General features: G+C 51.7%; 59 protein-coding genes (2 of these 59 running past the window's edge). 51 read left to right on the top strand and 8 right to left on the bottom strand.

The features are described 5' to 3' along the window. Both rnjA and T458_RS40235 read left to right on the top strand, forming a co-directional pair. On the top strand, positions 1 to 1,469 hold the 3' portion of the coding sequence (rnjA, locus tag T458_RS40240) for a ribonuclease J1 (RefSeq protein WP_023556709.1). The gene continues 202 nt to the left of window position 1, outside the view; only the last 1,469 of its 1,671 coding nucleotides appear in the window; the start codon falls outside the window, past its left edge; its stop codon occupies positions 1,467 to 1,469. Positions 1,470 to 1,553: 84 nt separating this feature from the next. Beyond that, positions 1,554 to 1,985 (top strand): BrxA/BrxB family bacilliredoxin, encoded by a 432-nt coding sequence (locus T458_RS40235; protein WP_023556708.1) that lies wholly within the window; start codon positions 1,554 to 1,556, stop codon positions 1,983 to 1,985. 64 nt (positions 1,986 to 2,049) lie between these two features. On the opposite strand, the gene T458_RS40230 is transcribed toward T458_RS40235, so the two are convergent. Beyond that, positions 2,050 to 2,835, bottom strand: coding sequence for an arylamine N-acetyltransferase family protein (locus T458_RS40230; protein ID WP_023556707.1), 786 nt, complete (start codon positions 2,833 to 2,835; stop codon positions 2,050 to 2,052). A gap of 2 nt (positions 2,836 to 2,837) precedes the next feature. Next, a complete protein-coding gene (locus T458_RS40225) occupies positions 2,838 to 4,064 on the bottom strand; it encodes an MFS transporter (RefSeq protein ID WP_023556706.1) in 1,227 nt (408 codons plus the stop codon). Positions 4,065 to 4,249: 185 nt separating this feature from the next. Here T458_RS40225 and T458_RS40220 point away from each other — a divergent pair, with 185 nt between their 5' ends. The 9 genes from T458_RS40220 to T458_RS40180 all read left to right on the top strand — a co-directional run bounded on the left by T458_RS40220 (position 4,250) and on the right by T458_RS40180 (position 15,272). Then, positions 4,250 to 5,224 (top strand): LCP family protein, encoded by a 975-nt coding sequence (locus T458_RS40220; RefSeq protein WP_031305714.1) that lies wholly within the window; start codon positions 4,250 to 4,252, stop codon positions 5,222 to 5,224. Positions 5,225 to 5,353: 129 nt separating this feature from the next. After that, positions 5,354 to 6,583 carry a copper amine oxidase N-terminal domain-containing protein gene (locus T458_RS40215; RefSeq protein ID WP_023556704.1) on the top strand — a complete coding sequence of 410 codons (1,230 nt, stop codon included), beginning with the start codon at positions 5,354 to 5,356 and terminating at the stop codon, positions 6,581 to 6,583. Between the two features lie 280 nt (positions 6,584 to 6,863). Beyond that, entirely contained in the window at positions 6,864 to 8,513 is a 1,650-nt protein-coding gene (locus T458_RS40210; RefSeq protein ID WP_023556703.1) for a peptide ABC transporter substrate-binding protein, read from the top strand. 224 nt (positions 8,514 to 8,737) lie between these two features. Then, complete coding sequence (locus tag T458_RS40205) at positions 8,738 to 10,378, top strand: peptide ABC transporter substrate-binding protein (RefSeq protein WP_023556702.1); 1,641 nt, start codon at positions 8,738 to 8,740, stop codon at positions 10,376 to 10,378. Positions 10,379 to 10,508: 130 nt separating this feature from the next. Further along, positions 10,509 to 10,766, top strand: a complete 258-nt coding sequence (locus tag T458_RS40200; protein WP_023556701.1) for a hypothetical protein — start codon at positions 10,509 to 10,511, stop codon at positions 10,764 to 10,766. Positions 10,767 to 10,792: 26 nt separating this feature from the next. Beyond that, a complete protein-coding gene (locus T458_RS40195) occupies positions 10,793 to 11,287 on the top strand; it encodes a hypothetical protein (protein ID WP_023556700.1) in 495 nt (164 codons plus the stop codon). Positions 11,288 to 11,451: 164 nt separating this feature from the next. After that, positions 11,452 to 12,828: a M28 family peptidase gene (locus tag T458_RS40190; protein WP_023556699.1), complete on the top strand. Its 1,377-nt coding sequence runs from the start codon at positions 11,452 to 11,454 to the stop codon at positions 12,826 to 12,828. A gap of 181 nt (positions 12,829 to 13,009) precedes the next feature. Beyond that, positions 13,010 to 14,683 carry an N-acetylmuramoyl-L-alanine amidase gene (locus tag T458_RS40185; RefSeq protein ID WP_023556698.1) on the top strand — a complete coding sequence of 558 codons (1,674 nt, stop codon included), beginning with the start codon at positions 13,010 to 13,012 and terminating at the stop codon, positions 14,681 to 14,683. Positions 14,684 to 14,708: 25 nt separating this feature from the next. Further along, positions 14,709 to 15,272, top strand: coding sequence for a GerMN domain-containing protein (locus tag T458_RS40180; RefSeq protein ID WP_023556697.1), 564 nt, complete (start codon positions 14,709 to 14,711; stop codon positions 15,270 to 15,272). A gap of 58 nt (positions 15,273 to 15,330) precedes the next feature. On the opposite strand, the gene T458_RS40175 is transcribed toward T458_RS40180, so the two are convergent. Then, entirely contained in the window at positions 15,331 to 15,543 is a 213-nt protein-coding gene (locus T458_RS40175; RefSeq protein WP_023556696.1) for a DUF378 domain-containing protein, read from the bottom strand. A gap of 191 nt (positions 15,544 to 15,734) precedes the next feature. On the opposite strand from T458_RS40175, the gene T458_RS40170 reads away from it, so the two are divergent. The 4 genes from T458_RS40170 to pstB (T458_RS40155) all read left to right on the top strand — a co-directional run bounded on the left by T458_RS40170 (position 15,735) and on the right by pstB (T458_RS40155) (position 19,390). Beyond that, positions 15,735 to 16,682, top strand: a complete 948-nt coding sequence (locus tag T458_RS40170) for a phosphate ABC transporter substrate-binding protein (RefSeq protein ID WP_023556695.1) — start codon at positions 15,735 to 15,737, stop codon at positions 16,680 to 16,682. A 90-nt stretch (positions 16,683 to 16,772) separates the two neighbouring features. Further along, positions 16,773 to 17,714 (top strand): phosphate ABC transporter permease subunit PstC, encoded by a 942-nt coding sequence (gene pstC, locus T458_RS40165; protein WP_023556694.1) that lies wholly within the window; start codon positions 16,773 to 16,775, stop codon positions 17,712 to 17,714. Beyond that, positions 17,711 to 18,601, top strand: coding sequence for a phosphate ABC transporter permease PstA (gene pstA, locus T458_RS40160; RefSeq protein WP_023556693.1), 891 nt, complete (start codon positions 17,711 to 17,713; stop codon positions 18,599 to 18,601). Before pstC ends, pstA begins: the two co-directional genes overlap by 4 nt. 15 nt (positions 18,602 to 18,616) lie before the next feature. Continuing rightward, complete coding sequence (gene pstB, locus T458_RS40155; protein WP_023556692.1) at positions 18,617 to 19,390, top strand: phosphate ABC transporter ATP-binding protein PstB; 774 nt, start codon at positions 18,617 to 18,619, stop codon at positions 19,388 to 19,390. 28 nt (positions 19,391 to 19,418) lie between these two features. Here the strand turns inward: pstB (T458_RS40155) and T458_RS40150 are convergent, their stop codons facing one another. Next, positions 19,419 to 21,452 carry a methyl-accepting chemotaxis protein gene (locus T458_RS40150; protein WP_023556691.1) on the bottom strand — a complete coding sequence of 678 codons (2,034 nt, stop codon included), beginning with the start codon at positions 21,450 to 21,452 and terminating at the stop codon, positions 19,419 to 19,421. A 215-nt stretch (positions 21,453 to 21,667) separates the two neighbouring features. Between T458_RS40150 and pstB (T458_RS40145) the strand changes: the two genes are divergently transcribed. The 5 genes from pstB (T458_RS40145) to T458_RS40120 all read left to right on the top strand — a co-directional run bounded on the left by pstB (T458_RS40145) (position 21,668) and on the right by T458_RS40120 (position 26,184). Further along, positions 21,668 to 22,420: a phosphate ABC transporter ATP-binding protein PstB gene (gene pstB, locus T458_RS40145; protein WP_023556690.1), complete on the top strand. Its 753-nt coding sequence runs from the start codon at positions 21,668 to 21,670 to the stop codon at positions 22,418 to 22,420. A 700-nt stretch (positions 22,421 to 23,120) separates the two neighbouring features. Next, on the top strand, positions 23,121 to 23,513 hold the full coding sequence (locus T458_RS40135; RefSeq protein WP_023556687.1) for a hypothetical protein: 393 nt from the start codon (positions 23,121 to 23,123) through the stop codon (positions 23,511 to 23,513). 6 nt (positions 23,514 to 23,519) lie between these two features. Then, positions 23,520 to 24,119 (top strand): gluconate 2-dehydrogenase subunit 3 family protein, encoded by a 600-nt coding sequence (locus T458_RS40130; RefSeq protein WP_023556686.1) that lies wholly within the window; start codon positions 23,520 to 23,522, stop codon positions 24,117 to 24,119. A gap of 52 nt (positions 24,120 to 24,171) precedes the next feature. Beyond that, positions 24,172 to 25,746: a GMC family oxidoreductase gene (locus T458_RS40125; protein ID WP_051410070.1), complete on the top strand. Its 1,575-nt coding sequence runs from the start codon at positions 24,172 to 24,174 to the stop codon at positions 25,744 to 25,746. 102 nt (positions 25,747 to 25,848) lie between these two features. Beyond that, entirely contained in the window at positions 25,849 to 26,184 is a 336-nt protein-coding gene (locus T458_RS40120; RefSeq protein ID WP_023556684.1) for an ArsR/SmtB family transcription factor, read from the top strand. Between the two features lie 14 nt (positions 26,185 to 26,198). Here T458_RS40120 and T458_RS40115 read toward each other — a convergent pair whose 3' ends face one another. Beyond that, positions 26,199 to 26,447 (bottom strand): glutaredoxin family protein, encoded by a 249-nt coding sequence (locus T458_RS40115; protein ID WP_023556683.1) that lies wholly within the window; start codon positions 26,445 to 26,447, stop codon positions 26,199 to 26,201. 193 nt (positions 26,448 to 26,640) lie between these two features. Here T458_RS40115 and T458_RS40110 point away from each other — a divergent pair, with 193 nt between their 5' ends. The 14 genes from T458_RS40110 (at position 26,641) to T458_RS40045 (ending at position 38,022) form a co-directional block, all read left to right on the top strand. Next, entirely contained in the window at positions 26,641 to 26,802 is a 162-nt protein-coding gene (locus T458_RS40110; protein ID WP_023556682.1) for a gamma-type small acid-soluble spore protein, read from the top strand. Positions 26,803 to 26,915: 113 nt separating this feature from the next. Further along, complete coding sequence (acpS, locus tag T458_RS40105) at positions 26,916 to 27,302, top strand: holo-ACP synthase (protein ID WP_023556681.1); 387 nt, start codon at positions 26,916 to 26,918, stop codon at positions 27,300 to 27,302. A 238-nt stretch (positions 27,303 to 27,540) separates the two neighbouring features. After that, positions 27,541 to 28,581 carry an outer membrane lipoprotein-sorting protein gene (locus T458_RS40100; RefSeq protein WP_023556680.1) on the top strand — a complete coding sequence of 347 codons (1,041 nt, stop codon included), beginning with the start codon at positions 27,541 to 27,543 and terminating at the stop codon, positions 28,579 to 28,581. Positions 28,582 to 28,749: 168 nt separating this feature from the next. Then, the gene (locus T458_RS40095; protein ID WP_023556679.1) at positions 28,750 to 29,829 is read left to right on the top strand and encodes a hypothetical protein; all 1,080 of its coding nucleotides are present in this window, start codon (positions 28,750 to 28,752) and stop codon (positions 29,827 to 29,829) included. Positions 29,830 to 29,968: 139 nt separating this feature from the next. Beyond that, on the top strand, positions 29,969 to 30,412 hold the full coding sequence (locus T458_RS40090) for a hypothetical protein (RefSeq protein ID WP_023556678.1): 444 nt from the start codon (positions 29,969 to 29,971) through the stop codon (positions 30,410 to 30,412). A 2-nt stretch (positions 30,413 to 30,414) separates the two neighbouring features. Beyond that, entirely contained in the window at positions 30,415 to 31,587 is a 1,173-nt protein-coding gene (alr, locus tag T458_RS40085; RefSeq protein ID WP_023556677.1) for an alanine racemase, read from the top strand. 218 nt (positions 31,588 to 31,805) lie between these two features. Beyond that, positions 31,806 to 32,105 carry a CopG family ribbon-helix-helix protein gene (locus tag T458_RS40080; RefSeq protein WP_023556676.1) on the top strand — a complete coding sequence of 100 codons (300 nt, stop codon included), beginning with the start codon at positions 31,806 to 31,808 and terminating at the stop codon, positions 32,103 to 32,105. A gap of 3 nt (positions 32,106 to 32,108) precedes the next feature. Beyond that, the gene (locus T458_RS40075; protein ID WP_023556675.1) at positions 32,109 to 32,459 is read left to right on the top strand and encodes a type II toxin-antitoxin system PemK/MazF family toxin; all 351 of its coding nucleotides are present in this window, start codon (positions 32,109 to 32,111) and stop codon (positions 32,457 to 32,459) included. Between the two features lie 233 nt (positions 32,460 to 32,692). Beyond that, entirely contained in the window at positions 32,693 to 33,109 is a 417-nt protein-coding gene (locus tag T458_RS40070) for an anti-sigma regulatory factor (protein ID WP_031305711.1), read from the top strand. Positions 33,110 to 33,130: 21 nt separating this feature from the next. Continuing rightward, positions 33,131 to 34,129 (top strand): PP2C family protein-serine/threonine phosphatase, encoded by a 999-nt coding sequence (locus T458_RS40065; RefSeq protein WP_023556673.1) that lies wholly within the window; start codon positions 33,131 to 33,133, stop codon positions 34,127 to 34,129. 23 nt (positions 34,130 to 34,152) lie between these two features. Next, positions 34,153 to 34,476: an anti-sigma factor antagonist gene (locus T458_RS40060; RefSeq protein WP_023556672.1), complete on the top strand. Its 324-nt coding sequence runs from the start codon at positions 34,153 to 34,155 to the stop codon at positions 34,474 to 34,476. Then, positions 34,476 to 34,973 carry an anti-sigma B factor RsbW gene (gene rsbW, locus T458_RS40055; protein WP_023556671.1) on the top strand — a complete coding sequence of 166 codons (498 nt, stop codon included), beginning with the start codon at positions 34,476 to 34,478 and terminating at the stop codon, positions 34,971 to 34,973. Before T458_RS40060 ends, rsbW begins: the two co-directional genes overlap by 1 nt. Next, complete coding sequence (sigB, locus tag T458_RS40050) at positions 34,942 to 35,742, top strand: RNA polymerase sigma factor SigB (protein ID WP_023556670.1); 801 nt, start codon at positions 34,942 to 34,944, stop codon at positions 35,740 to 35,742. Before rsbW ends, sigB begins: the two co-directional genes overlap by 32 nt. A 111-nt stretch (positions 35,743 to 35,853) precedes the next feature. Beyond that, positions 35,854 to 38,022: a Tex family protein gene (locus tag T458_RS40045; protein WP_023556669.1), complete on the top strand. Its 2,169-nt coding sequence runs from the start codon at positions 35,854 to 35,856 to the stop codon at positions 38,020 to 38,022. Between the two features lie 16 nt (positions 38,023 to 38,038). Here the strand turns inward: T458_RS40045 and cmpA are convergent, their stop codons facing one another. After that, the gene (gene cmpA, locus T458_RS56910) at positions 38,039 to 38,161 is read right to left on the bottom strand and encodes a cortex morphogenetic protein CmpA (protein WP_023556668.1); all 123 of its coding nucleotides are present in this window, start codon (positions 38,159 to 38,161) and stop codon (positions 38,039 to 38,041) included. 151 nt (positions 38,162 to 38,312) lie between these two features. On the opposite strand from cmpA, the gene T458_RS40040 reads away from it, so the two are divergent. From T458_RS40040 to T458_RS40010, 7 genes are all read left to right on the top strand, one after another. Next, positions 38,313 to 38,786 (top strand): SprT family protein, encoded by a 474-nt coding sequence (locus T458_RS40040; protein ID WP_023556667.1) that lies wholly within the window; start codon positions 38,313 to 38,315, stop codon positions 38,784 to 38,786. 68 nt (positions 38,787 to 38,854) lie between these two features. Next, entirely contained in the window at positions 38,855 to 39,868 is a 1,014-nt protein-coding gene (thiL, locus tag T458_RS40035; protein WP_023556666.1) for a thiamine-phosphate kinase, read from the top strand. Between the two features lie 5 nt (positions 39,869 to 39,873). After that, complete coding sequence (gene tsaE, locus T458_RS40030; protein ID WP_031305709.1) at positions 39,874 to 40,344, top strand: tRNA (adenosine(37)-N6)-threonylcarbamoyltransferase complex ATPase subunit type 1 TsaE; 471 nt, start codon at positions 39,874 to 39,876, stop codon at positions 40,342 to 40,344. Further along, complete coding sequence (gene tsaB / locus T458_RS40025; RefSeq protein ID WP_023556664.1) at positions 40,325 to 41,047, top strand: tRNA (adenosine(37)-N6)-threonylcarbamoyltransferase complex dimerization subunit type 1 TsaB; 723 nt, start codon at positions 40,325 to 40,327, stop codon at positions 41,045 to 41,047. Before tsaE ends, tsaB begins: the two co-directional genes overlap by 20 nt. Positions 41,048 to 41,051: 4 nt before the next feature. Next, entirely contained in the window at positions 41,052 to 41,510 is a 459-nt protein-coding gene (rimI, locus tag T458_RS40020) for a ribosomal protein S18-alanine N-acetyltransferase (protein WP_023556663.1), read from the top strand. Next, a complete protein-coding gene (gene tsaD, locus T458_RS40015) occupies positions 41,507 to 42,589 on the top strand; it encodes a tRNA (adenosine(37)-N6)-threonylcarbamoyltransferase complex transferase subunit TsaD (RefSeq protein ID WP_023556662.1) in 1,083 nt (360 codons plus the stop codon). The genes rimI and tsaD overlap by 4 nt, the downstream gene beginning before the upstream one ends. 238 nt (positions 42,590 to 42,827) lie before the next feature. Next, positions 42,828 to 45,092, top strand: coding sequence for a hypothetical protein (locus tag T458_RS40010; RefSeq protein WP_023556661.1), 2,265 nt, complete (start codon positions 42,828 to 42,830; stop codon positions 45,090 to 45,092). Positions 45,093 to 45,095: 3 nt separating this feature from the next. On the opposite strand, the gene T458_RS40005 is transcribed toward T458_RS40010, so the two are convergent. Continuing rightward, entirely contained in the window at positions 45,096 to 47,027 is a 1,932-nt protein-coding gene (locus T458_RS40005; protein WP_023556660.1) for an ABC-F family ATP-binding cassette domain-containing protein, read from the bottom strand. Between the two features lie 86 nt (positions 47,028 to 47,113). Here T458_RS40005 and T458_RS40000 point away from each other — a divergent pair, with 86 nt between their 5' ends. From T458_RS40000 to T458_RS39975, 6 genes are all read left to right on the top strand, one after another. Next, complete coding sequence (locus T458_RS40000) at positions 47,114 to 47,680, top strand: 5-formyltetrahydrofolate cyclo-ligase (RefSeq protein ID WP_023556659.1); 567 nt, start codon at positions 47,114 to 47,116, stop codon at positions 47,678 to 47,680. Positions 47,681 to 47,779: 99 nt separating this feature from the next. Further along, entirely contained in the window at positions 47,780 to 48,295 is a 516-nt protein-coding gene (locus T458_RS39995) for a MogA/MoaB family molybdenum cofactor biosynthesis protein (RefSeq protein WP_023556658.1), read from the top strand. Further along, complete coding sequence (locus tag T458_RS39990) at positions 48,289 to 49,290, top strand: molybdopterin-binding protein (RefSeq protein ID WP_023556657.1); 1,002 nt, start codon at positions 48,289 to 48,291, stop codon at positions 49,288 to 49,290. Before T458_RS39995 ends, T458_RS39990 begins: the two co-directional genes overlap by 7 nt. A gap of 41 nt (positions 49,291 to 49,331) precedes the next feature. Beyond that, positions 49,332 to 49,724 carry a twin-arginine translocase TatA/TatE family subunit gene (gene tatA, locus T458_RS39985; protein WP_023556656.1) on the top strand — a complete coding sequence of 131 codons (393 nt, stop codon included), beginning with the start codon at positions 49,332 to 49,334 and terminating at the stop codon, positions 49,722 to 49,724. An 18-nt stretch (positions 49,725 to 49,742) separates the two neighbouring features. Beyond that, positions 49,743 to 50,528 (top strand): twin-arginine translocase subunit TatC, encoded by a 786-nt coding sequence (gene tatC, locus T458_RS39980; RefSeq protein WP_023556655.1) that lies wholly within the window; start codon positions 49,743 to 49,745, stop codon positions 50,526 to 50,528. Between the two features lie 90 nt (positions 50,529 to 50,618). Further along, entirely contained in the window at positions 50,619 to 51,092 is a 474-nt protein-coding gene (locus tag T458_RS39975) for a hypothetical protein (protein ID WP_023556654.1), read from the top strand. A 30-nt stretch (positions 51,093 to 51,122) separates the two neighbouring features. Here the strand turns inward: T458_RS39975 and T458_RS39970 are convergent, their stop codons facing one another. After that, positions 51,123 to 52,484, bottom strand: a complete 1,362-nt coding sequence (locus tag T458_RS39970) for a CAP domain-containing protein (protein ID WP_023556653.1) — start codon at positions 52,482 to 52,484, stop codon at positions 51,123 to 51,125. 260 nt (positions 52,485 to 52,744) lie between these two features. On the opposite strand from T458_RS39970, the gene groES reads away from it, so the two are divergent. The 4 genes from groES to T458_RS39950 all read left to right on the top strand — a co-directional run. Further along, complete coding sequence (gene groES, locus T458_RS39965; protein WP_023556652.1) at positions 52,745 to 53,029, top strand: co-chaperone GroES; 285 nt, start codon at positions 52,745 to 52,747, stop codon at positions 53,027 to 53,029. A 59-nt stretch (positions 53,030 to 53,088) separates the two neighbouring features. Beyond that, positions 53,089 to 54,720 carry a chaperonin GroEL gene (gene groL / locus T458_RS39960; protein ID WP_023556651.1) on the top strand — a complete coding sequence of 544 codons (1,632 nt, stop codon included), beginning with the start codon at positions 53,089 to 53,091 and terminating at the stop codon, positions 54,718 to 54,720. Between the two features lie 154 nt (positions 54,721 to 54,874). Next, positions 54,875 to 56,230 carry an ABC transporter substrate-binding protein gene (locus tag T458_RS39955; RefSeq protein ID WP_023556650.1) on the top strand — a complete coding sequence of 452 codons (1,356 nt, stop codon included), beginning with the start codon at positions 54,875 to 54,877 and terminating at the stop codon, positions 56,228 to 56,230. An 89-nt stretch (positions 56,231 to 56,319) separates the two neighbouring features. After that, positions 56,320 to 56,941, top strand: partial view of a carbohydrate ABC transporter permease gene (locus tag T458_RS39950; protein ID WP_023556649.1) — the 5' portion only. 338 nt of this gene lie beyond the right edge of the window; only the first 622 of its 960 coding nucleotides appear in the window; it begins with the start codon at positions 56,320 to 56,322; its stop codon lies beyond the right edge, outside the window.

The following is a 56,941-nucleotide window of genomic DNA, read 5'->3' as shown; positions in this document are numbered from 1 at the left end:
TCAAAGCCTTGTTGCTGACGCACGGACATGAGGATCACATTGGGGCGATTCCTTATGTCATGAAGCAAATCAAGGTGCCGATCTACGGCGGTCGTCTTACCCTGGGCTTGGTCAAGGCGAAGCTGGAAGAGCACCGCATGCAAAACGACGTGACGCTGATTCCGATTTCGGAAGACACCGAGATTCCTTTTGGTAAGCTGAAGGCGTCTTTCTTCCGCACCAATCACAGCATCCCGGATTCGTTCGGTATTGTCGTGCATACGCCGGAGGGCATGGTCATCCATACGGGAGACTTCAAGTTCGACATGACGCCTGTGGGACATACGACCGAGTACGGGAAAATTGCCCGTATCGGTGCAAGCGGGGACGTATTGGCGCTGCTTTCGGATAGTACCAACAGCGAGCGGCCTGGTTTTACCGCATCTGAACGCACCGTAGGCGAAGGCATCCTGGATGTCGTGCAAAAAGCGCGCGGACGGATCATTTTGGCTACCTTTGCTTCCAACGTACATCGTCTGCAACAAGTCGTCGATGCTGCTCAGGAATGCAATCGCAAGGTAGCGGTGATCGGCCGCAGCATGGAAAAGGTTTTTTTGATTGGACAAGAGCTGGGCTATATCCAGATGCCGGAGGGCATGCTGATCGATATCAAGCATATCGACAATTACGCAGACAACCAGGTTCTGATTATCTGCACCGGCAGTCAGGGAGAGCCGATGGCAGCCCTCACGCGGATCGCTTCGGGCTCGCACCGGACGGTCTCCATCTATCCAGAGGATACAGTCATCATCTCCGCGTCTCCGATTCCGGGGAATACGGTCAATGTGAGCCGAACGATTGACAAGCTGTACCGTGCAGGAGCCAATGTTGTCTTGAGCCATGCTTTTGACATTCACGCTTCGGGCCACGGCAGCAGCGAAGAGCTGAAGCTGATGCTCAACTTCATCCGTCCGCGCTACTTCATCCCGATTCACGGGGAGTACAGAATGCTCAAGACCCACTCCAAGCTGGCGCAGCAGGTGGGTATCGAGGAGAGCAATATCTTCATCATGGACAATGGAGATGTCCTGAACTGCAGCCGGGAGAAGGCATGGCTCAGCAAGGTGTCGGCTGGCATCGTCCTGATTGACGGCAGCGGCATTGGGGACGTCGGGAACATTGTCCTGCGCGACCGCAAGCATTTGGCCGAGGATGGCCTGATGGTGGTCGTCGTCAGCCTCGACATGAAGAACTTCAAGATCCTGACGGGTCCCGATATCGTCAGCCGCGGCTTCGTTTACGTGCGCGGCTCCGAATCGCTGATCCAGGAAGCGACTGCTTTGGTTCGCCAACGCTTGCAGGAAGCATTGGAGAAGAAGATCAAGGAATGGTCCGAGCTGAAGTCGCAAATCAACGAAGTGATCAAGCCGTTCATCTATGAAAAAACGGGTCGCAACCCGATGATCCTTACCATTTTGATGGAAGTGTAGCGCAACACACTTCCTCATTCTCCTATGGGAATGAAGGGGTTATAATAAAGATAACGGAAATGAGAATAAAGGAGAGACTGCCCGATGATGTCTTATGAAGCATACATGAGCCAAGTAATCCAGCCGATGCGTGATGAACTGACTCACAACGGTTTTCAAGAGCTTCGCACCGCTGAAGAAGTAGAACAAACCTTGCCAAACCAAAAAGGTCTGACCCTGGTCGTCGTAAACTCCGTCTGTGGCTGTGCCGCAGGTTTGGCTCGACCAGCCGTGGTCCATTCGCTGAACCACCCGAAAAAACCAGATCACCTCTATACCGTTTTTGCAGGACAAGACAAGGAAGCGACAGCGAAAGCCCGCGAGTATTTTGAAGGCTATGCGCCGTCTTCCCCTTCCTTTGCCATCATGAAAGACGGCAAAATCATGACGATGATCGAACGTCATCAGATCGAAAACAATGATCTGCAATCGATCGCCAATTTGCTGACCAGCGCATACGACAAGTACAGCGAATAAGATCAGGTAAATAAGAAAAAGGCGCTCTTCCTAGGAAGGGCGCCTTTCACGTTGGATAAGGCCTTTACGGCAACGAGATCGAGAACAGCTTCTTTGCCAGCTCGGGGAATCTTTCGCTCTCGACGTCTTCTTTTGTCATATTCCCATTTTCCCATCGTGTAAACGAATGGTTGGTCAAGGTGAGGCTGCCTGTCTCAGTCAATTTAGTGATGAGCGGTGTTTTGTTAAAAGGGGATTCAGGATGCTCGGCAATGATCTGCTGAACCTGATCACAGGCTGACAAATCGGGCAGTTCAATCCGGGAATCAAATGCGTAGCCGATTCTCCAATCTGTATCCTTGTGCTTCAGCTTCAACTCAAGGACATGCTCGCCATGCTCGCTTTTCTCTTTTCTGACGCGGAATTCCCCATTGCCGGAGCGGATGATATCACCGGTTAAAGGGACAGGCTTTAATGGCAGATTTCCTCCGAAGCCCGTATCAAGCAAATACGTGTTTCCCGCGTGACGAAGCAGAATGGCGACATGGGTTCTTCCCAGCCTTTGATATTCCTGTGTTTCATTCTGGTACACAACTCCGTTTGTCAGGACAACATCGAGCCCGTTTTCCTTCAAGAACAGATACAGCAACGGATTTAACTCATAGCACAGCCCGCCTTGATTTTGCTGCAGGATCTTGGAGACGAGTCGATCTTCGGAGATGCCAGCGCCGTTTTGTTGGATGACGCTCAGGTTTTCAAAAGGGATGGCCATAGCTGTTCGTTCCAGGACTTCATCCAAATTTTCAAAAGTGACTGGGCTGTTCTCCGGCAGGCCAATTCGCTTGCGAAACAAGGCATTCAGTTCGCTCATTTTCATCCCTCCATTATTTTCTGCCGATCCCGCTGCAAAGACGCGTGAAGCACGCAGAGAAGAACGGCTGTAAACGATACGATGGTAGAGATCAACAAGCTTGACTCGACCCCGCCTTGATCGTATACATAACCCAAGGCAAGCGGCCCCAGCAAGCGCCCCACTGCCGTAATCGAGCCGACCACCCCGAGGTAAAAGGGAGCCATCTCTCCCGTCCGTTCGGAAATAAAAGTGGGGATGGTGGGGGCGATCAGCATTTCGCCGAAGGTCGTAATCACCATGCCCGTAATAAAGGCAGCATAGCTATCGTGCAAGCAGAGCATGAAGGCAAAGCCGCAACCGTACGCGACCGCGCTTGCGACGAGCTGTGTAGACAAATTTTGCCGCATTAGACGTTTGACCCAAGAAATCAGAGGTTGACCGGCAAAAATGATAATCCCGTTTACGGTCCACAGCCAGCTGTAAGCAGACAATGGCATGCCCTGGCTGGTCAGATAAGGCGCGACCCCTGTATTCCACACCGTTGTGGAAAAGAAAATAAATCCTCCGCCAAGCGCCATAAACAAATATACGCGGAAATTGAGCAGAAGCTGCAGGGTTTCAGCGCCGGTACGTTTGGCTGCTCGTTCATGATCCTTGCCAACGAGATCCTCATGGGATATATGCTTCATGATCAGGAAGAAGAACAGGCCGAACAGCAAGGTGCTCACGCCATTGATAAAAAAGGTCAGCTGAAACGAAAATGTCGCAATCAAGCCTGCCAACGCCGTTCCGATCGCCATGCCCATATTGTTTCCTACATAGACGATATTAAAGATCTCTCGTCGCTGTTCTTTCCAGCGGAAACCGATAAATGCCTGGATCGCGGGCGCAGACAAATTATACGTAAAGCCCAGGCACATCATGATTCCCAGATACACAGGCCAGCTCTGTGTCAGTGGGATGGAAAGCTGAAAAAGACCTTGCAGGAACAAGGCGCCGACGATCAGACGCTTGGCCCCCAGACGGTGAAAAAGCGAACCGCCAACGAACTGGCCGAAAATTCCGGCAATAGATTGGAGCATGAGTACAAAGCCTGCCTCTGTCATCGTGCGTCCGAGTATCGTATGTACGTACAAGGTAGTTAAAGGCCACATAAATGCACTGCCGGCCGCATTGATAAAGCTGGCGGTGAGAAACAGCATGGCTTCTCGAGGATAGCGTTGCAAAAGAGAAAATGGCGGAATCATCACAATTCACCTTCATTGGTAAGATAACATCAGTATAGAATATTTTACAAACTTTGTAAATCAAAAAGTTTATTAAATGCTTCTCCGTACCCAAATATAGGCTGCTCCACATCTTTCTGATTCGAGTATACTAAACAAAGTACGAAAGTGAGCAATCGAGCAAAGGTGGAATCTTTTTGAAACGAATGGGGAAACGAATACTTGTCCTGTTGTTGTTTTGTTTAGTAGCAGCGACCGGCTATTATGGATATGCCTTTTATCAATTTTCGCAGGGAATTCAGCAACCGAATCTGGTCGAGCCGAATCCTTCTGCAGGGAGCAGTGAGTGGACGAAAGCCGCAGAGCTTCCTCATTGGGACGGCAAAGATCGCGTCAATATTCTCCTTATGGGGGTAGACCGCAGGGGAAATCGAAACAGCGGATTGCCGCGTTCAGATTCGATGATGCTCGTCAGTCTGGACCCGGAACACAAGCGATTTGATCTCTTTTCTATTCTACGGGATACCTACGTGGAGATTCCCGGTTACGGCGAATCGCGAATCAATGCTGCCGTGGTGAATGGCGGACCGGAGCTGGCTATGAAAACGGTCAGCAAGTTTACCGGGTTGCCGGTCGATCGCTACGTCATAACCGACTTTGAAGGCTTCAAGGCGTTGATTGATACGATTGGCGGCGTTGAACTGGATGTGGAGAAGAACATGTACTATCACGATCCAACCGATAAAGGCCGTTACGATATCAATCTGAAAAAAGGACTGCAGAAGCTGGACGGCGACAAAGCCTTGCAATACGTCCGTTTCCGTCACGATGCAACCTCGGACTATACGAGGACCGAACGGCAGCGAAAACTTTTTGCTGCTGTTGCGAAACAGATGAGGCAGGGTACGACATTGATTCAATTGCCGACGATTCTGAAGGAAGTGACACCCTATATTCAGACCAATATCAGCTCGATGGATATGCTCAAGCTTTCCGCTCTCGGTCTGCAGCTTGATACAGACCATCCGGGCAATCATCAGCTTCCTCCCATGGGGATGTTCCGTGAGTCGCATCGTGCAGGTTCCGTGCTGGTTCCCGATGTTGCCAAGGTGCAGAACTATATAAAGGAAATACTGGAGTCACCAGAATCGCAGGAAAAAGGAACTACAAGCACAACATAGTGTAGAAGCTCTGGCTGTCGGGGAACGATCTCGGCAGCCTTTTTCTTTTTGCAATAAAATATAATTATTTATTATTTGTTTGACGATATAAAAGTAGGTTGTATATTGCATATAGTGGAGGGGACATCAATGAAAAAACTCATTTCAACCAGCTTGATTCTTGCTTTGTTGGCTGTTTCACCGATCGCAGGTGTACACGCGGCCGATAAAGGAAAAGAATCGGGACAAGCAAAGCAGGAAAGCAAGGCGAACGAAAAAGCGGAAAAAGAAAAGGAAAAGGCGAAAGAGAAGGAAGAGAAGGAAAAGGAAAAAGCCGAGAAGGAAAAGAAAGAGGCAGAAGAAAAGGCTGAGAAAGAGAAAGAAAAGGCTGAGAAAGAAGCCGAAAAAGCTAAAGAGAAGGCTGAAAAGGATATAGAAAAGGCGAAGGAAAAAGCCGAGAAGGAAGCAGAGAAAGCGAAAGAGAACGCCGAAAAAGAGGCCAAAAAAGCAAAAGAAGACATAGAAAAAGCGGCTAAAAAGGCGGAAGAAGATAAAAAGAAAGCTGAAGAAAAGGCTCAGAAAGAAATGGAAAAGCTTCAGGAAGAAGCCAAAGCCAATTCAAACTTTGACTACGAAGCCAAAAAAGCAGCCATTCAAGAAGCAGTGAAAGCGAAAAAAGAGCTGATTGACCTTCGTATTCAGTTGAAGAAAAACCCAGTGGTAACGGACGAACTGAAAGCAAAGTACGAAGATCTGACCAGCCGTTTGGAGCAATTGTCTGAGCTGCAGCAAGCGCTGGAGGTTCAAAAGGAACTGCTGGACCGTTTTTACAAGCCAGGTGACAAGCAAAGCTTTGAAAAACTGGGTGAATTGTACGAAAAAACAGGGGCAACCGGACTGAAAGCCTACGTGAATGGAAAAGAAGTGGTTATGGACGTAACTCCATTCCGTGACAAAGGCCGTGCTTTGGTTCCTGTTCGTGCAGTAAGTGCTTCCTTGAAAGCTGAAGTGGAATGGAAACCAGAGACCCGTGTCGTTGAAGTGGTGCGTGGTGACAAAAAGATCGTGCTTTACCTCGATTCTGGTGAAGCGGAAGTCAACGGTCAAAAAGTGGCGTTGGAGACAAAGCCAGTTCTGAAAAACGGACGTGTATTCCTGCCGCTTCGTTTTATTGGGGAAGCGCTGAACACCAAAGTCGACTATCAGGAAAAAGGTGAAATCATCATCATTGAAGATGAAGAAGCCGTTGATCCAGTTGTAGAAGAAGAAGTGGAAGCAGATGTGGATGCGGAAGCAGATGCAGAAGTAGATGCAGATGCAGATGCTGTTACTGAAGAAGAAGAGACCACCACTGAGCCAGCAACAGCGGTTGGGGAATAATAGGTAAGATACAGTACGAGAGGCCCGGGTGTTTCCTGGGTCTTTTCTTTTCCTCCTGTAAATCCTTTGCGCATAAATAATATAATCCCGAAAAATTCCTCTATTGTGGACAACATCCCCGCCAAAACATTCATCTGATCAAGCCAATCTTTATATTTATTCACAGTTATATTAATATTCATAAAATTTAATGAAATCTATCCTAAACCCATTCCCAAAGGAATCCTGCTCAAGTATATTTTGGTGGAAAAAGTTTTTCAGATAAAGGGGGATCTTGGGAATGAAGAAAAAGATATCCATTCTGGCGGGCCTTGTACTGCTGGTGGGAACCATCCTGGCGGGCTGCTCGGGAGGCGGGGGCCAAACGACTGCACCTGTCCAGCCGGGAGAGAGCAAACAAGAAACGCCGGGGGCTTCGAGCGGTGCAGAACAGCTTTTCCGTGCCAATCTGACGAGTGAACCATCCACGGCTGATCCTGGCTTGGCGAAGGATGCGACATCCGGTGCGGTTGTACGCGCTACATTTGACGGCTTGACCCGTCTGGATGCCAACTCCAAGCCGATGAACTCCGTAGCCTCGGATGTGAAGCTGTCCGATGACAATCTCGTATACACCTTCACGCTTCGTGAATCCAAATGGAGCAATGGAGACCCAGTGACCGCTCACGACTTTGAATACGCCTGGAAGCGCGTGCTGGATGCTCAGCTTGGCGCCGAGTATGCGTATCAGCTGTACTACATCAAAAACGCCGAGAAGGTCCATAAAGGCGAGGTTTCTGCTGACGAGCTGGGCGTAAAAGCGCTCGACGACCATACTCTGGAAGTCACGTTGGAGAACCCGACACCCTTTTTCCTTCAGTTGACAGCTTTCTATACGTACTTCCCTGTGAACAAAAAGGTAGTGGAAGCCGATCCAAAATGGGCGATGGAAGCAGCTACCCATGTCAGCAATGGTCCATTCAAGATGACGACTTGGGAGCACAAAAGCAAAATTATCCTGGAAAAGAACGAGCATTATTGGGATAAAGACGTTGTAAAGCTGGATAAAATTGAATTCGCCATGATCGAAGACGACAATACCGCTTTGTCGATGTTTGAAAACGGCGAGCTGGATTGGGCCGGTCAACCGCTTGGTGGACTGCCAGTCGATGCGGTGCCTGCACTGAAAGAGTCCGGCAAGCTGGTCATCCATCCGAAAGCAACGATGTACTGGTACAAAATGAACACTACCAAAGGTCCTTTGGCGAATGTGAAAATCCGGAAAGCACTCTCTCTCGCTGTAAATCGCCAAGAGATTGTAGACAACATCACGCAGGTTGGGCAGGTTCCAACCATGGGGATGCTGCCGCAAGCCATGATTATCAAAAAAGAAGGCTATTTCAAGGACAATGACGTGGAAACAGCGAAGCAATTGCTTGCCGAGGGCCTGCAAGAGCTGAATTTGAAGCAGCTGCCAACCATCACACTGTCCTACAATACGACAGATCGCCACAAGAAGATTGCAGAAGCGATTCAAGACCAGTGGAAAAAATCGCTGGGGATCGACGTCAAATTGATGAACAAAGAGTTCAAGGTACATCTGGACGACATGCACCAGCTGAACTATGAAATTGCCCGGATCGGCTGGAACGCTGACTTTAATGATCCGATCAACTATCTGGAGATGTTCCGCGACCAGAATACAGGCAACAACGACACAGGCTGGGAAAACGAGCGCTACAAAGAATTGCTGAAGCAATCCGCTTTGGAGAACGATCCGGAAAAACGCAATCAGATCCTGGCGGAAGCAGAAGCCATTTTCATGGAAGATATGCCGCTCATTCCTCTCTTCACCGACGTAGACATCTGGGTCCAAAACGACAAGGTAAAAGGCGTTCAAGTAGACGGTCTCGGCTTCATCGACCTGAAGTGGGCAGAAATCACACAATAAAAACATCCGAAAAATACATGAAACGCAAATAAATAGCAGAAGCTGTAGGAGATATCCTGCAGCTTCTTTTTTTATTGGTTGTTAGTGGAGTAATAATTTTTTACAATTGCGCAATAAATCTTAATGAATAAATAAAAATTTATTAAATCACTCTAAAACATGTTTAAAAATAATATAAATGGATGTATATTGATAAAAGATTTAGAAAAGGGGGATTTAGTTGAATGAAAAAGAATGTCTTCTTGGCAATGAGTTCGATCCTCGTATTGGGCGCAGCACTTGCAGGCTGTGGTGGCGGCAATCAAGCAGCGGCACCAGCAGATAATCAAGGCAGCAACGCTGAAGCGCCAGCATCTACTGACCCTAAAGTATTGAAAGTGAATTTGCATTCGGAACCACCTACAGCTGACCCAGGCATCGCAGAGGATTCTACGTCCGGTACGATCATTCGCGCTACCTTTGAAGGTCTGACTCGTACAGGTGAAGATGGAAAAGTACATGAAGCTGCTGCGGAAAGCTATGAAGTATCCGAAGACGGCACAAAATATACATTTAAACTGCGCGACGCAAAATGGAGCAACGGCGATCCTGTAACCGCGCACGATTTTGAATTCGCTTGGAAACGCGCGTTGGATCCAAAAACGGCTTCCAACTATGCATACCAGCTCTACTACATCAAAAACGGTGAAGCGTTCAACAAAGGCGAAGCCAAAATGGACGATGTCGGCGTAAAAGCACTCGACGACAAGACCCTGGAAGTTACTCTGCAAAACCCAACGCCATTCTTTACAGAGCTGACAGCGTTCTATACCTACTACCCAGTAAACAAAAAAGTAGTAGAAGCCAATGAAAAATGGGCTGCGGATGCTGCTACTCACGTAGGGAACGGTCCGTTCAAATTGACCACTTGGGAACATAAAAACAAACTGGTTGTAGAGAAAAACGACAACTACTGGGATAAAGACTCCGTAAAACTGGACAAGATCGAATTCTCCATGGTAGAGGACGAGAATACAGAGCTGTCCATGTTTGACAACGGTGAACTCGACTGGGCAGGTGCTCCAACCAGCGCACTTCCAACAGATGCGATTCCGGCTTTGAAAGATTCCGGAAAAATGAAAACCCAGCCTACTGCAGGTACGTACTGGTACAAATTCAATACGGAAAAACCACCGTTTAACAACGTGAAAATCCGTAAAGCATTTGCTTACTCGATCGATCGTCAATCCCTGATTGACAACGTACTGCAAGCAGGTCAATTGCCAGCGACAGGTGCGGTGCCACCATCCATGGCGCTGAACAAAGATGGCTACTTCAAGGACAATGATATTGAAACAGCGAAAAAACTGCTGGAAGAGGGTTTGAAGGAAGAGGGACTCACTTCTCTGCCGACTGTCACACTCTCCTACAATACATCCGAAGGTCACAAAAAGATTGCCGAGGCAATCCAAGACCAATGGAAGAAAAACCTGGGCGTCGATGTAAAACTGGAAAACAAAGAGTGGAAAGTGTACATCGAAGACCTGCATCAAGGAAACTACCAAATCGGTCGTATGGGCTGGTTGGGTGACTTCAACGATCCAATCAACTTCCTGGAGTTGTACAAGGATAAAAAAGGTGGCAACAACGACACCAACTGGGAAAATCCACAGTACAAAGAACTGCTGAACCAATCTTCTCTGGAAATGGATCCGGCAAAACGCGCAGCGATTCTGGCTGACGCTGAAAAAATCCTGATGGAAGATATGCCAATCATGCCAATCTACTTCTACACGCAATCTTGGGTTCAAAATGACAAGGTTACCGGTGTAATCGTAGACGGTTTGGGTAACGTTGACTACAAACTGGCTGATAAAGCGCAATAAGATTTACGGAACAGACGAGGGCTGCGAGAAGCAGCCCTCGTTTTTTTGCGTGTTTATGGACAGATGACCAATCCATTCCGCTGCTCCTGACATAAAGTGAAAGGAACATACTGGACCAGGGGGGATCGCTGTGGATTTGGGCAAGTTGCTCAGTATCATAAAGTCGATACCGAAAGAGAAATTGAAGACAGATGCCGGGTTGAAGGAAGTCATCCGTGATCTCGGGAAAAAGTCGGGAAAGAATTTTACAGATCAGGAATTAAACCGCTATGTTGCCCAGTTCCGGACCATGTACAAGAATGAAGATGTAGGAAGTCTGTTGAACAAGCTCGCGAAAAAAGGAATCACTCCCAACGACGTGCAGGCCTTTAAAAAGAAATTTAAATAGTTGGTTTGGAAAAGAGAAGGGGGGAGGTGGGCATTATCGCTGCAAGGACAAAAGCCAAGCCAAAGCAAAAAACGAAGAGCAGCTCTTCTCAGGCGAAAATGGCCGAAGCGATCGAGCGAATCGCAGAGGTGCATTCATCGGGGAATGAGCAAGTGATGCGCGAAATGCATCAAATGCGTCAGGAAATTCAGATGATGAAGGAAAAGTTGAACCGTATGAAAACGAGTCAACCTCCTCAAAGGCGAAGGGGAGGGCTTCTGTTTGGGAGACGGCGTCCTGACCCTGTTGAAGTAGAACCCCCCAAACCAAAGCTCGCACTGCCGCTGGAGGAGCTGCTTCCGCTGTTGCCTCAATTGGGCAGCGTGATTCCCCAGTTGAACAATCCCAAGGTGGCAGATTCAATCAAGGTTCTGTCCAATCCGGCAGTCATCGGAATGATTCAACAGTTTTTGACAAGCGGTGGGTTAAAAGGAGGAGCGTCAGCATCCGAAACTCGTCGGGAAAGGAGAGATTGGAGATAAGAAAAGAGGCGTTCGGCCTAAGAACGCCTTCTTTTTTTCGGGAAACAGGCTTGTTCATCTGTCGGACGTTGCCTGAAATTGTATGACGATTCTGACTATTCATTTCCGATATATGCCTTGATAATGAATATGATTCCTTTTTTTCACATGACAGGAGGAGAATTATGTTGAAACGTAAGATGAAACTGATTCCCATTGCTTTAATCGCGAGTTTGGCATTCAGTCTTCCCGTTTACGCAAAACCGCATCCGTCTGACAGTGCGTTTGACAACAAGATTGTAAAGCGAATCAAGGTGGACAATATTTATGACACGATTGATTACCTCTCGCAGGAGCCACGGGTAGCCGGAACCAAAGCGGAGCATGATGCCGCCAAATACCTGGAGAAGCAATTCAAATCTTACGGTTATGACACAGAACTGCAATCTTTTGAGTTTACCAGCTACAAGGCGCCAGATTACATGTCATTGTCTGTCAGCGGCATGGAAGATGTAGATTGGGATCTGGGCAATTTTTCGTACGGTGTCAGTGGACAAGCCTCCGGGGAATTGGTATATGTCGGTTTGGGCCGTGAGAGCGATTTGGAAGACGTCGATTTGACAGGTAAAATCGCCCTCGTCAAGCGCGGCGAGATCAGTTTTGGAGAAAAGGTGCTAAATGCGGCGAGAGCTGGGGCAGAGGCTGTGCTCCTGTTTAACAATGCCTCCGGCGTGATTAACGGTACGCTGGGAGAGCCGAATGATGACTACGTTCCTGCATTGGCGCTGACAAGAGATCAGGGTGAGGAACTCTTGGCCTTGCTGGAGGCAGGGGAAACCCTGATCGCCGACGTAGAGATTGAAGGTTCAGAAATGAAGGAGAGCACCTCCTATAATGTAATTGCTACGAAGAAGCCGGATAAGAAGAAAAGCACGGGTCAAATCGTCATCGTTGGAGCGCATCACGACTCCGTGGCGGGGGCGCCTGGGGCAAATGATGATGCCTCCGGTACAGCAACCGTATTGGAGCTGGCACGTGTCATGTCGAATATGCCGATCGACACGGAACTTCGCTTTGTCACATTTGGGGCAGAAGAGAACGGGCTGCTCGGTTCTTACGCCTACGTAGATTCCTTGTCTGAAGAAGAGATTGAAAACACCGTGGGCATGTTCCAGATGGATATGGTCGGCAGCCGCGATGCTGGCAAGCTGATCATGTATACCGTCGATGGGGAGAAAAATATCGTGACTGATTTGGGAGCGGCAGCGGGATCGCGTCTGTCAGAGACCGTCAATTACGGCCGTGAAGGACGCAGCGACCATGTGCCTTTTGCGGAAGCAGGCATTCCGGCAGCTCTCTTTATCCATGCGCCTGTTGAGCCATGGTACCATTCGCCGGAAGACACGATCGACAAAATCAGCAAGGACAAGCTCCAGGAAGTGGCGGAAATTGTAGGGGCAGCGGTTTACCAGATTGCCCGCCCGGACACGCCAGCCCTCGAGAATGCCAAGGTGGCTCCGAAGAAGGTAGAGTATGAATACGAGGAAAGAGAGCTGGAGTAAGAGGAGCTTCATAGTTCTCTCATTGGAGAAAGTGCCGATTTTCGGCACTTTCTTTATTTTTCCAGTGAATTTGGTTCCATTATACTACAAACTTTGCAGATGGTTATGCGTCTAACTTTACGGGACAATTCATTCGCTCGGCTTCTTCGCCAGACGAAAAAACAACATGAAGGAGGTCAGGATGAAAAGACGTTTGTTACCGTTGTTTGTACTATTGTTATTGCTCAGCCTCCCAGGTTGGGCAGCAGCTGCCGACCAATCCGTCCATCTCATGATCGGGGGACAAGCCGTGCAGCCGGAAGTACCGCCTATTATTGAGAAAGGGCGTACGCTGGTTCCGGTCCGGGTCATCGCAGAAGGTCTCGGGGCTTCAGTAGATTGGGATCAGCCGACACGAACAGCTGTGATTGCGCGAGGCCAACAAACATTGCAACTGACGGTCGGATCCAAACAGGCTCTGCTCAACGGAAAAAAGGTGCAACTGGATGCGCCGCCAACCATGAAAAACCAGAGAATGCTTTTGCCGCTTCGCTTTGTCGGTGAATCACTCGGAGTGACGGTGGGCTGGGAAGAAAGCACCCGTACCGTGATCGCCAACGAGACGCCGCAAGCCGAGTTGAATGGTCAAAAAGCGCCGGATGGCTGGAAGTTTTATCAGGCGGACGATACGTATTACGTATCCGCGCAGGCAGTAGCGGATCAGTTCGGGCTCAAGAATCATGCTTGGAAACGGCCGGAGCGAGGACGCACCATTGATGGCCAGCTGACTTTGCCGCTCACGCAGTTGGAAACGGAGCTCGGCGGTACATTTGCCTGGAATCAAAAGAAGAATCAGGTAGAGATCGAACGTCTCAGCTATATGGAGGAAGTAGAAGCGGACGGGGAGTACGTACATATTAAGACAACACTGCCAGTCGGTGCGGAGGCAATCGTGTTAAACGGACCGCATCGCATCGTGCTCGACCTGCCGCATACGGTTCTGGATGAGGATTTGATACCGCAAAGCTACGGCTATAAAGGCCCGACTGAACAAAAAGAAAAGGCGAATTCCGACGCGGATTCGAAAGCAGAAGACGATGAAAGCGACAAGTCGGACGAGCCTGCTGACGATGACGTCTCAGATGATGAAGCAGACGAAATGGCAGAGGCGGCCAAAGCAGAGGATGCGTTGATAGCCGATTTGCGCTTCAGCCAGTTCCAAAGCTCGCCGAACACCGTCCGCGTCGTCATTGAATTGAATCAAAAGAGTAAGTACACCCTGTCCTATTCAGAGGACGGAATTGAGGTAAAGCTGATCCCGCAACCTCGCAAAACCGGCTATCTGATCGTAGTCGACGCCGGACATGGCGGCAAGGATCCGGGTGCATTAGGTGTAACTGGCAATCACGAGAAGGATTACACCCTCGCGGTAGCCAATAAAGTAGTAGAGCTCTTGAAGCAGTATCCAGAGTTCCAGGTCGTGCCGACTCGCAGTACAGACGTATTTTTAGAGCTGTCCGAGCGAGTTGCCATCGCCAACGACTGGGATGCAGACCTGTTTCTGTCCATCCATGCCAATTCCTTCTCCAACCCGAACAGTGGCGGAACGGAAAGCTTCTATTACAATGCCAACAGCAAGGAGTTTGCGCAGCTTGTCCACAAGCATCTCCAGGGGGCTACGCAATTCCAGAATCGCGGTGTGAAGGCATCGGGCTTTTACGTCATCAAGCATACGAAAATGCCGGCTGTTCTGACAGAGACAGGGTTCCTCAGCAACCCCAAGGAAAACAGCAAGCTGACTTCTCCTGATTTCCAGGAGAAAATTGCGAAAGCACTTGTAGCTGCCATACGGGAGTACTACCAATCCTATCAATAAGGCAGCTCGCAGTAAGGAGGATAAGATGAACTACAGACGACGCCTGGTTGGACTCGGTCTATTTGCGCTGCTGCTTTTGGCTGCTGGCTGCGGTCAACAAAATGCTGCCCCTGCTCCCGTTCCAGCGCCGGAGCCTGCGCCACAGACGGGGGCGCCAACAGAAGAGCCGTCCGGTTCCAGCTTGACCAAACAAACCATTTCCGTATTCTATTCCGACAACGACTTGCTTGCTTTGCAGGAGGAGAAACAGGAGATTGCCTTTGCGGATGATCTGGAGAAGTATAAGAAGGCGGTCGCACTTCTGGAGGCTCCGCAGGAAAAGGAGAAGCATTTTCCCTTGTGGGTCGATTTCAAGTACCACTCGCTAACCTTTGAGGAAGGCAAGTTGACCATTGACGCAGACAGCCATAACGTTTACAACCTTGGCTCCAGTGGTGAAATCATGGCCCTGGATGCGTTGAAGAAGACCCTGTTCCAATTTCCAGAGGTAAAAAGCATCGTGATTTTGGAGGATGGGAAACCTGCAGAATCGCTAATGGGGCACGTTGATATTGTAGAGCCACTGACGCGTGATGAGGTTGCGCAATAACCGATACCACAAAAAGCACGTCCCGGTTTCGTCTGGGACGTGCTTTTTCATTGAGGCACTACGAACCGTTCTCCGGGTTTGGCTGCTCGCGGAGGCCGAAGAGAAATTTGATGGAGTAGACGCCGGCCAAGCCAACGGCTGTATAGACAATCCGAGCAACAATGGATTCTTCCTCACCGAAAAGAGTCGAGATCAGGTCAAACTGAAAGAAGCCGATCAATCCCCAGTTTAAGGCTCCGACAATAATAAGAAACAAGGCCAATTGATCCACGTTTGGTCAACCCTCCCTGACAAAAGAATGATCATCAGTATTCCCCACTCTCCCATGAGGCATCCCGATTCGCGGCGATCTTTAAGAAAGCTTTACAATCCCAACACAATAGAACAACATTCCCCCTGTAAACTTTGTAAGTGAAAAGACCAAAAATAATGACCTTACAAAACGGGGAGGATTTTCATCCAATGAAAAAACTCAGCAAAATGTTTATGGCTTTGACAGTTGTGGGGGCTTTGCTCGCAGGTTGTGGAAGCAATGCGGCAACTCCATCTCAACCGCAACAACAATCCGGCGGGACACAGACACCAGCACCGGAATCCAATTCTGGCAATGCAGGCGCTGAGACAACAAGCAACGAACCGATCACAGCAGTAGGCTCTACAGCGATGCAGCCTCTGGTCGAACAAGTAGCCAAGGATTTCATGGCGAAAAACCCAGGCTTGCAAATTCAAGTGCAAGGCGGAGGTAGCGGAACAGGCTTGAGCCAGGTATCCAGCGGAGCAGCTACGATCGGGAACTCTGATATTTTCGCAGAAGAGAAAAAAGACATCCCCGCAAGTGAATTGGTAGACCACAAAGTCGCAGTAGTTGGCATGGCAGCTGTCGTGAATCCGCAAATCGGCATCGACAATCTGAGCAAGCAACAACTGATTGATATTTTCAGTGGCAAAATCACCAACTGGAAAGAGGTTGGCGGTCCTGACACAAAAGTAACCTTGGTTAACCGTCCGAAATCTTCCGGTACTCGCGCAACCTTCAGCAAATTCGCTCTGGATGGCACTGAGGAAGCAGAAGGCATCACAGAGGATTCCTCGGGTACTGTTCGCAAAATCATCGCAGAAACACCTGGAGCAATCGGTTATCTGGCTCTGTCCTACATCAATGATTCTGTCAAAGCATTGAAACTGGACGGCGTGGAAGCGAACGGCGAGAACATCGCGACCAATCAATATCCAGTGTGGGCGTATCAGCACATGTATACAAAAGGCGAGCCGACTGGCAGCGCCAAAGCGTTCCTCGAATATATCGTGACTGACGAAGTGCAGAAAGCAGCCGTGAAGGATTTGGGCTTCCTGCCGATTACAGAGATGAAAGTAGATCGTGCAGCAGACGGAACCATCAAACAAAAATAATCAAGCATATAGACAGTTTTGGCAAAATGAGGGGTGAGGGGGCGCTTCCCCCTTATTTTGCTTGCTGTCCCTTTTCCAAGGAGGGGAATCATGACCCATCGTACTGACACTCCATCACAATCAGGGATTGCACGGAAAATGTTGACCAGCAACAAACGCCAATGGACGGAGAATGTGACCGGCAGGGTGATCGCTACCGTTTGTGCGGCATTGTTGATCATCGTAGTCTTGTCGATTACGTACTTTATCGCTTCCAAAGGGTTGTCTACTTTTTTCGTGAACGGAATCAGCATCACGGAATTTTTGAGCCAGGTCAAATGGGACCCTGAAGGCGAACCTGCCGTATACGGCGTCTTTCCCTTCATTCTCGGCTCCTTTCTGGTTACGACATTGGCGGCTTTGATCGCAGCTCCTCTCGGCATTGGCGCTGCCATTTTCATGATTGAGCTGTACCCGAACTTCGGCAAGAAGGTCTTGAAACCTGTCATTGAACTGCTGGTGGGAATCCCGTCAGTTGTCTACGGGTATGTCGGGCTTACCTTGCTTGTGCCGTTTATACGTGAACAGTTTGATGTTCTGGGCTTCAGTCTGTTGGCGGGCGGACTGGTTCTCGCCTTGATGATTCTGCCGACAATTACCAGCGTGGCCGCTGATGCGATCTCGGCAGTGCCGCAGGATTTGCGCAATGCGTCCTTGGCTTTGGGGGCGACGCGTTGGCAAACTATTTGGAATGTCGTGCTGCATTCTTCCTTGCCGGGATGCCTCACTGCCATTGTCCTAGGGATGGCGCGTGCATTCGGGGAGGCGCTGGCGGTCCAGATGGTAATTGGTAACACCACCAAGCTCCCGGGCAGCTTGCTCGATCCAATCAGCACGTTGACCAGCGGAATCACCCTGAACATGGGGAACACGATTCAGGGAACTCCTTACAATAATGCGCTGTGGTCGATGGCCTTGCTGCTTTTGTTGATGTCCTTCGTCTTTATCATGATCTTGCGCATCATCGGTAGAAAAGGACGGGTGAACAAATGAGAGCAAAAATCATGGACCGCGCCGCGACTATCATTTTGACCCTGATTGCAGTGCTGATCATTGGCACCTTGCTCGGATTGCTCGGTTTCATCCTGACGCAGGGCTGGCATAAGCTGAATCTGGATTTTCTCACCTCACCTCCTGATATTGTGAAGGCAGGCGGCGGGATTGGACCGCAATTGTTCAACTCCCTGTACCTGCTCGTATTGACGATGCTGATCGCCTTGCCGCTTGGACTTGGCGCAGGCATCTACATGGCGGAATACGCGCCGGACAACAAATTTACGCAGTTTATCCGCATGAGCATCGAGGTGTTGTCCTCGCTGCCGTCTATCGTCGTTGGTCTGTTCGGACTCCTGGTCTTCGTTAACATGACGGGATGGGGATACACCCTGTTTTCCGGGGCATTGGCCCTGACCGTCTTCAATCTGCCTCTCCTGGTGCGTGTCACGGAAGATGCGATTCGCAACGTACCGCGCAGTCAAAAAGAGGCGAGTCTTGCTTTGGGCATCACCAAATGGCGGACGATTGTCTCTGTGATTTTGCCTGCTGCCTTGCCAGGGATTCTGACTGGAACGATTCTGGCCTCGGGCCGTGTCTTCGGGGAAGCCGCCGCGCTTTTGTTTACTGCGGGAATGTCGTCGCCTGACCTCGATTTTAGCCAATTTTCTCTGAGTGGTCCGACCTCTCCGCTCAACCCGTTCCGACCGGCGGAGACGCTGGCGGTACACATCTGGAAGGTAAACAGCGAAGGCTTGGCTCCGGATGCGCGAGATGTGGCAGATGGCGCCGCAGCGGTCCTGATTATTGCCGTCCTGCTGTTTAATCTCTCGGCGCGCTGGTTTGGCGCATGGATCTACAAAAAGATGACATCAGGGGCCAATTAGGAAAGGGTGGAAGCGATGAGTGTGAAGACCTTGGAAAAGACGATCATTCGGACGCGCGATGTGTCGGTTTACTATGGGGAAAAACGGGCAGTATCCAATATTCGCATGGATATTGATCGCAATTCTGTCACTGCCTTTATCGGTCCTTCCGGCTGCGGCAAGTCCACGCTCTTGCGCAGCATGAACCGGATGAATGATCTGGTGCCCTCTTGCCGGGTGACGGGTTCGATCGAGGTGGACGGGACGGATATCAACAGTGCGGATGTAAATATTGAAGGATTGCGCCAGGTTATCGGAATGGTCTTTCAGCGGGCCAACCCGTTTTTTAAATCGATCTATGAAAACATAGCTTTCGCCCCGCGTTTTCACGGCCTGACCGATAAGCGAAAGCTGGACGAGGTTGTAGAAGAAAGTCTGCGCAAGGCCGCGCTCTGGGATGAAGTGAAGGACCGCTTGCGGGAGTCGGCGCTCTCGCTCTCTGGCGGCCAGCAACAGCGCCTTTGCATCGCGAGGGCGATCGCCATGCAGCCGACCATTCTGCTTTTGGATGAACCGGCTTCGGCTCTCGATCCCATCTCGACAATGAAAATCGAAGAATTGGTGATGAGCTTGAAGGAGGAGTACACGATTGTGATCGTGACCCACAATTTGCATCAGGCAGCCCGCATCTCGGACAAAACCGCCTTCTTTTTGATGGGTGAGCTGATTGAATACAACGATACCTCCACACTCTTCACTACACCTGAAAACGAAAAAACGGAAGCCTACATCAGCGGCCGATTCGGCTGATGACGGAACACAAACAAGAAGAAGCCCTCTACGCGGAGGGCTTCTCTGTTGTTGTCTGGAAAAAGCGGATTTCCTGTTCCAAATCTTCGACGACATCGGTCAGTTTGGCAGAGTCGTTCAGGAATTGCTGGGAGTAGCTCAGGCTTTCCTGATTGGAAGCTACAGCCTGCTGCATGCCGTCCAATACCTCGACTGCGGAAGCAGAAAGCGTATTTACGCGCTCGAGAATGAGTTGACTATGCTGTCGTATTGAAGCGGAGAGCTGCTGGATCGCTGCGAACTGAGCGGTAAACGTATCGCTGAGCTGGACCGTTTGGGCAAACGTGTCGGTTGCCTGGCTGAGGGTATGAATCGCTTCCAGAGTGGCAGAATCTGTTGTTTGCATGCAGCGGGAGACGTGTTCCATGCGTTGTTCCCCTGCAGCAATCACTTGCTGGATCCGAGAGGTAGCTGTCTCGGTCTGCGCGCTGAGCTGCCCGATCTCGTCAGCCACGACGCCAAAACCAAGGCCGGCCTCTCCGGCGCGGGACGCTTCGATACGAGCGTTCAAGGACAAGAGTTTGGTGCGCTTGGAAATATCCATGATCATGCCGGAGATGTCGTGGATGTCAATCATGCTTTTCCTCATGGCGGATACCGCTTGCAGCGAAGTGCGCATATCTTCGGAGATCCTCTTCATTTCCGTTTGCAGCTGCTCGATGGAATAGGAAGTGCTCGCAGTTTGCTGGCTTGATATCTGATTCTGTTCGAGGGCATTTTGCAGCAAGGTAGTGATCCGGTTCATTTCCTGCGCGATGCTGTCCACATGGTCGTGAATGTCCGCTATCTGCTGGTGCTGGGCATCCATTTCGTGCGACAGCCTTTCCGTGACGTTTGTGACTCCGCTTTGAACGGCATGGGAGCGTCTGGAGCCGTCTTCGACATGAAGGGCAATCTGCTTCACATCGGATATGGCATGCTGGATCTTGCGTATGATCCCGTTGAGTTGTCCGCTCATGCGATTGAAACCATCCGCCAGCTGCCGAAGCTCGTCTTGGGTTTTCACGTGCATCACCAGGCTGAGATTGCCCTCGCTGAAGGCGGTCATTTTTTGCTGCGCTTCCTTGATGGGCGCGACAATTTTGCGGACGTATCCGTACAGCAGCACGGACAAAGCCCCCAAACCGATCAGCGAGATGGCGAGGATGGTCCATTGCAGGCGTTGAACCTCCTGTTCCAGCTCGGCTACTCCCTGCAAAACGATGATTCCCCAGCGAAGCCAGGGATCGTATTGAAAGGCAGCCAGATAGTCTGCCTGGTCGAGATGGACGGTCTGGACACCTGCGTTGCCCGCCATAACCTCATTCACGACGGGAAGCTGCTCCAAGGATGGGCGAGTCAATGCGTAATTCGCATCGGGATGGGCGACCAGCTTGCCATGTTGATCTACAATCATGGCATAACCGGAGCGGCCGATCTGAATGCCGCCGATAAACTCGCTCAGCTTGGGGACGGAAACAAAGGCAACGACAACCCCGGCGGTCTGTCCGTCATCCTTTTGGAGAGGAAGCGAGACAGCGATCTTGGGAAACTCGGTTTGGGAAAATTGAAAGACATCCGATATGTATGCCGGTTGATCTTGCAAGCGGAGTGCCTGGCTGTACCAGTCTGTCGTCCTCGGATCGTACGCATCGACCGGTGAACCGGGAAACGTAAGATACTTCCCGTCCGAGGTTGCCAGCTGTATCTCTGATATCGTCGGGTGTTGCGCTGCCAGATCGGAAAAGATGTCGAACACCTGGCTGTTGGTCACTTTACCCGTTTCGTAAGCGGATGCAAAAGATTGCAGAGTGGCTACGATCGCCTTCACGCAATGGCTCGCCTCCGTCAAGGTGGTGAGCGAGACCTGCGTCAATTGTTGCCGGGTCTTCTCCTCAAGCATCGATTCTGTCTGGTAGCTGATAAAAAACCCTGCCGTAACCATCATGGCGACGACCATTGCCAAAATTCCGAAGAACAGCCTGGTGAAAATTGTCCGAGAATGAATGGATGAAATGCGAAAATGTAAGAATGATGGGGACATCATCAGCTCTCCCTTTTGCGTGGCAATGTTCTCAGCCCTAATTGTAGGAGCCGCTTGGTGGATCGTCGATAGATCGGGAAAAATCTTTACCTGATCTTTACCTTCCTTCAAAAATTAATGAAAACTTCATCTTATCTATACGGAAACACCATAATTGACCGGTATAGTGAGAGAGCGAGAATAAAACTGTGCAACAATGAAGGAGCGAGAACCGTATGCGTGTCATTTCGGTGCGAGAGCTGAATCTCTTTTACGGTAAGCAACAGGCTCTCCATGACATCAACCTGGATGTCGACTCCCATGCCATTACTGCCTTGATCGGTCCGTCTGGATGTGGGAAATCAACATTTTTACGGACGTTGAATCGAATGAACGACTCGATTGCCCATACAAAAATTACTGGCTCGGTGAAAGTATTTGACGAGGACATCTACAGTCCGCAAGTGGATGTGGAAGGTCTGCGCAAAAGGATCGGGATGGTGTTTCAGCATCCAAATCCGTTTCCCAAGAGCATTTATGACAATATCACCTACGGCCCCAAGCTGCATGGCTTGACCGATCGCGACCAGCTGGACGAGATCGTGGAGAACAGCCTGAAGGCAGCAGCGCTTTGGGAGGAAGTGAAGGATGTTCTGAAAAAGCCGGCGACAGGGCTTTCTGGTGGACAGCAGCAGCGGCTCTGCATCGCTCGCGCCCTCGCCGTCCAGCCGCAGATCCTGCTGATGGACGAGCCGACTTCCGCACTCGACCCGATCTCTACGGCAAAAATCGAGGAATTGCTCGAGAACTTGAAAGCTACGTATACGATCGTAATCGTCACGCACAATATGCAGCAAGCAGCCCGCATCTCGGATAAGACGGCGTTTTTCCTCAATGGCGTGCTGGTTGAGGTAGATGAGACGTCGACCATTTTTCAAAATCCTGCTGACAAGCGAACAGAAGATTATATTACGGGCCGTTTTGGGTAAAGCCAAAGAACCTGCGAGGGAATTCCTCGCAGGTTCTTTTTTGACAGACAGGAATTTATAAGTTTTGGGATAGCCGAAAGGCTGTCCTGTTTTCTTTGTTTTAGGATAGGATTAGAAGATGGATACAAACATACTTAGGTGGATTTTCTTTGATGATAATCAGAATTGGGATGTTTTTGCGTATCCAGAGTATTATAAGGGCTTTGCGAGGGAATGAATATAAACTTTTGGATGTTCTCTAACGTAAAAAGGCTCGGAGCTTCGCTCCGAGTTTATATATAGAAAATCGGTTTTGAATTCCTCCGAAGATCAAGATGCTCCATGAGAAGCCCGCAAAAGGTGAGGGAGCAGGAAAAGCTGGTCGAGGAAAAAGGAGAGAAGAGCGAAGGCATTTGGGATCTTGACCCAGGCGTAACGGAAAAGGCGGAACAAGCATTCAGCGGCCAACCCTGTACAACTTCTTCGAACTGGCTGCTTTTGGCCGCGGTTCCGCCTTTGGAGTGGAGACGGACAAGTCGGCCCCCAGCGAAGATCCCAACCCGCCTAAGCGTTCTCTCCTTTTTCCTCCGCCTCACTACAGCTGGAGGACCATAAAAACAAAAGGACGCGGGTGATCTTCCCGCGTTTTTCTTATGTAAGTATAGGACTCCTGACACGCGGAGAAAATAGGCGCATCGCACCATAAAAGGAGGATGTTTCCATGTGGCATGGCTGGCCGATTGAACGCGTGCTGATCCTGTTTGTCGGGCTTGCTTTTGTTTTGCTTGCTGTTCAGGTCACCCTATTTCATTCCAGACAAAATTTTCGGCACTGGGCGATGTGGGTTCCCGTCATAGAGCTGCCTTTGTTTGCCGTTACGGCAATCGTCTTGTCTTTTTATAACGCAGCATGGCTGCGCTGGGTATTTACCGTCTGGATGGTGTTGGGGCTGTTTGGCGGCGTCTTTGGCGCTTATCTTCATACGGCTGGCATCGGACAGCGAGTAGGTGGATATGGGGAGAGCCAGAATTTTCTCGTTGGTCCCCCGATTATCCTTCCCTTGTTCATGACGGCACTCTCGGGGCTGGGGCTTATCGCCCTGTTTTGGGGGTGACGTGAGATGAGCAGACACAGCCGCTATCCCGGTTACGATGTATGGGAGGAGCATCAGCATTGGGATGATCATACGAAAAAGATCGTGGGTTCACGGCGAACTCCGCAGGTATCGTACGCTTTTTTCTCCCAAGGTGAAGCATTGCTGATGCAGACCATTGTCAGAGTTCTGGTGAATGACCATCGTCTGGAGGTGCTCACCTATGTAATTCAGCATCTGGATGACTCATTGGCTAGCCCGATCGGAGAGGCGCAGCGCAAAGTAGGAGTGCTTCCGAAAAAGCAATTGTACAGAAAGGGCTTGGCCGGGGTGGATGCGGAGAGCCATGCCCGGTATGGAGTCGATTACGTCGTGTTGAAAAAAGAGGAGCAGCAGGCAGTGTTGCGGGCAATCTCAGAGGGGGAGACGAAAGCGGCAGATGCCTGGTCAGAGGTGGATTCCGTTACCTTTTTCAAGCGTATCTTGCGCGACGCTGTCGATGCTTGTTACTCCCATCCTTTGGTTTGGTCGGATATTGGCTACGGCGGCCCTGCCTATCCGCGCGGGTACGTGCGCGTGGAAAAAGGACTGACGGATCCCTGGGAGGCGAAAGCGAGTGAAACATGAAGGCGGAGTAACTCATCACAGTGTTCATTATGCAGGACATCGCTCCAATGACATGAATCAGCGCAAGTACGCGGACGAGGCGGATGTTTGCATTGTCGGCGCCGGTGCGGCCGGGGGGGTGCTCGCGTACGACCTGGCGAAAGCAGGTCTGAAGGTCGTCGTGATTGAAGCGGGGCCATTCTGGGATCCGCAGCATGACTTTGCCAGCGATGAGTTGTCCATGCGCAGGCTGGGCTGGCAAGAGACCCGTCTGGTAGATGGTCAGGATCCCCTGCGATTGGGTCACAATAACTCGGGGCGAGGCGTGGGAGGAGGCACCGTTCACTTCACCGGCGTTTTCCTGCGTTTTCACGAGAGTGACTTTATGACCCGGACGCTGGATGGCGTCGGGGAGGATTGGCCGATCCGCTATCAGGATTTGGCTCCCTATTATGACCGGATTGAGCGGGAAATTGCCGTCTCCGGCCCGGACCACTTTCCCTGGGGGGCTTTTCACGGCCCGTACCCGTACCCGGTACGGGAACCGATCAGCGCCAATGCCCAGCTTTTCCGCGAGGCGTGCGCCAAATTGGGGATGGAGAGCGTCGTCGCTCCCTTGGCCATCCTTTCAGGACCTTTTGATGGTCGTCCGCCCTGCATCAACCGGGGCTTCTGCAACCAGGGATGCATGCCGAACGCCAAATACAGCGGGCTGATCCACCACATTCCGAAAGCGATCCAGGAAGGGGCAGAAGTGCTGTCGGATTGCATGGTGACCGAGATTTTATCAGAGGGCAACAGGGTGACAGGGGTCGTTTTTTCACACGATGGGCAGTCATACCGGCAGCGGGCCCGCGTCGTGATCCTGGCTGGATTCGTCGTGGAGACGCCGCGCTTGCTCCTCCATTCCGCAACTCCGCATTTTCCCGATGGGCTTGCCAACTCCAGCGGTTGGGTAGGGAAGGCGATCATGCCTCATTCCAGCCATGATGTCTATGGTAGATTGCCGGAAGAGGTGCGTTTGTACAAAGGCACTCCAGTCCTTTCGTTGTCTCAGCATTTTTATGAGACAGATCTGGACCGTGGTTTTGCCAGGGGCTATACGCTCATCGCCCATGGATCAAGGCCAGTGGCGATGGCAGGGGCGATTGCAGCGGAACGGGAGGATGGCTCCTTTTTATGGGGGCAAAAGCTCCGCGAGACGATGCTGGATTACAATCTGTATGCACGAATCACCTTGGTCGGGGAGGTATTGCCCCATCCGGACAACGCGGTGACACTGAGCGGATTGACGGATGAATACGGCATGCCTGTCCCCAAAGTAACCTTCAGCTACCAGGAGAATGACAAAAAATTGTACAAGCATGCCATCGGACAAATGAATCGGCTGATTGAAGCGATGGGAGGAATTCCAGAGCATGTCGTGTCGGACACGGCCCACTTGATGGGGGGCTGCCGCATGGGATCCGATCCACAGACCTCTGTCGTGAACGAGTACGGGCAGTCGCACGATATACCAAATCTTTTCATAGCAGGGGCTTCCACGTTCGTCACTTCCGGCGGTGCAAATCCGACAAATACAGTAATGGCGCTGGCTGCGCGCACTGCAGACAAGCTGATTGAGGCGATGAAGCAAAGAAGTGTATGACTCGCAAAAAGGAAGTTTTCGTGAACCCATCTTCCCCAACTTATAGGGCGTATAGTATACTGATGTTCAGGATTATGTTATGCGAGGCAAAGGTGGGTTCATATGGAAACGGATTTCATGCAGGTATTGCTTTTGGCGGAGATATACAAGCTGCTTGGCGACAAGACTCGCTTGACGATCATGGCTCTCTTGCAAGGACAGTCACTCTGTGTCCGTGATCTTGTGGAGATTCTGCAGACGTCCCAGCCATCTGTCTCCCAGCACCTGGCTAAATTAAAGACACATGGATTGGTGAAAGAGCGGCGGAAAGGACCCTGGGTGTATTACTCCGTCAATTCCGAGTGCTCTCCACAAGTAAAACAAATTTTATCAAACTTGCCCGATATGTCGACGGTCGTCAAACCAAACTCAGCCGAAAGAACACCGTCTTTCGGCTGAGTCAGGGCGCTGGATTATAGATCCAGCGCTTTTTTTATTTGTTCTTTGTCAAAACCGTGGATGACGATTTGTTCCCCATCTTCTTTTTCGATCAGGGTTACCGGCGTCATGCTTGCCCCGATGTTGATCGCCTCTTGGAAGTAGGTTTCGTTCTTGCGGATGTCCCTGTCTTCAAACGGGATGTTTTGCTGGGTCAACCACATTTTTTCCTCTTGGCAAGGACCACAGGTGGTTTGGGTATAGACAATCACTTTCGTGGACATGTTCATTCTCCTTTCAGATGCCATCTACAGAGGTATTCGGTTTCCTCCCGTCAAAATCCTTTGGCTTTCCCACATTAGGATGCCCTCCGTACAAGCTCTCTCTTATGAAAAGGGGTTCCAATAAATGGCGGCATACGAAACTCGGCTCGAGTGCAAATTATATGCAGTGACGTCGAGGAGGTGAATCGAGACAATGGCTAAGCAAAACAAACAAGCGATGAAACAGGCACAGCAACAAGCTCAGAACGCTGCTGCTACTGAATTTGCAAGTGAAACCAATGTGTCGGAAGTTCGTCGTCAAAACCAGCAATCTGCTGCGAAGTCTGCACAACAATCCGGACAGCCTACTGAATAGTGATGGAAGACAAGCCCCCGATTTTGCGGGGGTTTTTTCGTTTATAGCTTGTCAATCCTGCATGAGGATGATACGTTGACACCATAGCTGGACGAGACAGGAGCGTTGCAATCATGATCGTGGGAATCGGACTGGATTTAGTCGAAATCGAGCGGATCGCCAAATGGCTTGAGCGGCAGCCGCATGCCGTTGACCGTTTTTTGACCGAAAAAGAGAAAAACCTGTATGCGTCCAAATCCGCACAGCGGCAAGCGGAATTCGCAGCAGGTCGTTTTGCCGCCAAAGAGGCAGGAGCAAAAGCCCTGGGGACAGGGATCGGTGCGACGATAGGCTTTCTGGATATGGAGGTTCTGCCAGACACACTGGGAAAGCCAGAGATGTACATCTCAGCAGGGGTGTTTGAAAAACTGGGGCTGGATCATAGCCGTATTCGTATACATAGCAGCATTTCTCATAGCCGGACACATGCGATGGCACAGGTAATTGTAGAAAGTCTGTAAACTTGTCTGCATAACGGGACGAGGATGGACATAGATTTATATCGCGTAGATCAGGAGGGACTACCTGCTCTGGTGACAGAGAAAGTCTTTTGCCGATTGATGCGATATCGCGTCCTCCAAGGCCGGATAAAAACAGACACGATGTTCGTCTTCGTCGAGAAAGGACTGACAGATTTCCCAGGAAATAGACAGGGGTGCCCTTCTTTGTCGAAAAATTTGACAAGGAGGAATTCATTCAATGAAACGAGCAGCTTTACCACTGGTGTTATTGATGATCTTCACTCTGCTGCTCGGCGGCTGCTTTGGTCAAAAGACACCAGAAGATGTGGTGGGTGACTTGAGTGGTACGCTGGACAAGATGGAAGGCTACAAGTCACAAGCGGTATTGACCATGGAAACCGGGACCACCCCGATGGAGTATGATGTACAGGTTTGGTACGAAAAACCGACCAATTATCGAGTGGCCCTCACTTCCAAGCAGCGCGGCATTACCCAGATCATCCTGCGAAATGACGAAGGAGTTTTCGTCCTTACACCACATTTGAAAAAAAGCTTCCGATTCCAGAGCGGTTGGCCGGAAAACAATGGCCCACTTTACCTGTATGAGACATTGGCTCGCAGCATCATTGATGATTCGGAGCGTCAAATGAAGATGGATGACAAGCAGTATTTGTTTGAGGTAAAGGCGAATTACAGCGGCAATCGGTCTTTGACCAAGCAAAAAATTTGGTTGACAGAAGATTTTAAACCGACGCACGCGGAAATCATGGATTCCAGCATGAATCCGCTGGTGAAGATTAATTTTACAGAGTTCGTCTTCAATCCGACGTTTGAAAAGAACGCATTCGACAAAGACCACAATATGAGCACGTCCTCCTTGCCGTCCGTTCCTACAATGGGCAAAGCAACGGGCGAAGGCGTGCAGGAACAGCCATCCAGCCAATTCGGCGTGATTGTTCCGACTTATATGCCAGAAGGCGTACAGCAAGGCGACATCGAGCCGGTGACGCGCGATGGGGAACGCGTGGTAGTCCTGAAATACAAGGGTGCCTACAACTACAATTTGCTCGAATCCCGTCCGACTGCTGCCAGTGTTTCCTATGAACAGGGCATGCCGGTGAACCTCGGCTTTACGATCGGTGTCCTGGCTCAGACAGGTGATAATCAAAGACATCTGACTTGGGAACTGGATGGCGTGGAGTTTACGCTGACAGGAGACCTGCCGGAGGAAGAAATGGTGAATGTCGCACAGTCCACCTATGGAGTAGGCGGTAAATAAGAAGCGAGAGAGGACGGTCCAGCGCCGTCCTTTTTCTTTTTCCCACAACGGTTCCGCATGATTCCCTCCAGATTTCCATCTTTCTCAAACGTGAATCTAAGAATCGTCCACTACACTAAGACTTGTACCGAAGAGGTGCGAGACTGGAATGGAAAGGATGATGGCAACATGTTGAGCAAAGCAAAAATGGGAATGCTGTTTGGATCGATGGCTGCGGTGCTGAGTTTGGGGATGCTGGGAAGTGCGTATGCGGCTGACGCGGACCAAGCAAAAACCAACTATACAGTGGAAGGAAAACAAAACTTTGGCAAGGTGAAAATGGGAGGACATGCGGGTGTTTTCGGCGGCGTTGCGTTCAAAGAAAACAAAGCACTGCTGGAACTTCTCGGACTGGAAGCAGAAGAGCTGAAAGAAGCGCAAAAAGCAGGCAAGTCCCTGGCTGAGATCGCAGAAGCGCAAGGCGTCGACAAGCAAGCTGTGATCGACCTGTTGGTCCAAGAGCAGGCAGATAGGCTGGCGGAAGCCGTGACTGCCGGGAAACTGACGCAGGAGCAGGCAGACAAAATGAGTGAAAATGCCGGTGAGCGCATTGCCCAGCTGGTGGAAAACGGTCATCCAGGTAAGATGGGAATGGGTAGAGGCTTCGGCGTTTTCGGACAAAGCGAGGCATTGCTAAAGCTCCTCGGACTGGAAGCAGAAGAGCTGAAAGAAGCGCAAAAAGCAGGCAAGTCCCTGGCTGAGATCGCAGAAGTGCAAGGTGTCGACAAGCAAGCTGTGATCGACCTGTTGGTCAAAGAGCAGGCAGAGAAGCTGGCGGAAGCCGTAACTGCCGGGAAACTGACGCAGGAGCAGGCCGACAAGATGAGCGAAAATGCCCGCGAACGGGTTGAAGGACAGGTAACAAATCCGCATCCAGGCAAAGCAAGAGGAATGGGCAAAGGATTCTTCGGTTTTGGGCAAAACGAGGAATTGCTGGCTTTGCTCAAACTGGACGCTGCCCAACTGCAGGAGGCGCTGAAGGCAGGCAAGTCGCTGGCTGAAGTGGCGAAAGAGCAAGGTGTAGACCAAGAAGAGGTCATTGCGCTGCTGCAAAAAGCGCATGAGGATATGCTGGCCAAGGCTGTGGAGGAAGGCAAACTGACACAGGAGCAAGCAGACCAGCAATTGGACAAGGCAAAAGAACAGGTTACCAAAATGGTAGAAGGGACTTTCAAGAAGGTCCGTTCGTCTGAGGCGGCAAAGGAATAACCATACATGTATCAAAAGGAGATCCCTGATCGGTTTTGGGCCGATAGGGATCTTTTTGTTCAACATTCCCTTCATTGACACCAGACAGGGAAAAGCGATACATTCAAGATAACTTATTTGATGAGGTGGCATGCGTTTCATGAAAAAACCGATGTCAGATGTATTGTACCAAGAGGAATCATCCTACAAGGACATGCTTCTGCGAAAAAGCATGAAAATGCGAATCATGGAAACAGTGGCATTTGTCTTTGGAATGATGATCCTGGCACAGTTTTTTCCCAGTGATGCGACGGCGTTCAAGGTGCTCGCTTTTGCGATCGCGATTGCCGTAGTAGGCTTATCCCCGTTTTTGTACAAAGCCATCCTGCGTCCGATGTACAAACTGACAAAAACACATCTGATCATCTCGTTGTCTGGCGAGGAAAAGAGCTATCCACTGAACGAGGTGGAGCCGATTTACGAAGGACGCCATGTCTATCGCTTGAGTGGCAAAAGGGAATCGCTGATGGTTTCCCGGCAGTTTTTGTCCCACTTGAACGAGCGACTGTTTTACTACCAAAAAGGAAATAAGAAGAGGAGATAAGGATGAAACCGTTTTGTCGTGACACCTGGGTTGAAGTAGATTTGGATGCCATACGCGCCAATGTCGAGACATTCCGGCGGCATATTCCCGAGAAGACGGAGATCATGGCAGTGGTCAAAGCGGATGGTTACGGTCACGGAGCTGTACAAGTAGGCAGGGAAGCCCTGGACGCAGGTGCGGATTCGTTGGCGGTAGCAATGCTTGACGAGGCAGTCGTCCTGCGTGATGCGGGGATCACAGCGCCGATTCTGGTACTCGGGTATACCCCGCCTGAATCGGTGGGAATCGCCAGCAAACGGCAAGTCGAGCTGACCGCCTACAGCGAAGCATGGATACGGGAAGCAGACAGACTTCTGCGGCAAGATCAGCTTGAGCCCGTCGGCATTCATGTCAAAGCGGATACGGGGATGGGCCGTCTTGGCGTGCGCACAACAGATGAACTGTTGGGGGTCGTCGGGGCGTTGGAAGAGAGCGATAAGCTCCGTTGGTCTGGCCTGTTTACCCATTATGCCTGCGCGGATGAGCCGGACGATACCCATGTGCGACGACAACACGAGATGTTTCAAGCCTTTTTGCAAGCCCTGCTGGCCTCGGGCAGAAAACTGCCCAAGGTTCATTGCTGCAATACGGCTGCCGCCATTGCCCATCCGGAATGGGGGTATGATACGATTCGTTTAGGCATAGGTTTATACGGACTATATCCTTCACCGTACATGAAAGAGCGTGCGGATGTCTCACTGATTCCCGCTCTTTCGCTGAAAACGCGAATTGCCCATGTCAAAGTGGCGGAGCAACCCATCACCGTAAGCTATGGCGCCACGTACACGACAGAACCCAATGAACAGGTGGCGACGCTGCCAATCGGCTACGCTGACGGATATTCCAGGCTCCTGTCCAATCGCGGCACGGTGCTGTTCGAGGGTTCCCGTGCTTCGATCATCGGCCGAGTCTGCATGGATCAGACGATGGTGCGGATCGAGAGCGGCGAGGCTGAGGTCGGGGACGAGGTGGTCCTGTACGGCAGACAGGGAGAAGAAGAGATCTCTCTGGATGAAGTGGCTGCTTTGATCGGCACGATCAATTACGAGGTGCCCTGCATGTTGAATTACCGAATTCCCAAGGTATACATGCGCCAAGGAAAGGAATGCGGAGTTTTTCATCCCCTTTTCAAATAACAGCATGATCGTTGTCTGGGAAAAACTGACTGTCTACATGCGGCAGGATTTTATCGGCATAACGCGAATTATAGCTAAGCGCAAAGAATGCGCGAACGCAATATTTGCGCCACCCAGATGGGCAACAGGTATATTTTTGCAATGGTTTCGACATAATGGTATTGTTCATACTGGCACAAGTCAGTATCTAACAAGCATAACGGATGGAAGTTACGGTCATGGTTGGAGGTGGATTTGTCTTGTCGAAGTCTAACACGAAACGCATCATGATCAGTTTGCCACGTCACTTGCTCCAGGAAGTGGATGGCGTTATTGAAAAGGAAAATTCCAATCGCAGCGAGTTTATTCGCCAGGCGATGCACCTTTATCTGAAGGAGCGCAAAAAACGCACAATCCGTGAAACGATGCAAAAAGGGTATATGGAGATGGCGAAGATCAATCTAAAAATGGCATCGGAGGCATTTGGCGCTGAAGAAGAGGCTGACCATACTCTTGTCCGCTTAGTTAGCGGGGTGTGACCAGTGATTGTCAAACGTGGCGATGTGTTTTTCGCGGACCTGTCACCGGTCGTTGGCTCTGAGCAAGGAGGCGTGCGGCCTGTTTTAGTCATTCAGAACGACATTGGAAATCGATTCAGTCCGACGGTCATCGTCGCCGCCATCACGGCGCAGATTCAAAAGGCAAAATTGCCGACGCATGTAGAGATTGACGCAAAATTATATGGATTTGATCGTGACTCCGTCATTCTGTTGGAACAAATTCGAACCATTGACAAACAACGACTGACCGACAAGATTACCCATCTTGATGATGAGATGATGGATCGAGTCAATGAATCCCTGCAAATCAGTCTGGGACTCATTGATTTTTAAGGATAAATCAGTCGCGCGTGTAGAAAAACCACTTGGATGCGTGCGGATCGAGTGGTTTTTTGGCGTGCCTGTCGAATGCATGGTATTTCAGGAAGAGATGATTTCCTCATTGGGGAGGAAAATTCCCCTTCTGTAGCGAATCTGTCTGATAGTGAATATTAGACAAAAAGTGACATGATTTGCTAATCATTCCGCGAATCAGAAAAGAAATCGGGAAGAAGCGGAAGGGGTTCGTGGTTGTGGCAGCGTCTAATCCTGAAACAATCCGTATTGAGAGAGAGAACGATATTGTAACAGCCAGACACATCGGACGAAATATGTCAAAAGAGCTGGGATTTGGCGCGATTATGCAATCCCGTATCGCTACATCCATTTCGGAACTGGCGCGCAACATCTTCTTGTATGCAGGATCAGGCACCATCACGATTGCGATAGTCGAGCGAGAAGGAAAAAAGGGCTTGCAAATCACAGCAATCGATGAAGGGCCGGGCATTCCTGACATACGAAAAGCTTTGGAAGACGGCTATACCACATCGGGCGCGCTTGGAGCCGGCTTGCCAGGTGTGCAGCGCATGATGGACTGCTTTGATATAGAGAGCGCTCCCGGAAAAGGGACTCGCGTAGACGTGATCAAGTGGTTTGAGCAGTAGCAAGAGAGGTGGAACGCAGGTATGACCCGGAGGCTGGAAGAAGAATATGTTCAAATCCTCCGGGATTACTTGAACAGCCAAGAAGAAGACGAGCTGTACGGAGCGCAGAAACTGGGGAAGTGGCTGTTGCTCAAGGATATATCCCCTGAGGAACTGGTAGATTTGCATAGCAGGGCTTTGGAGAGCGTCGAAGAAGTGCCGGAATTTGTTCGTGCATCTTTTCGCATGTTGACAGAAGTGATGATCGAATACGGGAATGCGCATCGTTCCCTGCAAAGCTGGAGAAACAAGCATGCACAGCTGCAGTCGGAAGTGGAAATCGCATCCGCCATGCAGCAAAGCCTGTTGCCCCAGACCATACCGACGTACCCCGGCGTGGAGATTGGCGTCGTCAGCATCGCAGCGAATGGGATGTCGGGTGACTACTATGATTTCATGCACTTCAGCGGACATCGCTTCAGCCTGACCATCGGGGATATTACGGGAAAAGGGATTCCAGCTGCCATGTGCATGTCCATGCTGAAATACGCAGTCGACAGTTTGGGGGAAATCCAGCTTGGACCGAACCAAATGCTTCGCCACCTCAATCGGGTCGTAGAGCGAAACATCGATCCCAGCATGTTTGTAACGATGCTGTTTGGCTGCTACGATACGAACCATCACTGCTTCCGCTATGCCGTAGCTGGACACGAACCAGGCTTTCTTTACCGAGCGCGGGAGGGGAAATTTTACGATCTGGAGGGAAGAGGCATCGCGCTGGGGATTTCTGCTGACAGCACCTATGTAGAGCATGAAGTTGCCCTGCAGACCGGGGACGTCTTGATTCTTTTGACAGATGGCGTGACGGAGAGCAAAAAAGGACGCTCCTACCTGGTGCGTGAAGATTTGGTCGGCTTTTTGCAAAACGAAGTGGACAAGCCGGCTCAACTCATGGCGGATGAGATCTACCGCAGGCTCATGATGCTTGCTCAGTTTGAGCAGCGTGACGACTACACCATGATCGTGCTGCGCAGAACCTGAGTACAGACAGGGAGGAATTTCAGATGGATCTGACTATCCAGACAATCAGCGAAGAGACGGAGCATCAGGTAATTCTGGGGGGAGAGATCGACGCCTACACCTGCCCCAAGGTAAAAGAGAGATTGCTATCTCTGCTTGAGGCGGGAGCGACGAGGCTTACGGTCGATTTGAAAGCAGTCGAATATATGGACAGCACAGGGATTGGCATGTTTGTCGCCTTAATGAAGGCATGCAAGCGTTCGGGTTGCTCCTTTTTTGTGGAAAACCTGTCCGAACGGGTGGAACGACTGTTCCGGATTACAGGTTTCTATGACCTCATTGCCATTCGCAAAGGAGAGGAAGCGTAATGGCATCCAATCAACCTGCTGTTGACGTGATTTCATTAACCTTGCCCAATCGGGTTGAGTATTTGGGGGTAGCCCGCTTGCTCGTGTCGGGTGTGGCGAATCGGATGGGCTTCTCCTACGAGGAGATCGAGGATATTAAATTGGCAGTAGGAGAGGCGTGCACGAATGCAGTAGAGCACGCGTACGAGTCCGAGGACGGGACCTACTCGCTGCACCTGGTCTGTCATGTCTATGAGGATCGGCTCTTGATTGAAGTATCGGACCAGGGGAAGGGCTTTTCCATCGAAGATGCACAGCAGCAGCGGACGACGCCCCTTATGGAAGTTATGGAAGAGGATGAGCTCGAAGAGGGGGGACTGGGCTTGTTCTTGATACAGGCTTTGATGGACGAGGTTGTTTTCCATACGGGCGCAGGCGTCTCGGTCTCCATGACGAAGTATCTACGGCGAGATGGGGTGGCTGGTGATGACCGGACAATCTCGAAAAATCAAATATAGCCGCGAGGAAGGGAAGGAACTCCTGCTGCGGTATCAAGAGACGGGAGAGCCTGATTTGCAGGAACAGCTTGTCGAGATCTATACGCCGATGGTCGAGACACTCGCAAAAAAGTTTCTGCGCAGTCAAATCATGTACGAGGATCTGGTGCAGGTAGGCATGATTGGTTTGCTCTCCTCTTTTCGCCGTTATGATTCCTCCTTTGAGAGAAGCTTTGAGAGTTTCGCAATCCCCACCATTGTAGGAGAGATCAAACGATTCATCCGGGACAAGACCTGGAGTGTGCATGTGCCTCGAAGAGTAAAGGAGTTAAGCCCCAAGATCAAACGAGTGGTAGACGAGCTGACGGTCCAGATGCAATGCTCCCCACAGATCGCGGATATTGCCCGGTATCTGGGTGTGACCGAGGAAGATGTGCTGGAAACCTTGGAGATGGGCCGCAGTTACCACGCGCTTTCTATGGACAGCGAGCTTGAGGCGGACAGCGAAGGGAATACCATTTCTCTGTTTGACCTGGTCGGGGAGCAGGAAGAGGGGTATGGGCGCGTTGAGCGGCACTTGACGATTGATCATGCTCTGTATGTATTGGATCCCCGAGAAAGAGAAATCATTCAGTTAACTTTTTATCAAAATCTCAGCCAGAAACAAGCGGGAGATCTGCTAGGCATGTCACAGATGCACGTCTCACGGCTGCAGCGCAGAGCATTAAGCAAGCTGCGGGAAGCATTGAAATGGGATCAGACACAGCCAATATCAGCGAGAACCAGGTAGGGTGTCAGCAGGCACCTTTTTTGTTTTTGACCCATTTTCTGGAGAGATGGGCAAGTATGGTACAATAACGTAAAAAGAGTGACAAAACGGTCATGTTTGCAGGAGGAATGTATGGAGCTAACGTTGCTGATTCAGACAATTGCCCAGGATACGGGTGTCAAACCTCATCAGGCAGAGCGCACCATCGCTTTGCTGGACGAGGGCAATACGGTGCCGTTTATCGCTCGTTACCGCAAAGAGATGACGGGCCAATTGGATGAAACGCAGATTCGGGCGATTGAAGAGCGGCTTCGCTATTTGCGCAATTTGTCTGTACGCAAGGAAGAGGTCCTGCGGCTGATCGAGGAGCAGGGAAAACTGACGGATGAGCTGAAGACAGCGATCGAACGAGCGGTGAAGCTGCAGGAGGTAGAGGATCTGTACCGCCCCTACAAGCAAAAGCGCCGCACCCGTGCGACGATGGCCAAGGAAAAAGGGCTGGAGCCGCTCGCCCAGTATTTGTTGGCATTGCCAAAGTCGGGGGAGCTTGAGCAGGAAGCGTCTGCATATATCGATCCCGAAAAAGGCGTCCAGTCGGCAGAGGAGGCGCTCCAAGGCGCGATGGACATTGTGGCTGAGCACATTGCTGACGACCCTGAGATCAGGCAGTGGATTCGCAAACAGACCCTGCAAAAAGGCCAGCTGCTGTCTGAGCAAAAGGCCGAGGAGGCCGACGAGAAAAACGTCTATCAAATGTACTATGCCTATAGCGAGCCTGTGAAAAAAGTGGTGCCGCATCGTGTGCTGGCGATCAACCGCGGGGAGAGCGAAGGCATTTTAAAGGTGACGGTGGAAGCGCCGGTGGCGGATATTCTGGCTTGGGTGGAGCGAAGGGTCATTCGGCAGGAGACCATCGCCCGCGCTCTGCTGCAGCGTACGATCGAGGATGCATACAAACGGCTGATCGCCCCTTCCGTGGAGCGGGAAGTGCGCACAGAACTGACCGAGGCGGCAGAAGAGCAGGCGATTCACATATTTTCCGAAAATCTGCGCAATCTGCTGCTGCAGCCGCCTGTTAAGGGAAAAGTGGTCCTGGGAGTCGACCCGGCCTATCGTACGGGCTGCAAGCTGGCCGTCGTGGATGAGACAGGCAAGCTGTTGGAGGTGGCGGTCATCTACCCGACACCGCCAGCGAACAAGGTGGCGGAAGCCTCTGCCAAAGTGAAGCAGCTCATCGCAGCATATGGTGTGACATTGATCGCGATTGGCAATGGAACCGCGTCGCGCGAGACCGAGCAGTTTATCGCTTCCGTGCTCAAGGAATTGAAGCAGCCAATCCATTACTTGATCGTCAACGAAGCGGGGGCTTCTGTCTATTCGGCCTCCCAACTGGCGAAGGAGGAATTCCCTGATCTGGACGTGGCAGAGCGCAGTGCCGCCTCGATTGCGCGCAGATTGCAGGATCCTTTGGCAGAGTTGGTAAAAATCGACCCTAAATCCGTAGGCGTCGGTCAATACCAACACGATGTCTCCCAATCCCGACTGGAGGATAGCCTCCAATTCGTCGTAGAATCGGCGGTTAACCACGTCGGGGTGGATGTCAATACGGCTTCCGCATCGCTTCTCCAGTATGTCTCCGGCATCAGCCGCCAGGTAGCCGGAAACATCGTCAAGAAGCGGGAGGAAATCGGCAAATTCACTTCGCGCGCACAACTGAAGGAAGTACCGCGTCTGGGTGCCAAAACGTATGAGCAATGTATCGGATTTTTGCGGATCGCGGATGGCAGCAATCCTTTGGACAAGACACCGATTCACCCAGAGTCCTACGATGCTACGTACAAGCTGCTCGACATGCTGGGGATCTCTCCGCAGGATATCGGTAGCGAAGCGTGCCGGGAGCGGCTGCAATCCCTTGATATAGCTAAGACCGCCGAAAATCTGGGCATCGGGGAGCCGACCTTGCAAGACATGGTGGAGAGCTTGCTGCGTCCCGGACGAGATCCACGCGACGAACTGCCTAAACCGCTGTTGCGCAGCGATGTCTTGCAGTTGTCTGACTTGAGTGCCGGGCTGAAGCTGCAAGGGACGGTACGCAATGTCGTGGACTTCGGAGCCTTTGTCGACATCGGGTTGAAAAATGACGGGCTGGTGCACATCTCGCGGTTGAAAAAAGGGTTCGTCAAGCATCCGCTGGACGTCGTCACAGTCGGGGATATTGTGGATGTCTGGGTCGTGGAGATCGACGAGAAGCGGCAGCGTGTGGGCCTGACCATGATTGCACCGGATGAGGCAGGCAAATAAAAAAGGCGGCGTCCTGTTATTGCGGACGACCACCATGTTTTTCCCAGTATAAGAACCAACAGCTGTTCAGCAGGCGAATCTGGCGAATGTCCTTCCCGATGAAGGCACGCTGCAGCTGCCTGCGCATCCATTGTGGCATGAAGGTACCTCCTGGAGTTATTCGTCTATTGGCAATGTATGCGCCGGACGAACAGGAGGTACCTATTATTTCGTAAAAGCGTAATCTTCGTTCAAAAACGATTCGGGCAGCAACGATCTTGCAGCCCAGGGCAGGAAGGCTGGGACGGGAGATGACCGATCAGGAATTGCAAAAATTGGTGGAGGAGATCTCAAGCCGTTTTTTCGGTGTGGCTTTTCGCCATCAGGCTCGCTTCAATGGACGCTTGCGCACGACGGGGGGACGTTACCTGCTTCGCACCCATGACATCGAAATCAATCCGCGGCATCTGCAGGAGCATGGGGAAGAAGAATTGGTGGGAATCATCAAGCACGAGCTTTGTCATTACCACCTGCATCTTGCCAAGAGAGGCTATCGCCATGCAGATCGGGATTTTCAGCTATTGCTGCAGCAAGTGGGAGGAAGCAGGTATTGTCAGCAGGTGGGGAATGGCAGAACGCAGCTCCCGTATCGCTACGAGCTTCTTTGCCAATCCTGCGGCATGAGCTACAAGCGCAAAAGAAAGATGAATCCCAACCGCTATCGCTGCGGGCGCTGCAGCGGGAAGCTGACCCTTCGCGAGCTGCAGCCGGCCAAGCTGGATTAGGGTTTCTTGCGTCTCTTTGGAAGGCAACGTTATAATGAACTGACTATGCAGCAAAGGAGAGCTGAAAGGTGGCTCATGATGAATTTTCCTTGATCCGGCAATGGACGAGCCGTTCGAACGGACAAGAAGGTGACGGCCTGACTGTCGGGATTGGAGATGATGCTGCCGTTTTTAGCCCCACACCAGAGACGGAAGTCGTGGCATGCTGTGATGCGATGGTAGAGACGGTCCATTTCTTAAGAGAGACGATGAAACCAGCTGACATCGGTTACAAGGCGGTGATTAGCAACATCAGCGACATTGCTGCCATGGGCGGGATCGCTCGTTACGCCCTGGTCAGCATTGCGGTTTCGCCTAGTTATACGGATGAAGAGTACAGCCAACTATACGATGGCATCTACGAGGCATGCGAGCAGTATGGCGTTCGCGTAATCGGCGGAGATACGGTCTCTTCTCCCAAGTCGCTGCATTTAGCTGTAACGGTACTGGGCGAGGTGGAAAAAGGGCGCGCGATTTGTCGTTCCCAAGCCTTGCCGGGGCAGCTTGTGTTTGTGACCGGGCATGTCGGCAGTTCTGCTGCCGGTCTGCACTTGCTGCTGGCGAAAAAGGAGCCGGAAGAGAAGTGGCTGCCTTTGGCGGAGGCGCATCAACGCCCCTCAGCCCAAATTCAGGCAGGGCGATTGCTCCAGGCTTCAGGCGCGTGCGGAGCATTGAACGATGTCAGCGACGGGTTGGCATCCGAGTTGTGGGAAATCGCCGAGGCAAGTGACGTGACGATCCACATCGATGCTGAATGCATCCCGATCCGGGAGGAAGTTCTCGCCTATGCCCGAATTGCTAGCAAGGAGCCGCTGGACTGGGCATTGTACGGCGGGGAAGACTATCAGTTGGTCGGCACCGTGTCTCGAGACGGTCTTGCTGCCCTTTCACAGCAGTTTGCCGAACTAAGCATTCCGTTTACGGTGATTGGCTGTGTGGAAGGAATTGGTAAAAGTGTTCTGATCACACGTGATGGCCAGCAGATGACGCTGAACAAGGCGGGCTTCAATCACTTTGTCCATGTGGAAGAGAAGAAAGGATGACGGCGATGGCGTACAAGTGGACGCTCGCAGGAGTAGAGCAGACCCAGAATTTTGCCGAACGGCTTGCTGCTTTTTTGCAGCCTGGTGACCTGTTGGCGCTGGAAGGTGATCTGGGAGCGGGCAAAACAACGTTTACGCAAGGGCTGGCACGAGGTTTGGGAGTGCGGAATGTGGTGAACAGTCCGACCTTTACGATCATAAAAGAGTATCAGGGGCGCTTGCCGTTGTATCATATGGATGTGTACCGGGTGGGCGACGATGTCGATTCACTCGGCTTGGACGATTATTTTTTTGGAGAAGGCGTTTGCGTGGTGGAGTGGGCATCCTTGATCGAGGATGTCTTGCCGCAGGAGCGTTTGACGATATTCCTGCGCACGGCTGGCGACGAGCAGCGATTGATCGAGCTGGTGCCGCAAGGAGATCGCTACGTGAGATTGTGTGAGGAGATTGATTTTGATGCGCGTACTGGCGATTGATACATCCAATCTGGTATTAAGTGTGGCCGTCGTGGAGGAAGAACGCGTCCTGGCAGAGACGACGACCAATCAGCAGAAAAACCATTCCGTTCGGATGATGGATGCGATCAGCGAGCTGTTGGACGCTACCAACACCTCTCCGGAGGAACTGAGCGGCATCGGCGTCGCAATTGGTCCCGGATCGTATACGGGCGTGCGGATCGGGGTAGCTTCTGCGAAGAGCATCGCCTGGTCCTTGAACTTGCCGGTCGTAGGCGTCAGCAGTCTCCAGGCAGTCGCCATGAATGCGCTTGGCTTCGCGGATTTGATCGTTCCCTTGTTTGATGCCAGACGCGGGCAGGTCTACACGGGCTGCTATGCCTCGCGAGGGCTGGATAGCCTCGACATGCTGGAAAAAGAGCGGATTATCCTTTTGCAAGAGTGGTTGCCGCTCCTGCGTGATCGTGCTGGCGGCAGGTCGATTCTCTTTCTGGGCGAAGATGTGCGGATGCACCGGCAGACTATCGAGCAGGTCTTGGGGGAGCAGGCCCTGTTTGCCTCCCCGGCGTTCAACCATCCTCGTGCAGCGCATATTGGCTACCTGGCGATGCAAAGGCTGCAGGAGGGCACAGATGCCCATGCACTGGTACCGGAATATCTCCAGTTGGCAGAGGCAGAAGCGAAATGGCTGGCACAAAAGCAGGAGGGTTCGGTAAAGGAGTGATCGCATGGATCAACCGATAGAGTTGGGATTCCGTTTTATGACACTGGCGGACGTCGGAGCCGTCACCGAGCTGGAACGCTTGGCGTTTACCACTCCCTGGCCGCATGATGCCTTTGTCAATGAATTGACGAAAAATCCGAATGCGCGATATGTCGTAGCGCTGCATCAGAACAAGGTCATTGCCTACTGCGGGATGTGGATTATCATCGATGAGGCTCATATCACGAATGTAGCCGTCCACCCCTCGTATCGGGGCAAGAAGATCGGGCTTCGGCTGATGCAAAAAATGATGGGCGTCGCGATGATGTTTGGAGCGAAAAGCATGACGCTGGAGGTGCGGCCTTCGAATACGGTCGCTCGCAATATGTACGTCAAGCTGGGTTTTACGGAACAAGGGATTAGAAAACGATATTATTCGGATAACAATGAGGACGCAATCATTATGTGGGTGACATTGCAATGAACAGGACAAACCAATCGCGCTACGAACAGCGCGTCATGCAGGCCTATCAGGCACACAAACAGTCGGGAGGCCCGACTTATATTCTGGGAATTGAGACGAGCTGCGATGAAACGTCGGCTTCGGTCGTCCGGGACGGTCGCGAAGTTTTGTCCAATGTGATTGCCTCCCAGGCGGATATTCACAAGCGCTTCGGCGGCGTCGTGCCAGAAGTGGCTTCCAGACGCCACGTGGAGAATATTACGCTGACGATCGAGGAAGCTCTGCGCGATGCCAACAAGACGCTCGATGAGATCCACGCTATCGCCGTTACCTATGGACCGGGCCTGGTAGGAGCCCTGCTTGTAGGTGTGGCGGCTGCCAAAGCAATCTCTCTGGCGCGCGGCATTCCGTTGATCGGGGTTCATCATATCGCTGGACATATTTACGCGAATCGTTTGGTCGAAGAGATGGATTTCCCGCTGATCGCCCTCGTCGTTTCCGGCGGCCATACGGAATTGGTGTGGATGAAGGGACACGGTCAGTTTGAAATTCTGGGCGAGACGAGAGACGATGCCGCTGGCGAGGCTTACGACAAGGTGGCTCGTGCGCTCAACATGCCGTATCCCGGCGGCCCGCACATCGATCGGCTCGCCCACGAGGGAGAAGCGAATGTCCCGCTCCCTCGCTCCTGGCTGGAACCGGATTCCTATGATTTCAGCTTCAGCGGCTTGAAGTCCGCTGTTCTCAATACCCTGCATAATGCGGCGCAGCGCGGGGAGACGATCCAACCTGCCAATCTGGCTGCAAGCTTCCAGGACTCGGTGACAGAGGTTCTGGTCGAAAAAACACTGCGCGCAGTTCGGGAGTTCGGGGCGAAGCAGGTGTTGCTGGCAGGTGGCGTGGCGGCAAATAGGGGTTTGCGGGAAAGACTGCAAGGCCGCTGTCAGCAGGAAGGCATTCCGCTTGTCATTCCGCCGCTCTCGCTTTGTACGGACAATGCCGCCATGATCGCGGCGGCAGGATATATCCGTTATGAAAAAGGTGAATTTGCCGGGCTTGATCTGAACGGAGTTCCGGGTTTATCGCTTTCGGAGCAGTAAGCAAACGAGTCAACAAGTTCCAATCAGCAAGCAGGTCTTTTTCCATGATGGGTTCTCATGGAGAAGGACCTTTTCTTTTATCCACAGAAGTTGAATAACTTATGCGTCTGTCTCGAGCTCCCCCTGTGAATACTGGTGATAACTATAAAAAATGACCGGGAAAATAGCCCGGTCCCTGTGGATTATTCTGTGGAATATGTGGATAAGACAGGCAGTGTTATCAACAGGAGGGAGCAAAGTGAAAAGAAAATGCCTCATTTTTCTGTCAGTATTGTTGCTGTTGACCATGGTCCCAAAATCAGAAGCGCGTCAAACAGCACAAGGTCCGCAGGTGATACTCCTGTTTTTCGAAGGGATGTCTTTTGCCGATCTGGAAAGATGGCGCACCTATCCACATGTGGACAGGTGGCTGGAACAGGCAGGGATCGGGGCATTGTCGGTCCGACCACCAGGTGCGCGTACGGCGGCCAATACGTATCTTTTGATGGGGAGCGGCTCGCAAGCGCTGTACACGGAGCGCAGCGGTACCGCCTATGAGCGGGAGGAAATCATGCAAGGCAATCAGACGGCGGGTGCATGGGCGGCAAAGCTTGGGCTTGATCCGGCAGGCGCCCAAATTGTCTTTCCGGGTATTTTCCGGCTTCATGCGGAGAATCGGGACAAGCCGTACACGTCGCAAATCGGTCTTTTGGGCAGTACGCTTGCAGCCCATCAGATCCCGGTGACAGCATACGGGTCCGGAGATTACGAGGACGTCCGGCAGCGGCATGCCATTCTTTTTGCCATGGATGAGCTTGGACGCGTGCCCCATGGCGACCTGCAAGTACGGACAACCTCATCCACCGAGGGCTACCCCGATGGAATCCGAACCCATTACGAGAAACTGTTAAAGAGTATCACGGCGAATGCAAATCATAGCGCCGGGTTGATCACAGTACAACTGGCAGATCTGGCCCGCCTGTATCAGCTGGCTGATGATATGGAACCGGATCAGTTTGAACGCTCCTACGATCGCATCATGCGGGATTGGTCGGCCTTCTTGGATCAACTCTTGTCAGCGCGAACGGAAAATCAGACTGTCATGGTGGTCACGCCAGCGGTACATGCCCAGGCCTCTCAGGAAAAAAAGCTGTTGCCGCCCATTCTGGTGTGGCGAAATACAGAAAGCGGCCTGCTCACCTCGGCGACCACCAGACAGCCGGGGCTGGTGAGCGGACTCGATATTCTGCCAACGCTGATGACTTGGCTGCAAGTGCCGCAGCCAAAGGGGCTGGCTGGACACACGCTGCGCATCCAGGATAGTGGAACAGATATTGCTTCGTTCATTCAGAAGGTGGACGGAATTCACCATACCTATGCGACGCGTTCCTCTGTGCTGTACACCTACGTGATGCTGCAGATGATCACGCTCGCTGGCGCGGTCGTACTCTGGCTGTGGGGAAGGAAACGTGGCGTGGGAGAGGGGGGAGAGAAGCTTCGACGTGGGATGCGTCTCGCTCTCTTGGCTATGCTCTGGTTCCCCTTTTTGCTGCTGGTCGAGGCGGCTTTGACCTGGCAGGCAGCGGGAGTCGTCGCATTGGGAGCTTTGATTATGACCTCCTTGCTGCTCGCTTTTCTGATGGAGGCTCTTCCGTTGTCTCGAACAGTAGCCATCGTTTGCGGTTTAACGGTGGGCAGTCTGCTGTTGGACGGATGGGCGGGGGCAACGTTGATGCGTCAGTCCTACCTTGGATATGACCCGGTCATTGGTGCCCGCTTCTACGGATTAGGGAATGAGTACGAAGGAGTATTGATCGGCAGCACGATACTTCTGGTCGCGGCTTTGTACCAAATCGACCGTCGACGGGAAAAGCGGCAGGGTTGGAGCCGTCAGGTGATCCCGATGTTTTCGGCGCTGCTGTTCGCGATTGTGCTGTATTATATGGTGGCTCCTCATTTGGGGACGGACGCGGGCGGCTTTTTAGCCGGACTGATCGGATTTTTTGTTGCCGGGTCACGGCTCTCGGGATGGAAGCTGGGAAAAAAAGGCCTCCTGCTTCTGGCAGGCGGCCTCGTGAGTGGTGTGCTGGTATTGATAGTGGGCAGTCTGTTGACGGATCAGCCCCTGACGCATGTGGGGCGAGTATCGCAGCAGATCGTCTCTGGCGATTGGGCACAGGTGGCCCAGATGCTGGAACGAAAGCTGGAGATGAATATCCGCTTGATTCGCGTCTCGATCTGGAGCAAGGTGTTCGTCGTCTCGCTCCTCGTGCTCGGCGTGCTGTCCTTGCGAAATGATCGCTTTTTGGGGCATTTGGCACAAGACTACCCGCATCTGGTCAAAGGCTTTGCTGGGGTGATCGCCGGCTCGCTCGCAGGCTTGGTCTTGAATGATTCCGGCATCGTGACGGCTGCGACCTGCATCATGTTTATGGTCGTCCCGGCGCTCTACGCTGCGCTGGGAGCTCCAGACGAGTCAGCCATGCAGACGGAGGGGGCGAATAGCCGGGAGGTCGGCGACTGAACGCTAATCACCGGAAAGCTGGCTCCACTCGTTATATAGCAGCTCCAGCTCTTCCTTCGCCGCTTGGATCTGATCATTGCGTTCCTTGGCGAGAAGATGGTCGCTGTAGACTTCCGGTAGACACAGCTCTTCTTCCCATTTGCTGATGTCATTTTCCCGCTTCTGGATCGTCTCTTCGAGTTCTTCCAGGCGGCGCTGACGCTGACGCTCGCGCCGCTTGGCCTCTTTATCAAGCTCATAGGATGATTTTTCCGCCTGGACGGGAGCCGCTCCCGTCTTTTTGTTTGGCTGTGCCATCTGCTCTGCCGCCAGCTCGGCTAGTTCCTGTTTCTTTTCCACGAAGTAGTCGTAATTGCCGAGATAGCTCGTCACGCCAGTTGGCGCCAGCTCCAGCACGCGGCTGGCTATCTTGTTCAGAAAGTAGCGGTCATGGGAGACGAACAGGATCGTGCCCGGATATTCGTCCAGGGCATTTTCCAGGACCTCCTTGCTGTAGATGTCCAGGTGGTTGGTCGGCTCGTCAAAGATCAGGAAATTGGCTTGCTTGAGCATCAGCTTGGCCAATGAGACGCGTGCCCGCTCGCCGCCGGACAAGTCAGAGATCTTCTTCTGCACATCGTCGCCACTGAACAGGAAATTGCCCAAAAGAGTGCGGACGTCTTTCTCCAGCATTTGCGGATATTCATCCCAGATTTCCCCGAGTACGGTACTGCGCTCATTGAGGTTGCGATGCTCCTGGTCGTAGTACCCGATGGTGACATTGCTTCCGAAGGAGATTTCGCCCCTCAAGGCAGGCAGCTGGGAGACGATGGTTTTGAGCAGCGTGGATTTGCCGATTCCATTGGGACCCACCAGTGCGACCCGCTCTTCCCGCTCGAGCTCAAAGGTAAGGCCTTGCGAAAGGATCGCGTCAGGATAGCCGATCGCGACATTGCTTGCCTTCATGACGACATTTCCGCTCATTTTGGCAACTTCGAAGGAGAAATTGACCGCCTTGTTTTTGGTGATGGGCTTGTCCAATCTCTCCATCTTCTCCAAAGTCTTGCGGCGGCTCTGCGCCCGCTTGGTTGTCGTAGCCCGGGCGATGTTGCGCGCGATGAAGTCCTCCAGCTTGGCGATCTCCTCCTGCTGTTTGTCGAAGCGCTTCAGATCCTGCTCCAGTCGCGCTGCCTTCTGGTCGAGAAACTGGCTGTAGTTGCCGACGTACCGGGTAGCCCGCGTCCGTTCGATTTCATAGACGACAGTCACCAGCTTATCCAGGAAGTAGCGGTCATGGGAGACGACGAGAATCGCGCCCTGGTAGTTTTGCAAGTAGCTCTCCAGCCAGGTCAGGGTCTCAATGTCCAGGTAGTTGGTAGGCTCGTCTAGCAGAAGGATCGTAGGGGATTGCAGAAGCAGCTTCGCCAGGGCCAAACGCGTCTTTTGACCGCCGCTAAGCGTTCGGATCGGCGTCTGGTAATCCATGTCGGCAAAGCGCAAGCCGTGCAGCACACCACGGATGGAACCCTCGTAGCTGTACCCGCCTCTTTCCTTGAAAGCCTCTGCACGATGGGCGTAATCTTCCATGATTTGCTGGTATCTTTTGGCGTCAGCGATCACGTTTGGATCGCCCATTTTAGCCTCCAGCTCGCGCAATTCCCGCTCTTCTTTTTGCAGATGGGTAAATACGCTGAGCATCTCATCCCAGATCGAACGCTCCGATTCCAGGCCGCCATTTTGCGCTAGGTAGCCGATGGAGACGTCCTTGGGGATGCGGACGGTTCCGCTGTCGTAGCTCAACTCACCCGCCAGAATTTTCATCAAGGTCGATTTGCCCGCGCCGTTGACACCGACCAATCCGACGCGTTCTCCTGTTTGAACTTGCAGGGATATGTCTTGTAAAATGGTTTCGACCCCATAGGTTTTTTCTATATGTTCTGCTTGCAGCAAGATCATTTCATTCACCTCTTTGTCAACTATGTTCAAGTGTAGCCCAGAGAGCGCTAACTGGACAACCCTGTGGGGCATGGGGAGGAAGAGACATGGAGAAAAAAGAGCTTCGTCACCACGTATTGCAGAAAAGAAACGCGCTATCCCAAGAACAGCGTGAACGTTTTTCCAGGCAAGCCTGCCATGAGCTGCTCCAATGTGACCGGCTGTCGCAAGCGAAGGTCGTGATGGCATTTCATCCCTTTGGAGAGGAACTGGATATTTTGCCTTTTCTGGAGGAGGCCAGGGAGCGAGGCGTGGAAATCTGGCTGCCGTTGACGGTTCCGTCCCAAAGGCGCTTGGTTCCCTATCGCTACGATGGACCTCAGATGTTGAAGCAAGGGGTATACGGGATATGGGAGCCCAATCCCGATCTGGCAGAAGAGGGAGATTGCAGCAGACTGGACGCGATTCTGGTACCGGGGGTTGCCTTTGACAGACGTGGGGGAAGAATGGGGTATGGAGGCGGCTATTACGATCGCTTTCTGGCAGCCTTGCAGCACCGTCCTTTTTTGGTTGGTATATGCTTCTCGATACAGGTCGTCGATCAGGTGCCGATGGAGCCCCATGACATCCGGCTGGATGCGCTTGTCACGGAAAAGGGTTTTTATCATTCGTGAAGGTTTTGTGTCAGGCTTGCTCTTTTCGGGCCTTGCTATCTACAGCGGGAACAAAAAAGTGTACAATACTAACATTGAAGAAACGAAAGGTTGGTAGCTGTGGGGAAATGGAAGGTAGGCGTAATTTCGGCTAGTGACTCTATTGCGACTGGTGAACGGGAGGATGATCGCATCCCGATCATTCGCCAATTGACACGTGAATGGTTACAGGTGGACGTAGCGGTATACCGCGCAGTTTCTGACGATATGGAAGACTTGAAGGAAAATATGATTGAGCTGGTCGACAGGGAAAAATGCGACTTGCTGATTGTCACGGGAGGAACAGGTCTGAGTCCCCGTGATGTGACCCCGGAAGTGACGGCATGGGTGATTGACAGACCTGTACCGGGTCTGGCGGAGGAGATGCGCCGGGCTGGACTGCAACAATCCCGCCGTGCTATGCTGACACGTGCCGTTGCAGGCACGCGCGGCAACTCGCTGATTGTAAATCTTCCAGGAAATCCCAAGGGTGTAGGGATTTGCTTTAATGCCATTGGAGACATGCTTTCCGATGCTTTGCATATTCTGCAAGGGACGGGTGAAGCCAATGAGGATTGGGGAGGATTGGGTTGGTAGAAAAACCTAAGATGAGGGAAGTGCCTGTACGTGAGGCCATCGGCATGATGCTTCCTCACGATATGACGCAAATTCTCCCTGGAGAGTTTAAAGGGCGCTTGTTCAAAAAAGGGCATATCGTCACAGCAGAAGACATCGAACCATTGCTGTCCATCGGAAAAGAACACATCTACGTGCTGGACATGCCGGAAGGATTCATTCACGAGGAAGAAGCAGGGGTGCGCATCGCCCAGGCTGTATCGGGGCAAGGCTTGACACTGACGGAGCCGTACGAAGGCAAGGTGTCCATGAAAGCGGTCTGGCAGGGACTGGCGAAAATCAACGAACAAGCGGTTCATGCGTTGAATGCGCTCGAGGGCATCGCCTTTTCCACCATCTACGGCGATCAGGTAGTGAAGCAGGGAGATACTTTGGCAGCGACCCGAATCATTCCGTTGATCATCGAAGAAGCGAGAATCGCGGAATTGGAGAAGCTCGCCAGCTCGTTTGAGCATCCGATCGTAGAAGTGAAGCCGTTCCAGAAAAAACGCATTGGACTGGTTACGACAGGCGGCGAGGTATTTTCCGGCAGGATTGCCGACAAGTTCGGTCCGGTCATCCGCTCCAAGGTAGAAGCTCTAGGTTCGGAAGTGGTCGAGCAACGTTTTGCACCAGACGACAAAGAAGCCATTGAGCGGGAGATCAAGTGGTTTTTGGAGCAGGGAGTCGATCTCGTACTGGCGACAGGCGGCATGTCCGTCGATCCGGACGACCGGACTCCTGGCGCGATAGCAGGTGTCGGCGCACAAATCGTTCGCTATGGCACTCCGATGCTGCCTGGCTCGATGCTCTTAGTGGCATATCATGGCGAGATTCCGATCCTGGGACTTCCCGGAGCGGTCATGCATGAGCCTTTTACATCCTTTGATGTATTCTTGCCGCGCATCCTGGCAGGCGAAAAAATTGAGCAACCAGATATGACCCGCTTGGGATACGGCGGTTTACGCAAGTGTTAGCTGGTTAGACTGGCATATAAGAGGAAAAGGAGTGAAACGCGATGAGTACGATTGGAATTCCTGGTTTAATTCTTATTTTGGTATTAGCACTCGTATTATTTGGCCCCAAAAAGCTTCCTGAGTTGGGCCGGGCAGTAGGTCATACCTTGAAAGAGTTCAAGAACGCGACTCGCAGCCTGACCAGCGACGATGAGGAAGAGGAAGACAAGGAAAAGGGAAAAACAAAGGAGCTGTCTGCCAAGACGACAACGGCTGCCTCCGCTCCGTCTGCGGATAAGACAACGGCTGCTGCTGCAGATCAGGAAGCCATAGACCGCGAACGAATTGAGCGTGAAGTGCGCGAGCGTATCGAGCGTGAACGCATCGAGAAGGAGATTCGCGAAAAGCTGGAGCAGGAACGACTGCAACTTGAAAAAGAACAGCACAAAGCGTAATTGGGTAAGGTGGTTGCCATGACCGATCAGGAAATGACAGTGGTTGAACATCTGACAGAGTTGCGCAAGCGAATCATCTGGGTGTTGGCCGTATTTGTAGTGGCGTTGATCGTGGGCTTCTTTTTGGCAGGACCGCTTATCGAATACCTGAAGCAGCAGCCAATAGCCGACGGTGTTCCGATTATTTCCCTGCATCCCTCGGACGCGCTGCGTGTATACATGCAGGTGGCGGTGCTGGTGGGGATTGTCGTGGTTTTGCCGGTTGCCCTGTATCATATCTGGCGTTTTGTCTCTCCGGGTCTGCGGGAGACCGAGCGGCGTGGAACGCTGTATTTTATCCCTGCTGCTTTTTTCCTCTTTGTCGCAGGAATCTTGTTTGGCTACTATGTTGTGTTTCCGATGCTGATGCAGTTCATGTCCAATTTGACAGGCAGCATGGGGGTAAATCCCAACTACGGCATCGGGGAATTTTTCAGCTTTATGTTCAATATGGTCTTGCCGTTCGGGGTTTTGTTCCAGCTGCCGATCATCGTGATGTTCCTCACGCGGCTGCGAATTCTCAACCCAGCGAGGTTGTCCAAGCTGCGGCGGTACGCTTATTTTCTCCTGACAGTCATCGGTGTTACGCTGTCTCCGCCTGATATTATGAGCGATGTATTGGTGACGGTTCCTTTGATTGTGCTGTATGAGATCAGCACCTGGCTGTCACGAATCGTCTACCGCAAGCAGCTGAAGAAGGATGAAGAGTGGGAAAAGGAATACCGCGCCCAAACAGATGAAGTCAGCAGTCAAGGTGAAGCTTAAGTCCTCCGAGAGTGGGGACTTTTTTTATTGGCCACGTTTTACCTTTTCGCACCCGGATATACTAATACGGTATGAAAAGGGAGGTGCGCAATGATTCGGTGGATTCTTTGTGCGGCCCTGCTCCTCTTTCCTTTTCCGGCTGAGGCAGCAGCGGCACAACCGACAGAACAGAGTGTTCAGGCTGAGCGAGTAGAATTGTTTGATACAGACAAACAGCAAGTCGTCAGGACCTTCCCCAATTCTTCGGCTTTTCAGCAGCAGGCGCAGCGCATCCTCGATAGTGTGAGCGGTCGTGTATTGGACCTGAACCCTTCGCTGGAGAATGCCATGATCGTGAAAATTCCCTTGGCTCCCCCCAAGCGCTTGGTGCATCAGGCATCCAATCTGGATACTCAGATTACCGCCATGTTCGTCATCATGCCGAAGTCGGGTGGACGCCAGCCGTGGCTGATTTTGCATACCAAACAAGAGGAGACGGTCGTGGTCGAGTTTTCCGCAAAGGTGGATGCAATACGTGAACAGCTTCATTTGCCAAAGGTAGAAAAAGGACCCCGGCGTCCTTGAGAGGGAAGCCGGGTTCGTGGTTGTGGCGGCTTATTTCGGCAACGTGAGAAAGGCTTGCGTGAAATAATCCGTGACGACGCCTACACCGAGCTGCATAAAGCCTTTTTCCAGCACGTTCTTGCGGTGGCCGGGACTGTTCATCCAGCTCTCATGCGCTTCGATGGCATCCGGGTAGCCAGCCGCTATGTTTTCCCCGGCCATGGTGTAGCGGATGTTTGCCTGCTTCAAACGGGCAAAGGGGTCCAGGCCGGTCGTAGCAGAAATATGGTCGAAAAAGTCATTTGCCATCATATCCTGACTATGTTGGCGTGCGACTTCTGCGGCGCCTTCATGCCAGGAAAGCGCAGGAAGCTTGTATCGATAACGGACGACGTTGACCAGGTCGAGCAATTGGCGTTCATTGGCGGCGTTGACCAGTTCCCGTTGCTTGATTGTCAGGGGAGGAGGATCGAAGTTGGGAGCTTTGCCTGTGTAGGTCCATTTGGTTTCATAAAAGCCGCCGCGCAGCAGCATTTGGGTGTTGATCATCCGCAAAGCCGTCACTTTGTCGCTGTTTTGCTTGTCGAGGTAGAAGATCAAGGGTGTTCCGTCTTTAAGAATCAGCGGACGCTGCTGCTTCTGATTGGTGATCTGGATGTTTGCCCCCATGTAGGAAAAGGTGACGACATTTTGCAGGGAATGCTTGCTCGTAAGCGATTTTAGACTGGCTCCGATGCCGGTGCCGCCAAGTTTTGCCGTCGGTGCATTCGAGTAGAGATCGACGACCTGATCCCCGGCGATGCCGATCTGCAGATATTTCGACAAATCCTTGTTGTAGACCCACCATTGATAGCCCAAGCTGCTAGGTTCTGTACGATTGGGTTCACCGAGTATGCTTTTTACCTGTTGGGCTGACATGCCAAGTTTGATTCCGAAGAGGTGATAATCTGTGTCTGCTTCAGCAGGAGCTGCGGCTTTGGGTGCGGCAGGGAGATTGCTTGTGCTTGCACTTGCGGCAACGGCAACAGGCTCTGATGGAGCCGTTTGAGGCGGGACCGCAGGCTTGATCGCCACGGCGCCTGCCTCCGCAGCTGGCGCGGCAGGAGCTGCCGGTGCTTGTCCGACCCAGGCCATCGATGTATGCGGGTCCCAGCCGACGGGCTTGTCCAGCCATTCCCCTACCATGGAGAGCGGAACGTAAAGATTTCCTTGATATTCAATGGTAGCGGGCGGGGCATTATCGCCTTTTGACGGATGTTTGGCTTCTGGAATCGCAAGCGGCTGACCATCCCAGTAGACGGCTTTGGCTGAATTGACATTTACCTGGATCGGGGAAGGAGTGTCTGCTGAAAAGAGACGGCTGATTCCGAAGAACACAAGCGCTATCACACCAAGTAAAAACCAATTTCGCATGTTTTGGGTCCCTCCTTGGACGTCTTGACTACACTCTATGCTTGATTATATGAGCCGGAATGTTTGCTAGAACCTCTTTGCTAGAAAATCGCTTCCTGCTAGAGAGAGTTGAGAGATCAGATAGATGGAAAAATGTGAGGGAAACCACTTGCAAAGTAAAAGGTGATTCATTATTATAGGAATTGGGTGTTAGCACTCGATCAAGTTGAGTGCTAACAACAAACTTTCTTAACCTACATTTTTTGAGGAGGGTGTTTTTAGTGCTGAAGCCATTGGGTGACCGTGTGGTAATCGAAGCTATCTCCAAAGACGAAACGACCGCTAGCGGGATCGTTCTGCCTGACACGGCAAAGGAAAAACCGCAAGAAGGCCGCGTTATCGCTGTAGGCTCCGGTCGTGTTGCTGACAACGGCGAGCGTATCGCGTTGGAAGTAAAAGAAGGCGATAAGGTGATTTTCTCCAAGTATGCCGGCACTGAAGTGAAAGTGGATAACAAAGAATATCTGGTGCTTCGCGAATCCGATATCCTCGCGATCGTCGGCTAATTCGTTCCTTCACATAGGATACCGTTAGGAAAACACATAAAGCAGGAGGTAGAGAATCGATGGCAAAACAAATCAAGTTCTCTGAAGACGCTCGCCGCTCAATGCTCCGCGGTGTGGAAACATTGGCAAACGCGGTAAAAGTAACACTTGGTCCAAAAGGACGCAACGTGGTACTGGAGAAAAAATTCGGCTCCCCGCTGATCACCAATGACGGTGTGACCATCGCGAAGGAAATCGAGCTGGAAGATGCTTACGAAAACATGGGTGCGCAACTCGTAAAAGAAGTAGCCACCAAAACAAACGACATCGCGGGTGACGGTACAACCACTGCAACTGTTCTGGCTGCTGCCATGATCCGTGAAGGTCTGAAAAACGTAACAGCTGGTGCTAACCCGATGGTAATCCGTCGCGGTATGGAAAAAGCTGTTCGTGCTGCAGTAGAAGAAATCAAATCCATCGCGAAGCCGGTTGAGAACAAATCCTCGATCGCTCAAGTTGCGGCTATCTCCGCTGACGATCAAGAGGTTGGAAACCTGATCGCTGAAGCAATGGAAAAAGTGGGCAAAGACGGCGTTATCACCGTTGAAGAGTCCAAAGGTTTCGCAACTGAGTTGGAAGTTGTAGAAGGTATGCAGTTTGACCGCGGCTACGCTTCCCCTTACATGATCACTGACACTGACAAGATGGAAGCGGTTCTGAACAACCCTTACATCCTGATCACCGATAAAAAAATCTCCAACATCCAGGAAGTTCTGCCTGTACTGGAGCAAGTGGTACAAAGCGGCAAACCTCTCCTGATCATCGCGGAAGACGTAGAAGGCGAAGCGCTGGCTACTCTCGTGGTGAACAAACTGCGCGGTACCTTCACAGCGGTAGCTGTTAAAGCTCCTGGCTTTGGCGACCGCCGCAAAGCAATGCTGCAAGACATCGCTGCACTGACTGGCGGCGAAGTGATCACAGAAGAGCTGGGTCTGGATCTGAAATCCACCAAGCTGGAACAATTGGGCCGCGCTGGCAAAGTCGTGGTTACCAAAGAAAACACCACTGTTGTGGAAGGTGCTGGCGACAAGGCTGCGATCGAAAGCCGCGTAGCACAAATCCGTCAACAAATCGAAGACACCACTTCCGAATTCGACCGCGAAAAACTGCAAGAGCGTCTGGCTAAACTGGCTGGCGGCGTAGCGGTTGTAAAAGTGGGTGCTGCAACTGAAACCGAACTGAAAGAGAAAAAACTCCGCATCGAAGACGCACTCAACTCTACTCGTGCAGCAGTAGAAGAGGGTATCGTACCTGGCGGTGGTACTACATTGATCAACGTGATCAAAGCAGTAGCCGCTCTGGACGTAGATGGCGAAGAGGCAGTAGGGGCACAAATCGTCCTCCGCGCTCTGGAAGAGCCAGTACGTCAAATCGCTGCGAACGCAGGGCTGGAAGGCTCTGTTATCGTAGAGCGTCTGAAAAACGAACCAGTAGGCATCGGCTTCAACGCTGCTACCGAAGAGTATGTGAACATGCTCGAGGCTGGTATCGTGGATGCTGCGAAAGTAACTCGTTCCGCACTCTCCAACGCAGCATCTGTAGCGGCTATGTTCCTGACTACAGAAGCGGTGATCGCGGACAAACCAGAAGAAAACAAAGCGCCTATGGGCATGCCAGACATGGGTGGCATGGGCGGCATGGGCATGATGTAAGAAACGGTGCCAAAACCGTTTCACGAAGAGGCAGACGAAGAGTCTGTCTCTTTTTTTCTATTAATGATCTGAAAATTTTGAACAAATTAGTTGAAAAAATATTTCCTGAATTATTATAATATTATAAAATATTGCTACATGAAGCGTTACACAGATGAGCAAGCAACAAATAGCGAAGGTGGAGGCGATTGTAACGGTGAGACGTATGGGGGTTTGGTTGTTTAGCGCTGTACTGATGCTGGTTTTATCAGCATGCAGCAGCGGCACTTCGACATCTGCTCCAGGGGAACAGAATGCTGCACAGCCACAGCAGCAGCCCGCAGCAGAAGAGGCCAAGAAGGATCCAGTGGAGCTGGTGATGTATAGCTGGCGTCCAGAGGACAAGGAGGCTTATGGGAAATTCATCAGCGAATTTGAAAAGCAGCACGAACACATCAAAGTAAAGTTTCGTTCCTTTAAATCCACGGAGTACAATACGATCCTGACCAACTCGCTTACCTCCGGGACTGGTGTGGACATCGTCCAGCTTCGGCCGTATTCAGGAGCCACTTCCGTCGCCGACGCCGGCTATCTGCTGCCGATCGACGATGCCAAAGGGGTCAAAGACATTCCGCAATCCTATCTGGATGCAGCGCGTGGCTCGGACAACAAGGTATACGGTGTACCACTATCCATTAATTCTGCAGTCATTTTCTACAACAAGCAGCTTTTTGAAGAGAACAACTTGCAGCCGCCGACGACATGGGATGAGCTGTTGCAGGTTTCCCAGGCTTTGCAGCAAAAGGGAATCGTTCCGATCGCTCAAGCAGGCAAGGCTGCGTACCTGCTCTCCATTGCTCACAGTGTTCTCGGGCCAAGCGCTTATGGCGGCGAAGAATACGTGCAAAAGCTTCTTACCGGCGAGATCAATCTGACGGATGCAGCCTTCAAGGAGTCCATCAAGCGGATGAAGGACCTCGAACCGTATTTCCCGCCTGACTTCATTGCGATTGATGACAAGGATGCCCAGGCCCTGTTCTATACCGGCAAAGCCGCGATGTACATCAATGGCAGCTACCGTTTGGAGACGTTTGAGAAGCAGAACCCGGGCATGCCGATCGACATCCTCCCTGCTCTGGCAAAAGAGAAGGGCGGAGAAACCCCGATGATCAACTGGGTGGACGGCTCCTACGGCATTGCCAAGGCGACCAAGCATCCGGAAGAGGCGAAGCTGTTCATCGAGTTTTTGGCATCCAAGGAGTTTGGGCAGATGTTTAGTGATGATTTAAACCGACTGAGTGCGATTCCCGGCGTAACGCCTAAGCATCCGCTGGTGCAAAAAATGACCCAGCTCAGCGAGAAGAGCATGACCAGTTATATGATGCTGGTTCACTTCGGAGAAGGTACTCCAACCACTAAAACGACCTTTGAGGACTCGCTGCAGGGCTTGTATATCAATAAGCTGACGGTTGATCAAGTGGCCGAAGCGGCCCAGGCCTCCGCGGACAAGTGGTTTAAGCCCAAGAAGTAGCAAGGAAGAGCAAGTGACAGCAAGTGGAGCGATACAGTCAGGCTTCATCGCTTGACTGTATCTGCTCGTATAAGGAGGGATTGAGCCGAATGCCTGTACTGGAGAAAACGACGGAGATTCAGCCAAAGACGTCCAAGCGAAAAAGAACCAATTGGAAAAAGCATCTGGTGCACTTGTTTTTGCTTCCCGCGCTTCTCTTTTATGTGTGGTTTCAGGTCTATCCGATATTTTCAGCGTTTTTAAACAGTTTTTTTGAGTGGAACGGGTTGCGCCGAGGCGAGTTCATCGGGCTCGGGAATTTTGTCCGGCTTTTTACGGAAGCGCCGTTTGAGGAGACGTTTTATCGCGCCCTTGGCCACAACGTCATCTTCTTCATAGGGACGGTGTTGGCAAAATTGATTGTCGCCTTTCTGCTCGCTTTATTGATCAACAGCAAAATTCGCGGCAAAGAGTTTTTCAAAACGGTTCTCTTTTTACCGAAGCTGCTCTCCGTCATTGTAGTCGGTTTCCTGTTCAGCTTGATCTTGAACCCGACTTACGGAGCATTGAATACATTTTTGCGTTTTATCGGACTGGAGGAGTTGGCGCGCCCCTGGCTGGGTGACCCCAATACGGCGCTGTATACCATTATCCTCGTAAATGGCTGGTATGGGCTGGGCTTTGCGGTGCTTATTTTCCTCGCTGGTCTGCAGGCGATTCCGTCGGAGATTT

This window comes from Brevibacillus panacihumi W25 (assembly GCF_000503775.1).
GTDB classification, from domain to species: Bacteria; Bacillota; Bacilli; order Brevibacillales; family Brevibacillaceae; genus Brevibacillus; species Brevibacillus panacihumi_A.
This window is presented reverse-complemented; position numbering and strand designations above follow the sequence as displayed.

Bases quoted from the DNA above. Each gene is read 5' to 3' on its own strand.
- T458_RS40235 (WP_023556708.1), top strand. From the start codon at position 1,554: ATGATGTCTTATGAAGCATACATGAGCCAAGTAATCCAGCCGATGCGT.
- T458_RS40230 (WP_023556707.1), bottom strand. From the start codon at position 2,835: ATGAGCGAACTGAATGCCTTGTTTCGCAAGCGAATTGGCCTGCCGGAG.
- T458_RS40225 (WP_023556706.1), bottom strand. From the start codon at position 4,064: ATGATTCCGCCATTTTCTCTTTTGCAACGCTATCCTCGAGAAGCCATG.
- T458_RS40220 (WP_031305714.1), top strand. From the start codon at position 4,250: ATGGGGAAACGAATACTTGTCCTGTTGTTGTTTTGTTTAGTAGCAGCG.
- T458_RS40215 (WP_023556704.1), top strand. From the start codon at position 5,354: ATGAAAAAACTCATTTCAACCAGCTTGATTCTTGCTTTGTTGGCTGTT.
- T458_RS40210 (WP_023556703.1), top strand. From the start codon at position 6,864: ATGAAGAAAAAGATATCCATTCTGGCGGGCCTTGTACTGCTGGTGGGA.
- T458_RS40205 (WP_023556702.1), top strand. From the start codon at position 8,738: ATGAAAAAGAATGTCTTCTTGGCAATGAGTTCGATCCTCGTATTGGGC.
- T458_RS40190 (WP_023556699.1), top strand. From the start codon at position 11,452: ATGTTGAAACGTAAGATGAAACTGATTCCCATTGCTTTAATCGCGAGT.
- T458_RS40185 (WP_023556698.1), top strand. From the start codon at position 13,010: ATGAAAAGACGTTTGTTACCGTTGTTTGTACTATTGTTATTGCTCAGC.
- T458_RS40180 (WP_023556697.1), top strand. From the start codon at position 14,709: ATGAACTACAGACGACGCCTGGTTGGACTCGGTCTATTTGCGCTGCTG.
- T458_RS40170 (WP_023556695.1), top strand. From the start codon at position 15,735: ATGAAAAAACTCAGCAAAATGTTTATGGCTTTGACAGTTGTGGGGGCT.
- pstC (WP_023556694.1), top strand. From the start codon at position 16,773: ATGACCCATCGTACTGACACTCCATCACAATCAGGGATTGCACGGAAA.
- pstA (WP_023556693.1), top strand. From the start codon at position 17,711: ATGAGAGCAAAAATCATGGACCGCGCCGCGACTATCATTTTGACCCTG.
- pstB (WP_023556692.1), top strand. From the start codon at position 18,617: ATGAGTGTGAAGACCTTGGAAAAGACGATCATTCGGACGCGCGATGTG.
- T458_RS40150 (WP_023556691.1), bottom strand. From the start codon at position 21,452: ATGTCCCCATCATTCTTACATTTTCGCATTTCATCCATTCATTCTCGG.
- pstB (WP_023556690.1), top strand. From the start codon at position 21,668: ATGCGTGTCATTTCGGTGCGAGAGCTGAATCTCTTTTACGGTAAGCAA.
- T458_RS40135 (WP_023556687.1), top strand. From the start codon at position 23,121: ATGTGGCATGGCTGGCCGATTGAACGCGTGCTGATCCTGTTTGTCGGG.
- T458_RS40130 (WP_023556686.1), top strand. From the start codon at position 23,520: ATGAGCAGACACAGCCGCTATCCCGGTTACGATGTATGGGAGGAGCAT.
- T458_RS40125 (WP_051410070.1), top strand. From the start codon at position 24,172: ATGAATCAGCGCAAGTACGCGGACGAGGCGGATGTTTGCATTGTCGGC.
- T458_RS40120 (WP_023556684.1), top strand. From the start codon at position 25,849: ATGGAAACGGATTTCATGCAGGTATTGCTTTTGGCGGAGATATACAAG.
- T458_RS40115 (WP_023556683.1), bottom strand. From the start codon at position 26,447: ATGTCCACGAAAGTGATTGTCTATACCCAAACCACCTGTGGTCCTTGC.
- T458_RS40110 (WP_023556682.1), top strand. From the start codon at position 26,641: ATGGCTAAGCAAAACAAACAAGCGATGAAACAGGCACAGCAACAAGCT.
- acpS (WP_023556681.1), top strand. From the start codon at position 26,916: ATGATCGTGGGAATCGGACTGGATTTAGTCGAAATCGAGCGGATCGCC.
- T458_RS40100 (WP_023556680.1), top strand. From the start codon at position 27,541: ATGAAACGAGCAGCTTTACCACTGGTGTTATTGATGATCTTCACTCTG.
- T458_RS40095 (WP_023556679.1), top strand. From the start codon at position 28,750: ATGTTGAGCAAAGCAAAAATGGGAATGCTGTTTGGATCGATGGCTGCG.
- T458_RS40090 (WP_023556678.1), top strand. From the start codon at position 29,969: ATGAAAAAACCGATGTCAGATGTATTGTACCAAGAGGAATCATCCTAC.
- alr (WP_023556677.1), top strand. From the start codon at position 30,415: ATGAAACCGTTTTGTCGTGACACCTGGGTTGAAGTAGATTTGGATGCC.
- T458_RS40080 (WP_023556676.1), top strand. From the start codon at position 31,806: ATGGTTGGAGGTGGATTTGTCTTGTCGAAGTCTAACACGAAACGCATC.
- T458_RS40065 (WP_023556673.1), top strand. From the start codon at position 33,131: ATGACCCGGAGGCTGGAAGAAGAATATGTTCAAATCCTCCGGGATTAC.
- T458_RS40060 (WP_023556672.1), top strand. From the start codon at position 34,153: ATGGATCTGACTATCCAGACAATCAGCGAAGAGACGGAGCATCAGGTA.
- rsbW (WP_023556671.1), top strand. From the start codon at position 34,476: ATGGCATCCAATCAACCTGCTGTTGACGTGATTTCATTAACCTTGCCC.
- sigB (WP_023556670.1), top strand. From the start codon at position 34,942: ATGACCGGACAATCTCGAAAAATCAAATATAGCCGCGAGGAAGGGAAG.
- T458_RS40045 (WP_023556669.1), top strand. From the start codon at position 35,854: ATGGAGCTAACGTTGCTGATTCAGACAATTGCCCAGGATACGGGTGTC.
- cmpA (WP_023556668.1), bottom strand. From the start codon at position 38,161: ATGCCACAATGGATGCGCAGGCAGCTGCAGCGTGCCTTCATCGGGAAG.
- T458_RS40040 (WP_023556667.1), top strand. From the start codon at position 38,313: ATGACCGATCAGGAATTGCAAAAATTGGTGGAGGAGATCTCAAGCCGT.
- tsaE (WP_031305709.1), top strand. From the start codon at position 39,874: ATGGCGTACAAGTGGACGCTCGCAGGAGTAGAGCAGACCCAGAATTTT.
- tsaB (WP_023556664.1), top strand. From the start codon at position 40,325: ATGCGCGTACTGGCGATTGATACATCCAATCTGGTATTAAGTGTGGCC.
- rimI (WP_023556663.1), top strand. From the start codon at position 41,052: ATGGATCAACCGATAGAGTTGGGATTCCGTTTTATGACACTGGCGGAC.
- tsaD (WP_023556662.1), top strand. From the start codon at position 41,507: ATGAACAGGACAAACCAATCGCGCTACGAACAGCGCGTCATGCAGGCC.
- T458_RS40005 (WP_023556660.1), bottom strand. From the start codon at position 47,027: ATGATCTTGCTGCAAGCAGAACATATAGAAAAAACCTATGGGGTCGAA.
- T458_RS40000 (WP_023556659.1), top strand. From the start codon at position 47,114: ATGGAGAAAAAAGAGCTTCGTCACCACGTATTGCAGAAAAGAAACGCG.
- tatA (WP_023556656.1), top strand. From the start codon at position 49,332: ATGAGTACGATTGGAATTCCTGGTTTAATTCTTATTTTGGTATTAGCA.
- tatC (WP_023556655.1), top strand. From the start codon at position 49,743: ATGACCGATCAGGAAATGACAGTGGTTGAACATCTGACAGAGTTGCGC.
- T458_RS39975 (WP_023556654.1), top strand. From the start codon at position 50,619: ATGATTCGGTGGATTCTTTGTGCGGCCCTGCTCCTCTTTCCTTTTCCG.
- T458_RS39970 (WP_023556653.1), bottom strand. From the start codon at position 52,484: ATGCGAAATTGGTTTTTACTTGGTGTGATAGCGCTTGTGTTCTTCGGA.
- groL (WP_023556651.1), top strand. From the start codon at position 53,089: ATGGCAAAACAAATCAAGTTCTCTGAAGACGCTCGCCGCTCAATGCTC.
- T458_RS39955 (WP_023556650.1), top strand. From the start codon at position 54,875: ATGAGCAAGCAACAAATAGCGAAGGTGGAGGCGATTGTAACGGTGAGA.